Raw genomic sequence first — 55,515 nt, 5'->3', positions numbered from 1 at the left:
CCGCCACGTCGACTGCCGCGACCGGCTGGCGGGGCTCGCGGACGCGGATGACCTCACCGTGCGACTGCGCGCCCGGTTCCTCCTCGACCTCGCCGACCGGCCCGGCCTGAACATCACGCGCAAGACCTGGCCGGCCTGGCTCGACCGGGGGTGCCTACCCGCGCAGCAGTGACGCGACCTCGGCCAGCTCGCCGGACCGTTCGATCCGGGTGACCCAGTCCGACGGCCACGCCGCCAGACCGTGCGCGGCACCGACGAACGCTCCGGCCAAAGCGGCGATCGAGTCGGAGTCGCCGCTGGTCCGTGCGGCCCGCACCAGGACGCGCACCGGGTCGTCGGGGTGCCGCAACGCGCAGTACAGGCCGGTGGCCAGCGCCTCCTCGGCGATCCAGGCCTCCCCGGTGGCGAGGCAGGCGTCGGCGTTGTCGTCGGGGCGGGCGAGCGCCGCGACCAGTCGTTCGAGGACCTCGGCGCACTCGTCCCAGCCTCGGGCGATGAACTCGGCGGGCGTGGTGGCGCCGGGCGCCTGCCACAGGGTGCCGAGCCAGTCGTCCAGGTAGGTCGTGCGGCGGTCGGCGCAGCGGGCCAGCAGTGCGGCGGGGACGTCCGCCAGGTCGGCGCCGTCCACCAGCAGGCGGGTCGCGTAGGCGGTGAGCTCGGAGGCCGCCAGCGCGGTCGGGTGGCCGTGGGTCATCGCCGCCTGGAGCTGCGAGATGCCCGCGAGGAGCTCCAGGTCGAGGTCCGGCAGCAGGCCCACCGGGGTGACGCGCATGTTGGCGCCGCAGCCCTTGGAACCGGCGACGGTCGCCTCCACCCAGGGCTGGCCCTCGGCGAGGCCGCCGCACGCGCGCAGGCACGTCATGCCGGGCGCGCGGTCGTTGTCCGGGCTGTGCGCCCACTCCACGAACCGCTTGCGCAGCTGCGGTTCCAGCGCGTCCGGAGTGAGGGTGTGGGCGTCGTGCACGGCCCAGGCGACGGCCAGCGCCATCTGCGTGTCGTCGGTGAAGAGCGCCGGGTCGCCTTCGAGGTCGTCCGGACCGGTGGGACCGTACCGGTCGTCGACCTCGGCGACGGTCAGGAACTCCGTCGGCATGCCCAGCGCGTCCCCGAAGGCCAGCCCGTACAACGATCCCGCGATGCGATCCACGATCCGACCCTATGTCAGGCGCCGCGCCCGGCGGGCGGGATTCCCGACGCCGAGCGCGGCGCCGCGCCGCCGTGCATCGCGGTCGCCGCGGTGTGCGTGCGTCCCTTCTGGCGCTACGACGCCAAAGAGGGGCACGCACTGGCCGCGGTGAGCACGTCCTAGTTCACCGGCTTCTCACCGGCACGGTCCACGACGCCCACGTCGACCGCCGAGAACGACACCTGGGTGCCGGGGTTCAGGCCCTCCCAGAAGTCGGTGCCCGGCTGGAGCAGCACCGACCGCACGCCGAGGAACCGGCCCGACTCCGGGTCGACGATGATGTCGTCGCGCAGCGTGCCGCCCGGCAGGCCGAGCGCCGTGCCGACCTTGCCGTTCAGGTTCGCGGTCGTCTCGGTGACGCGCAGGTCCGGCAGGTTCCGCAGGGCCTCGTACAGCGCGGACCTCAGCTCCCGCGACGAGTCGGGCGACGCGAGCACGGCCGCGGCGTTGGACAGCGCCTGGCCCGCCTCCCCGCGCGAGTCGGCCCACAGGCGGTCGTACAGCGCCTGGGGTGCGGTGGGCAGCGAGGCGAGGAAGCGCGGGTTGGGCTTGCCCCAGCTGCCCTGGCGGTCCGCGCAGGGCTTGCCCCAGTCGGGGTCGCCGCCGAGCTCCTCGTTCACGTCGGGGTAGTCACCGCACGGGCCGCGCCGCTCCTTCAGCGGCTGGTCGCCCGCGAACAGGCCTCCGTCCCCGTCGGTCCGCACCAGCTCGTCGCTGCCGACCAGCCACTGCCGGTCGAGCGCAGCGCGGCGGTTCAGCCACTCGCCGGAGCGGTCGGCGGGGATCCACACCTCGTCCAGCGTGTGGAACAGCACCGACAGCGGCTTGTCCGTCCTGGTCTTCGCGCTGCCGAGGTCCCACGAGTGCGTCGCCACGTACTGGTACTGGCCGGCCGCCGGAGCGGTCTGGCCGGTCGTGGCGGCGGCCGCGCGGCGCAGCGTCTCCGCGGCACTGGCGGCGGGACCCGAGTCGGCCGACCACAGTGCCGGCACGGCGACCAGGGTCCCGGCCACGAGCGTGACCGCGGCGGCGGCCACCAGCCACCTCTTCCCGCCGGACGCGGGTGCGTCACCGGCGGCCAGCATGCGGGCGAGGGCTCGTTCGCGGGCCTCGGCGCTGAACGCCGGTCCCTCGGGCTGATCGGCGATCGCCCTGTCGAGCTCCTCGTCGGTCCACGTCTTCTCAGTCATCGTTGCTCTCCGGGACGATGGTGGGGCACGCGGTGCGCAACTGCTGCCGCACGCGGTGGAGGCGGGAGCGCACGGTGCCGACGGGGATGTCGAGCGCCTGCGCCACCTCCGCCGCGTCCAGACCGGCCCAGCCGGTCAGCAGCAGCACGTCGCGGTCGCGTTGCTTGAGCTGCCGGACCGCCACGGCGAACTGACGTGCCCTGACCTCGGCGTCCACCGTGTCCACGACCCGGCTCTCGTGGCTGTCGGCGTCGTGACCCGGCGCGAGGCGCGCGTAGGCCTCCCGTTCCCGCCTGCGGCCGCGCAGGTGGGTGTGCAGGAGGTTGGTCGCGATGCCGAACAACCACGCCCGCGCGGATCCGCGGGAGGAGTCGAAGCGGGCACGGCTGCGGATCGCCGAGACGAACACGTCGGCCACGAGGTCGTCCGCCGCCGCCGGCACCCATCTGGCCAGGTAGCGGTGCAACTCGTCGGCGTGGCGGGTGAACAGCGCTGTGAAGTCCTCCTCCGCCGGGGGCTGGGCGCCCGCGTCCGGGGGTGGGACTCCGTCCCGCGAACTACGGTTGATCACGGTCATCACGTCAGTACTTAGCCGATGTCCGGATCCGCGTTCACGGCGGCGCCGTCGAACCCGGGCCGCGCCGTTCGTGTAGGTCGTGACCTCGACCTTCAGGGAGTGCGGCGATGCGGACTATCTCGACGACGATGTTCATGACGCTCGACGGTGTGGTGCAGGGCCTGGGCCGGCCGGACGAGGACACCCGCGGCGGGTTCGAGCACGGTGGCTGGGGTGCGCGCTACCAGGACGACGTGCTGGCGGAGGAGATGGCCAAGGGCATGGCGGCGCCGGGGGCGATGCTGTTCGGGCGCCGCACCTGGCAGGACTTCCTCCACGCCTGGGCGTCGGCGGAGGACGGCAACCCGTTCACTGCGCACATGAACGCGGCGCGCAAGTACGTGGTGTCCTCGACCCTCCCCGACGCGGACGCGTGGGAGAACTCGGTGCTGCTGCGGTCGGTCGAGGACGTGGCGGCGCTGGACGGCGACCTCTCGATCATCGGCAGCGCGGCGCTGGTGCGGTCGTTGCACGCCGCCGGGCTGGTCGACCGGTACACGCTGGTGATCCACCCGGTGGCGCTGGGCAGCGGCACGCGGCTGTTCGAGGGGACGGCGCCGCTGACGGAGTTCGAGCTGACCGGGTGCGTGACGACGACGAAGGGCGTGATCGTCGCGCACTACTCGCGGACGCCGTGACGACCACCGGGACCGGGGCCGGCTCCCTCCGCCGCGAGAGCCGGCCCCGGTCGGTCAGGTGGTCAGCGTTGCAGCGTCAGCAGACCGGGGCGGTACGGCAGGCGGCCGTAGTCGCCACCCGAGTTCGGGTCGCGGCCCTGGTAGAGCAGCTGCAGGTTGCAGGGGTCGATGGTCTTGGTCTGGTCGGGGTTGCTGCGGATCAGGTCGCCGTGGCTGATGTCGTTGGTCCAGGTGGCACCGCTGTTGGCCTTGCCGGCGAACGGGTTGCTCTCGGTGGCGGCCTGCGGGGTCCACGAGCCGTTGAGGCTGCTGGAGGTGAACGACCGGAAGAAGCGGCCGTTGGCGCCCATCGCCTCGACGATCATGAGGTACTGGTTCTGGCCCTGGACCTTGTAGACCTCGACGGCCTCGAACAGGTTCGCGGTCGTGTCGCTCATGATCTGCGTCCACGACGAGCCGAAGCTGCCGGGGAAGTTCCCGATCGGCATGCTCGCGCGGTAGATCTTGCCGTTGTCGCCCGCGAAGAACAGGTACATGGTCGTGCTGTCGCCGATGAGGGTCTGGTCGATGGGACCGGTGCCGGAGTTGGGGATCGTGCCGGTGAACAGGGTCTGCGGCGACGACCAGCCGTTCGCGTTGGTCGGGTCGCTCGAGGTGCGGTAGCTGAACGTCGTCGGGCCCCACTGGTAGGTCAGCACCCAGATGTTCTTCGGTGCGAAGTAGAAGAGCGTGGGTGCGACGGCCCCGGTGTTCATGGCGTTCTGGCTCGCGGAACCCATGTCCGACCAGTTGGTGAAGGAGCCGAAGTTCATCGAGCCCCAGGTCGTCCCGGCGTCGTGCGTGGTGGCGTAGACGAGGTGCCTGCCGTTGTGCATGACGTGGGTGAAGTCCTTGAGCGACACCCAGCCCTGCCGTGGTTGCGCCAGCGGCCCGGTCGAGGACCAGCGGTAGGTCGACGGGAGCTGGCACGTGCCGCCACCGCCGCCGCTGCCGACGCGGACGAGCTGCCACTGCTGGTTGGCGCCGCCCCAGTCGCTGTACTGCACGACGTTGGCGCCGTCGGCGGTCGACGCGCCCTGGACCTCCACGGCCTTGCCGCTGTTGCGGTTGATCAGCCGCACGTGCCCGCCGTCGGAGTCGGCCAGGCGGAACTGCTGGTTCGTGCCGTTGAGGTCGCTCCACTGCACGATGGCGCCGCCGTCCGCGGTGGAGAAGTTGTGGACGTCGAGGACCTTGCTCGACAGCCGTGACTTCAGCCGGTAGTAGCCGCCGCCCGAGTCGACGAACTGCCACTGCTGCTGGTTGCCGTCGTTGCGGGCCCACTGGGTGATGCGCGCGCCGTCGTTGGTGGCGAGGTTGTAGACGTCGAGCGCCTTGCCGCTGGTCCGGTTGACCAACACGTACCAGGCGCTGGTGTCGACCGTCGCCGCGGCGGCGGGGGCCGGCGCGAGCGCCGCGACCGATCCGCCGAGCAGGACGGCCGCGGCCGCGATGAGGCCGACTGCGCGATGGCCTGTTCTGGCCATGGGTGTGCTCCTCTTCGTCGAGGTGGCGAAACCGCCGCGCGCACAGCGATCACGTCTCTGGGATGCCGGATATTCGCACTCTGGACGACGATCTCCACGCGGTCAAGGCGCGTCGAACGCATTCGATCCGCCGTCCCGGGTGGAAATGTTTCGAAAACTGTTTCGAAACCCGGCGGAACACGGCGGCGCGAAATGGCCGCCGACCTCCCCATTCGACAGCTGTTCGACATCTGCGGAGATCACGCAGCTCAGGACTGCGGAACGCGGACGTCTTGATCGGCCCACGCCCCTGTGCCAATACTGGTCTCGTTCGAGAGTCGAACGGCAGGTGGACACGGCGCAATCCATCCCGTTCGACCCGGGTCGACAGTCAGTTCTTTCGACCGAAACCATTCCACCCGCGCACTCGCGGGTGCTTCTCAGAAAGCGCCGAACAATGACGCTGACAGCGAAGTCAGTCGCACGGGTCTCACTCGTGTCCGCACTCGTCGCCGCCTCGGTGGGAGCCGCCGTGCTCGCGGCGGGACCGGCCAGCGGTGCCGCCTCCACCCTGGCCGCGGCAGCGCAGCAGAGCGGCCGGTACTTCGGCACCGCGGTCGCGGCGAACAAGCTCGGTGACTCGACCTACGTGGGGATCCTGAACCGCGAGTTCGACATGGTCACGGCCGAGAACGAGATGAAGATGGACGCGACCGAGCCGAACCAGGGTCAGTTCAGCTACGGCAACGCGGACCGGATCGTGAACCAGGCCCGCGGGCAGGGCAAGCGGATCCGCGGGCACGCGCTCGCCTGGCACTCGCAGCAACCGGGCTGGATGCAGAACATGTCCGGCACGGCGTTGCGCAACGCGATGCTCAACCACGTCACGCAGGTCGCGAGCTACTACCGCGGCAAGATCTACGCCTGGGACGTGGTGAACGAGGCGTTCGCCGACGGCAGCAGCGGTGGCCGCCGCGACTCCAACCTCCAGCGCACCGGCAACGACTGGATCGAGGCCGCGTTCCGCGCCGCCCGCTCCGCCGACCCGAACGCGAAGCTCTGCTACAACGACTACAACACCGACAACTGGTCGCACGCGAAGACCCAGGGCGTCTACCGGATGGTGCAGGACTTCAAGTCCCGCGGCGTCCCGATCGACTGCGTCGGCTTCCAGGCCCACTTCAACAGCGGCAACCCGGTGCCGTCCAACTACCACACCACTCTGCAGAACTTCGCCGCCCTGGGCGTGGACGTGCAGATCACCGAACTCGACATCGAGGGTTCCGGCAGCTCGCAGGCGCAGCAGTACCAGGGCGTCACGCAGGCCTGCCTGTCCGTCCCGCGCTGCACCGGCATCACGGTGTGGGGCATCCGCGACACGGACTCGTGGCGCGCGTCCGGAACGCCGTTGCTGTTCGACGGCAGTGGCAACAAGAAGGCCGCGTACAACTCCGTCCTCAACGTCCTGAACAGCGGCACGGGCACCACCACCCCGCCGACGAGCACGACGACGACGACGTCCGGCAACCCCGGCGGCGGGGGCTGCACCGCGACGTACTCCGAGGGTGAGAAGTGGAGTGACCGCTTCAACGGCAACGTGACCGTGAGCGGTACCGACAACTGGGTCGTGACGGTCACCGTCAGCTCTCCCCAGCGGGTCATCGCCACCTGGAACACCAGCGCGACCTGGCCCTCGGCCAACGTGATGGTGGCGCGGCCGAACGGCAACGGCAACACGTTCGGCTTCACGATCCAGCACGGCGGCAACTGGAACTGGCCCAGCATCTCCTGCAGCGTCGGCTGATCCTGGACGCCGCGGACCCGGTGCGGCCCGGGTCCGCGGCGTTCGACAACCCCGGCACCGCACCACCAGGATGTGCTCGTGGCACTCGACGCCGAAGCCCGGTCGATCGTCCTCCGCCGGTACTCCCAGCACGTGATCGAGTTCGCGCTGCTGGTCGTGGCGGCCGTGCTGGGCCTGGTCCCCGGTTTCCTGCTCTCGCTCGTCCTGGTCAAGCTCGGCATGCCACCGGAGCACTTCGCCGTCGTCGCGGTGAGCTCGATCGCGGTGGTGTCGGTGCTGGGCGTGCTGTGGCTCGAGATCTGGTACCCGTACCGGCACGGCGGGTCGACGCCCGCGATGCGCTGGCTCGGCATCCGGATCACGACGCTGCGCGGCGCCGAGCCGTCGTTGCGGGACTACTTCGTGCGGTGGCTGCTGATGGTGGTGGACGGGCTGTTCCTGGGACTGGTGGGCGCCGTGCTGATCGCGGTGACACCGCGCAACCAGCGGCTCGGGGACATCGTGGCGGGCACCGTGGTCGTGCGGCGGCCCGCCCTCACCTGAGCAGACCGGTGCGCCAGGCCCAGATCGCGATCTCGGTCCGGTTGCGGGCGCCGATCTTCTCCTGGACGTTCGCCAGGTGCGACTTCACCGTCGACAGCGAGACGCGCAGGCGCTCGGCCACCTCCGCGTTGGTCGCACCCCGCCCGACCGCGAGCACGACGTCGAGCTCCCGGCCCGTGAGCGGGGTGTGCGCCTGCCCGCGGCCGGCACCGCCGGTGAAGTGGGACAGCAGCCGCACGGTGACGGCGGGCGAGACCAGCGCCTCTCCCCGCACCGCCGCGTGCACGGCCTCCACCAGCAGCCGCGGCCGGGCGTCCTTGAGCAGGAACCCGCACGCCCCGGCGAGCAGTGCGGCGTAGACGTTCTCGTCGACGTCGTAGGTCGTGACCACCAGCACCCGCAACGGATCCGCGACGCCCGGTCCGGCCAGCAGCTCGGTCGCGCGCAGGCCGTCGAGCTTCGGCATGCGGATGTCCATCAGCACCACGTCCGGGCGCAGCTGCCGCGCCAGGCGCACGGCCGACTCGCCGTCGGCGGCCTCGCTGATCACCGTGATGCCCGGTTCGGCGTCGAGGACCAGCCGGAAGCCGGTGCGGACGAGGGTCTGGTCGTCCGCGATCAGCACTCGGATCGTCATCAGATCCCCTGCGGTGCTTCGGGTTCGCGGGGCAACCGCGCCGTGACCCGCCAGCGGCCGTCGCCGTGCGGGCCCGCGGTCAGTTCCCCGCCGAGCGCGGTCATCCGTTCCGCCATGCCGATGATGCCGTGCCCGCCTTCCGCCGGCTCTCCCGCCGGCACGCCGTCGTTGTCGATCTCCAGCACGAGCTCGTCCCCGTCCGCGGAGGCCGTCACGCGCACGTCCGCGGCCCGCGCGTGCCGACGGGCGTTGGTCAGCGCCTCCAGCAGAACCCGGTGCAGCGCAACGGAGACCGGTGCCGGCAGCGGCAGGCCGTCCACCTCGTCGGCCACCCGTGCGGAGGCCTGTTCCCCCACCGCCGCGCGCACCACGTCGCCCAGCGCGAGGCTCGGCGACGGCAGTGGTTCGTCGCTGCGCAGCACGCCGACGAGCCCGCGGGTCGCCGTCAGCGCCTCGGCCGCCGCCTGCTCGATCTGGTCGTAGAAGTCGAGCGGGTTCTGGGGCGGTGCCGCCGGGTTCTCCGCGAGCGCCTGGGCCGCCCGCGTCCGCACGACGATCCCGGTGACGTGGTGCGCCACCAGGTCGTGCAGGTCGCGGGCGAGTTGGAGGCGGTCCTCGGTGCGGATCCGCTCCATCTCGCGGCGGTGCCGGGCGTCCGCGTCGCGCAGGATCAGGCCGAGGGCGACCGCCGCGCCCCACGCCAGCGCGGCCGCCACGGTGAGCAGCGCGGCCGGGAAACCGAGGCCGTAGCGCGTCATTGGAGCCAGCACGACGGCGGCGCAGGCGGCGACGGCCAGTGCCGCCGCCCGCACCGCCGGGAGCCGGCGACACCCCGCACCCGCCACCAGCAGCACCGCCAGCACCTCCGTCACCGGCGGCCGCACGGGAACCTCGTCGACGAACGCGCCCGCGGCCGTGCCGAGCAGGGACAGGCCGATGGCGGCGCAGCCCAGCAGTTCGAGCCGGCGGGGGAACCTGCGCCGCAGCACCGCGAGGACCGCCACGGCCTCGCCGGAGTACGGCACCACCATCGAGAGCAGCGGGCCGAGCAGCCCGCGGGGTGTCTCCCCGCCGCTCGCCAGCACCGCGTCCACCACGACCGCCGCCACCAGCACGGTGACCTCGGCGACGAACACACCGCGCCGCGCCGGCGTTCCCCCTGCGGTCATGCGGACATTCTCCGCTACCGCGCCTGCCGGACGCGGAGGAAGTACTCGTTGGACGCGGGCAGGTAGCTCGCCACGACCGCGAGCGCCGCCACCAGCGCCCCGCCGTACGCGGGCAGCGTCGCCGTTCCCTCGCCGACGAACAGGCTGCCCACCTGGAACACCGTGAACACGGTCAGCACGATCCTCGCCCAGTTGCGACCCGCGCGGAGCTTGAACGCGAGCCACAGCTGCACGAGCGCGATCACCAGTGCGACGCCCGCGAACGTCACCTGGGTGATGGTCGCCGCGCTCTGCAACTGCTCCTCGGTCAGCTGCGTTCCGGACGCCCTCAGCGCGTCGACGAGGGCGTCGCGCGTGCCCACCAGGACACCGATGGACGTCACCGCGAAGACGCACGACACCAGGAAGCCGGCGAACGCGGCGTTGACGGTGCCCGGCGGCGTGGTCCTACCCGTTGCAGTAGTCATGATCACGACCGTAGGACCGGCTCGGAACGGGGTGCGAGACCTCGAGGGCCGTCTCGTACTTTCGGCCGGGAGTCCGGTTGCGGTGGTGCGGCGCGGTTGCGAGGATGCCGCCCGCCGTCACGCCGTCCTGGTGAAGATCACGCCGAGCGCGTCGACCTCGCTGCCCGCGCGCCCGTGGAAACCGGCGATCTGCCAGCCCTCCGGCGCCGTGAGCGTGACCGGGCCGGACGTGGTGGCGCCGCCGGACAGGGTGCGGCCGGTGCTCGTCGTGAAACCCGCGTGGAAGATCCTGGTGCGCCCGTCGTGCTTGCCCTGGTGCAGCGTGACCGACTTCAGGTGTTCTCCCTCGGCCAGCACCAGTTCCCGGGCCGTGCCGCCGGTGCCGCCGTGGCTGGAGGACGTCCCGTCGGCGAAGGTCAGGCCCACCTGGTCGAGCCGCGACCCGGCGCGGAGGCTCACCTTCGTGACGCGCTGGACCAGCGGAACCGTGGCGACGTCGGTGAACGGCGTGCCGTGCGGGCCACCGACCTGGTCGCTGAGCGAGAGCGCGGGGTTCAGCGTCCAGCGCAGTTCGGCCGTGATCGGGTAGTGGTCGGAGAGCATCTTGTCGTCGGCGGTGCGGAAGGCGGCGTTCTCGTTCGCGTACCGGACGAGGTCGAGCGTGATGTACCTGTTGCCGCGGAACAGGATCTTGTCGACGACCTCGCACGCGTCGGTGACGGCGCGGTCGTCGCACACCAGCGCGGGACTGTCCGGCGCGGGCGGCACACCGCCGCGTTCCTCCTGCACCCAGGCGTCGGTGAGGCCGTTGGCGGCGACGAGCTCGCGGATGTTGTCGCCGGCACGGGTGTAGCGGGTGTTGGTGTCGCCGGCGATGACGACGGCGTTGCCCGCGGAGTTCGCGGCGACGAACCGGGAGAGCTCGGTGGTGTTGGCGCGCCGGGCCGCGAGGTCGGCCTCGGTGCTGCCGGCGTTCGAGTGCACGTTGTAGAAGTCGATCAGCACGCCCTCCGCCACCCGGATCCGCGCCCACGTGAACCCCTTGGGCGTCAGGCAGTCCGTTCCGTTGCACCGGTCCCAGCGGTCGCGGGTGAAGTCCGAGTACGCGTGGTCGGACAGGGTGTTGAGCCCGTCGCCGAACGGGACGCCGCCGCTGGTGGGCGTGCGAAACGGGTGGTTGTCGTTGGCGTACAACGACGCGTGGTAGTTGAAGTCCTCCTGCACGTGCACGATGTCGTACGGCCCGATCCGCTGCCCGATCACCGGGGTGTTCACCCTCGGGTTGCCGCTGGACAGCCCCTCCGGCAGGCCCGCCACGTTGTAGCTCAGGACGGAGAACGTGCCGGTGGCCGCCGGCGCCGCGCTCGCAGGCGTGACGCTCGCGAACGCCAGGGCGGCGGCCGTGACGGCGGCCCAGCGCCTCACCACGCCAGCCCCAGACGAGCGATGTAGTCGGTGAGCAGACCGGAGATCAGCCGGTGGTCGCGCAGCGAGAAGTGCCAGTCACAGCCGAGCCGGTCGAGGGCGGGATCCGCGTAGTTCCAGTGGTGCACGCGGCTGTCCGCCCGCTCCTGCGCGACCTGCCGGACCGCGTCGGCGAACGCGCCGGTCGCCTCCGGCACGCTGACCACGATCGCCGCGCCCGACCCGTAGCGGGCGCGCAGCTTGTCGAGGAACCCGTGGTAGGCCGACTTGTACGCGGCCACCAGGCTCGCCTGGTCCGGCCACTGCTCGCCGGGCCGCAGCGGGGTCGAGAAGTCGTTGGTGCCGAGCCCGACCACGACCAGCTGGGGCCGCCACGTGCCGGGGTTCTGCCACACGTCGCCGTCGACGTTGAGCAGCGCCCGGTCGTAGTAGGTGCGGTAGCTGGTGCCGGGTTCGCCGCCGTTGTAGTTGCGCACCATGCCTCGGCCGGAGAACGCGTTGATCTGGTAGTCCGCGTTCAGCGCCCGAGCGGTGAGCGCGCCGAAGGTGAGGTCCGCGTGGGTGTTCTGGTCGACGCCGCCGTTCGCGGAGCAGTCCCGCGTCGTCGACAGGTTGCCGTAGCCCGCCGTCAGCGAGTCCCCGATGAACTCGATCTGGCGGCTGCGCGCGGCCGGCTTGGCCAGCACGGTGCCGCTGAAACCACCGAACTCCCCGGCCGCCCAGGGGCTTTCGGACCGCTTGACGACTCGGACGCGGTGCTCGCCGTGGCGCAGACCGCTCACCCGGTAGGTGATCCGGCCCGGCCTGGAGAGGGTGGCCACGGTGCGCCCGTCGACCTGCACGTCGTAGAAGCTCGCCGCGTCGTTGAGCGTGATGCCGACGCCGGTGCCGCGGAACCGGCCCTCGAAGTAGACGCCGGGCCAGGAATACTGGCCGGAGTGCGTGACCCGGCCCGCGGTGTGCGCCTGGTCGAGCACGCCGGGCGCGGCCTGTGCCGCCGGGACGCCGGCCAGCGCGGTGAGGAGCACGACCAGTGCGGAGCGGGCGAACCGCGGTGGCGACATGGTTCGGAAGTTGGCACGGCACTGCGCCGTCGTCAAGGTCGGGAGCCGAAAACCCTTCGCACATCGACGAATTCGACGCGCTCCGTGGTCGAACGCGGGCCGCGCGTTCGACTCGTGCCGCCGGTACTGTCGTCCCCGTGGACTTGCACGACACCGCCGAACGGCTCGGGGTTCCCGTCGAGGGGGTCGAGCGCGTGCACCGGCTCGCGGGCGACGGCCCGTCCGCTCCCCTGCCCGCCGAGACCGACGCGCGCGCCCTGCTCGACCGGCTGGCGGTGCCGCCGGACGACGCCGCCGAGATCATGGCGGGCTGGCCCCGGTCCGACTCTCCTCTGTGGACGCCGGAGCTGCGCTGGCTGCTCGACCGTTCGACGGCTCTGGTCCGCGCGGACCTCGGCGGTCACGACTGGCTGCCACCGGGTCCGGAGCTGCCCCGCGACCGTGGTCCCGCCTGGCGGCACCTGTACGTGTACGCGTACCTCGCGCTGACCGGGGTCGTGCGGGAGTACCACCGCGCGCACGACGTTCCCGACGCCGTGACGTGGGCGACCCTCGCGGACCTGGGCCGCAACCTCGCGGTCGACCGGCGGATGCGCGGCGAGGGCTGGCCGGTCATGCAGAGCTGGCTCACGTTGCACGTGCGCGGCGGCCTCTACGAACTGGGCCGCCTGCAGCACCACCGCGGTGGTAGCGCTCTCTCGTTGCACATCCCCGACTCCGGCCCGCTGACCCCGGACGCCGTGGCCTCGTCGCTCGACGTGGCGCGCGCGTTCTTCCCGCGCCACTTCCCCGAGGAGCACTACTCGGAGTTCTCCTGCGGCTCCTGGCTGCTCGACCCCCAGCTGCGCGAGTACCTGCCCGAGGACTCGAACATCGTGCGGTTCCAGCGACGTTTCGAACTGGAGCCGTACGAGGAGACGGAGGGGGTCAACGCCGACGTCGAGGTGTTGCGGTTCGTGTTCCGCACGCTGACCACGCCACTCGACCGGCTACCGCGCGACACGGTGCTGCAGCGCGCGATCGTCGACCACCTGCGCGCCGGCCGACACTGGCACTGGCGGCGCGGCCGGTTCCCGTTCTGACCTTTCCGGGACATGACGATGAGCGTGCACCGGGTGATGCACGCTCATCGGGCTGCGCAGGTCAGTCCTTCTTGAAGGCGTCCTTGACCTTCTCGGCCGCGTCCTTCAGGTGGCCCTTCGCCTGGTCACCCTTGCCCTCGGCCTCCAGGCCGGGGTCGTCGGTCGCAGACCCGACGCCTTCCTTGACCTTGCCCTTGAGCTGGTCGGCCTTGGCGTCGATCTTGTCGTCGGTACCCACGTCGGTCCTCCCTCAACAGCGGCTTGCGGTACTACGTCTGCCGGGTGCCCACAACCAGCGCGCGGAAACATCTCCCGTCCGGACGAACGCGATCCACAGGGGATTCGACCGCCCATTTCCGTTCTGCACCAGCGCTTTCTGCACTAGGCTCGGGTTCGCACCCAGGCAGTTGCGGGCACCGCGGACCGAGGGAGCCACGACGTGGTCGAGACGCACGACATCGTTCGCCCGCCGGCGGAGCTCAGCGCGGCCCTGGCGAGCATCGGCAGCGCCACGGCCAGCGCGGAGCTCAGCCGCATGGGCATCCGCAGCGCGTTCATCAGCGGCCCGGTCTCGGTCACACCGGGCGTGCGCGTGGCCGGCCCCGCCCTGACCCTGCAGTTCCTGCCCAAGCGGGAGGACCTCTACCCCGACGAGGAGTACGCCGAGCCGGAGAAGCAACTGCACCGGCACGTCATGTACCACGCGCAGGCCGGCGACATGATCGTCGTGGACGCGCGCGGCGACATGAACAGCGGCGTGTTCGGCGAGATGATGCTGACGTACTTCCAGGGCCGCGGCGGCCTCGGCGTGGTGATCGACGGCTGCCTGCGCGACATCGGCGAGGCCAGGAAACTGGGCCTGGGCCTGTGGATCCGCGGCGCCACGCCGAACTACCACGCCCAGACCGGCATCGTCCCGACGGCGGTGAACGTGCCGGTGGCGTGCGGAGGCACGCTCGTCGAGCCGGGCGACATCGTGGTGGCGGACGACGACGGCGCCGTCGTGGTGCCGGTGAAGCTCGCGCCGGCCCTGGTGGCCGTGGCGCGGGAACACGCGGAGTGGGAGGAGTTCTCGCGGATCCGGCTGGCCGAGGGGGGCGACCTGCGCCGGTACTACCCGCTGTCGGACGAGGCTCAGCCGGAGTACGAGCGGTGGCGGGCGGAGCAGGGCAAGGCCTAGCACCACGGGTGCGAACGAGCCGCGAACCCGCCGACCCGTTCCTAACTCCACAGCCGGTCGTGGCTCGACTCCCCGTCCCACCGCGTCGTCTCCGCGAAGAACACCGGGTCGCGCGGATCGAGGTGGTGCCGCACCAGGTCCTCGTCCACCTCCCCGAACCCCAGCCCCGGCGTGTCCGGCACCGCGATGTGCCCGCCCTGGATCAACGGCCGCGGCAGTCCCGTGACGAGGTCGCTCCAGAACTCCACCTCGGCCGCGTGGTGCTCGAGCGCGAGGAAGTTCTCCGTGGCGGCGGCCAGGTGGACGCTCGCCATCGTCGCGATCGGGGACGCCGCCAGGTGCAACGCCATCGGGATGCCGCGGTCCTGCGCGTAGTCGCCGATCCGCTGGGTCTCCGCCATCCCGCCCGCGGTGGCCGGGTCGGGGTGCACGACGCGGATGGCGTGGGCGTCGAGCAGCGGGCGGAAGCCGTCGAGCAGGTAGATGTCCTCGCCGGTGCACGTCGGCACGGTGACGGACGTGGTCAGCTGCCGCCACTGATCGGTGAGCTGCCACGGGATCAGGTCCTCGATCCACGCCAGTGCGAACGGTTCCAGCGCGCGGCCGATGCGGATGCACGAGTCCAGCGCGATGTGACCGAAGTGGTCGGCGGCGAGCGCGACGTCGTAGCCGACGACGGACCGCACGACGTCCACATAGGACGCCAGGTGCTCGACTCCCCTGGCGGTGACCTGGATGCCGGTGAACGGGTGCATCGTCGTCAGGTCCGCACGGGCTCCCGCTGGTGCGATCAGGGCGCCCGGCACGTCCCACAGCAGGTCGATGCCCACGTCCATCTTCAGCATCGTGAACCCGCGTTCCTTGCGCTCCAGCAGGCGCTCGCCCATCGCCACCGGGTCCGGCAGCGACGGGGTGTCGGCGTAGCAGCGCACCGAGTCGCGGAAACGGCCGCCGAGCAACGCGTGCGCGGGCACGCCGTACGCCTTGCCGGCGAGGTCCGTCAGCGCCATCTCGACGCCGGAGACCCCGCCGCCCTGGCGGCCGTGGTGCCCGAACTGCCTGATCTTGCGGAAGATCTTGGCCACGTTGCACGGGTTCTCGCCGACGAGCCTGCTCTTGAGCACGAGCGCGTAGGTGGCGCTCGCCTGGTCGCGCACCTCGCCGTAGCCGGACAGGCCCTGGTTCGTGTCGATCCGGATGATCGACGAGCGGAACGGCACACCGTCCACGTTGGCCACCCGCAGGTCGGTGATCCGCAGGGCACTCGGCCGCGACGCCGTGGCGACGTGCTCCTCCGTGATCATCCCTTCACGGCCCCCGCGGTGAGGCCCTCGGTGAGGAACCGCTGCCCGAAGCCGTACATGACCACGACCGGGATGCTGATCAGCAACGACGCCGCGGCCAGCTGACCCTGCGGCACGACGTCACCGAAGATCATCGACTGCATGCCGACGGGCAGCGTCTTGTAGTCGTCGTTCGTGATGAACACGAACGCGAAGAGGAACTCGTTCCACGCGTTCGTGAGCGTGAACAGCGCGACCGCGAGCAGGCCCGGTTTGGCCAGCGGCAACGTGATCCGCAGGAACGCGCCGAACCGCGTGCAGCCGTCGACCAGCGCGGCCTCCTCCAGGTCCGCCGGGATCGACTTGAAGTACCCGACCAGCAGCCACGTGGCGAACGGCAGGGTGAACGTCGGGTAGGCGAGCACGAGCGACCACAACGAGTCGTTGAGCCCGATGCCGCTCATCATCTGGTACAGCGGGATGAACAGCAGCGCGCCCGGCATGACGTAGGTGAGCAGGATCGTCACCGTGAAGCTCTGCGAGCCGCGGAACCTCAGGCGTGCCAACGCGTAGCCCGCCAGCGCGGCGCAGACCAGCGCGATCACCGTGGACGCGACCGACACCAGGATCGTGTTGAGGTACCAGGTGCCGAACGCCCTGTCCGCGAACAGGTTCGTGAACTGCTCGGTGGTCCACGGCGTCGGCCAGAGGTCGTCGGTGCGCGCGACGATCTGGTCGTCGGACTTGAAGGCCGTGACCGCCATCCAGTACAACGGCGCCAGCACGAACCCCAGCAGGCCCACGAGCGCGATGCCCGAACCGGTGCCGCCGACCAGCCGTGCGGCCAGCCGGTTGCCCCGCGTCGCAAGCACCGAGACGACCCGGCCGACCGCGGCGGCGAGCACCACGAAGACGCCCAGCACCAGCGCGGCCTTCCACACGATGTGCGGCGACGCCCAGACCAGCAGGAGCGTCGAGGCGAGCACGACCACCCACGGCAACGCCCGGCGCTGCGCGGGGGTCAGTCGCCGGCGTCCCAGGTCGCTCGGCACCGGGAGGTCGTTGCGGCGCATCATCCGCACGAGGATCACCACGAGCACGGCGATGATCGGCAGCATCACCAGCGTGACCGCGGCGCCCGCGCCCAGTTGCAACTGCTGGATCGCCTTCGAGTAGGCCACCATGACGTACGGGGCGGTGGCGTCTCCAGGCCCGCCCTGGGTCATCAGCCAGATCAGGTCGAAGTTGTTGAACGTCCAGATCGACGACAGCAGCACCGTCACGATCATGACGTTCCGCAGGCCCGGCAACGTGATGTGCAGGAACCGCTGCCACGGCGAGGCACCGTCCACGACCGCCGCCTCGTAGAGGTGCCCGTCGATCGCCTTGAGGCCCGCGAGGAACGTCACCGTGAAGAACGGGATGCCCTTCCAGACGTTGACCAGGATGACCGAGGGCATCGCCAGCGCGGGGTCGGACAGCCACTCCGCGGGCCACCGGTCGACGAGCCCGATCGCGGCGAGGGCGGGCCCGATCCCGGAGTCGGTCAGCAGCACGTTGACGCTGCCGAAGATCGGGTCGAACAACGACCGCCAGGTGAAGGCCGTGACGACGGTCGGCACCACCCACGGCAGCAGGATCAGCCCGGCGACGATCGCCCGGCCGCGGCGCATGTGGTGCAGCATCAGCGCGGCGATCAGGCCGAGCGTCACCTTGAAGATCTCGGCGTACGCCGTGAAGACGAACGAGTTGAGCACTCCTGTGTGGAACACGGAGTCGCCGAGGAGCGCGGTGTAGTTGTCGAACCCGACGAAGACCGTGTCCGCGCCGTGCCGTTCGGTGGTGCTCGTGACGATGGAGTCGAGGATCGGGAAGAGGATCAGGCCGGCGACCAGCACCAGCGTCGGCCCGATGAACACGGCGCCGAGGCGCCAGTCGCGTCCGAGCAGCCGTTGCGACGGTGTGAGCGAGGACGACCTGCCCTGCGCCGGACGAACCGGCGCCGGACGTTCCTTCAGGACGGTCACTGCTTGTAGCCCTGCTGCTCGAAGACCTGGACCATCCGGGCGTGGGTCGCGGCAACGGCGTCGGCCGGCTTCGTGCCCTGGATGACCGACTGCATCATGTCCGTCAGCAGGTAGGCCGCGGTGGCGGCCTGCTCCCCCGGACTCGGTGCCTGCGGGAACGCGAACCCGGTCTTCGTCTTCACCGGGAGCGGCGTGCGGGTCTGCTCCCGCAGAGCGGGGAAGGCCGGGTCACCGCTCGTGTAGTACGGGTCGGAGTCCCACACCTTGTCCCACGACGGGTTCACCAGGCACGGCGCTCCCTTCGCGACACCGAGCAGCGCGGTCCCGCTGACCATGTACTTCGCGACCAGCTTCGCGAGGTCCGCGTTCTTCGCGCCCTTGAACACGACGAACGAGTTGGACTCGCCGAACGCGAGCGGCTTGTCGATCGCGGGACCGGTGGCGCCGTTGAACGGGTGGGTGTTGCCGTAGACCGGGTTGTTCTTGGTCTTCGAGTCGGCGTAGACGCTGAACTGGTTGAGCGTGAGGCCCAGGATCTGCGCGAGCCAGTTCTCGTTGTTGCTCGAGTCGGTCCAGCTGCCGATGCCCGGCGGCAGCATCGGCGTGTACTTCGGGTTCGTGTAGATGTCGCCGATGAACGTGACGGCGGCGACGGTCTCCGGCGAGTTGAACACCACCTTCGTGCCGGTGTTGTCCGCGATCGCGCCGCCGTAGCAGTTGACGACGTTCGCGATGAACCCGTTGGCGTCGCCGGAGCGGTTCACCGTGAGGCCCCAGCCGAAGCGCTTCTTCGCCGGGTCCGAGACCTCCAGGGCGTTGTCGCGCAACTCTTCCCACGTGTAGTGCGGTTTGAGCGGCAGCCCCTTCTCCTGGTACCAGTCCTTGCGCAGGTACATGGCGGACGCGATGAAGTGGTACGGGATCGCGAACCAGCGGCCGCCGAACACGCAGTACGTGCTCGCCTCCGTCGCGGGTTCGCCGTAGAGCTTGCGCATCTCCTCGACCACGTCGGTGACGTCGGTCAGGGCGCCCAGGTTGTGCAACTGGCCGACGAACCGCCGGTCGCTCACGAACGCGAGGTCGCGGCTGGTGCCCGCCTTCACCTCGGCGTCCATCTTCGCGACCATGTCCCCGGCGTCCCCGGAGACCAGGTCGTTGCGGACGGTCGTGCCGGTCGCCTCCGCGAACACCTGCAACGACCTGTCGAGCGCCTTGTTGGCGGACTCCGAGTAGAGCTTCTGCGAGAGCATGCCCACCTGCCCGCCGCGCAGTGACGCGGCCTGGTCGAGCAGGGCCTGCGGCACCTGGACGTCCACCTGCGGCGCGGCGGGGGTGCCGCCACCGCAGCCGGCGAGACCGAGCACGCCCAGCGCGCTCACGCCGAGAAAGGTGCGCCTGGATAAGTCCGTTTTCGCTTCCATGACAACAACTCCTCCCGCGTCCGGCCGAGCGGACGCGTACCGACGGGGCGACGTTGCAACCGGCGGGACAGCGGGGCGAGGACCCTGCTGCCGGGTCGAGCACGCGGCGAAGGACGCCGAACTGCTGATGCGTTGTCTGGCGGGTGCGGCCGTGCGACGCCCTAGCGGCGCCGCTCGGCCTTCCTGGTCTGCTGCTCCTTCTCCGCGAGGAGGGTGGAGTTGTTGGCGAGGTGCTTGCGCATCGCCGCGCGGGCACGGTCCGGATCGCGCGCGACGAGCGCCTCGTAGATCTCGGTGTGGTCGGCGGTGGCCTTGCACAGCGCGGCCGGCGCCTCGTTGGTGATGCGCCTGCTGGCGGTGCCGAGCCAGCGGGCCGAGTACATGATCCGGTCGAGGATGCGGTTGTTCGCCGCCCGGCAGATCTCCATGTGGAACTCGTGGTCGACCTCGAGGTAGGCGTTGGGGTCCTCCTCGAGCGCCGCCATGCGGCCGATCCCGGTGCGGAGCCGGTCGAGCGTCTCGTCGGTGACGATGGCCGCGGCCATCGCGGCGAGCTCCGGCTCCAGCAGCACGCGCATCTGGTCGAGCTCCTGCAGCAGCTCGCCGACGATCTCGGCGGGCAGCCACTCGACCAGCAGGGGGCTCAGGTAGTCCCACTCCGCGGGCGGGCGCACGACGACGCGGCGGCCCTGCGCCACGTCGACGATGTCCAGCGAGGCGAGCACTTTGAGCGTCTCCCGCGCCACCACGCGGGACACCCCGAACTCCCGGACGATGTCGAGCTCCGACGGCCCCCGGCCGTCCTCGATCTCGCCGCTCACGATGCGCCGGGTCAGGAGTGCGGCCACCTGAACCGGAAGGGTGCGGACCTTGACAACGTCCGAAGACTCTTGTCCCCTGTCCATGTCATCAGCTTATCGGACAAGTTGGGGACCGCAAGAGTCCGTTCACCTGCACCACCCGGCGACGGGAGAGCAATGCGGATCGTGAACGTCACCACGGCAGTGGTCGCCTACCACGGCGAGGCCACGCTCATCCGGATCGACACCGACGAGGGCCTCAGCGGTTTCGGCGAGGCCAACCCCGACGCCGGCGCGGGAGCCGTCGTCGGGATGATCGAGTTCCTGACCCCCCTGCTGCTCGGCGAGGACCCCCGCAACGTCGAGCGGTGCTGGGAGAAGCTGCGCCGCAACAAGGTCTTCGCGGGTCCCCAGGGCGGCGTGTTCGTCATCGCCCTGTCCGGGATCGAGATCGCGCTGTGGGACCTCGCGGGCAAGGCCGCGGGCCAGCCGGTCCACCGGTTGCTCGGCGGGAAGTTCCGCGACCGGATCCGCCTCTACGCCGACTGCGGTGACGGCGACGACCCCGCCGGGTCGGTCTCCGGGTGCGTCGACCGGGCCCAGCGGATGGTCGCCGAGGGGTTCACCGCCCTCAAGTTCGACATCGACGACCTGCACCACCCCGCCAAGTTCGACGAGTTCAACCACACGGTGAACGCCGCCGAGCTGCGGTCGATGGTGGCGCGTGTGGCCGCCGTCCGGGAGGCGATCGGGCCGGACGTCGACCTCGCCATCGACCTGCACGCGCGCTACGACGTGCCGAGCGCGTGCCGGATCGCGTGGGAGCTGGAGCCGTTCCACCTGATGTGGCTGGAGGAACCGCTCCCGGCCGAGAACGTGGACGCGCTGGTGCGGGTGCGCGAGCAGACGCGGACGCCGATCTGCGCGGGCGAGAACCTCTACCTGCGCTGGGGTTTCCGCGACCTGCTCGAACGCGGCGCGGTGGACGTGATCGAGCCGGACGTGCCGAAGTGCGGCGGGCTGGCGGAGGCCAAGAAGATCGCCAACCTCGCCGAGATGCACTACATCCCGTTCGCACCGCACCTGGTGTCCACACCGCTCGGCACGATGGCGACCTCGCACCAGTGCGCGGCCATCCCGAACTTCCTCGTGCAGGAGTGGCACGCCCTGGAGGAACGGGCCGTGTGGGACAGCTACGTGCACGCACCCGACGGCAGCGGTTCGATCGTGAAGGACGGCTACATCACGATCCCCGACACCCCGGGCATCGGCGTGGAGCTCGACATGGACGGCGTCCGCGCCCACGCCGTCGCGGGTTACGGGGTGTTCGAGTAGGCGAGCCGGTCGAGGAGGGCGAAGTCGTCGTCGGGCAACTCGACGTCCGCGGCGGCGACGTTCTCCTCGAGGTGGCGCGGCGAGGACGTGCCGGGGATCGGCAGCACGACCTCCGACCGCCGCAGCAGCCACGCCAGCGCCACCTGCGCCGAGGTGACACCGAACCGGCGGGCCACCTCGGCCACCGGTGAGCCGGGCCGGACGCTGCGCGCGATCGGCAGCCAGGGCAGGAACGCGATGCCGTGCCGCGCGCAGTGCTCCAGCACGTCCTCCGAACGCCGGTCGTCGAGGTTGTAGCGGTTCTGCACGCTCACGACCGGCGTGATCCGCTCCGCCTCGACGATCTGCGCGACGGACACCTCGGACAGCCCGACGTGGCGCACCTTCCCCTCGTCCTGCAGGCGGCGCAACGCACCGATCTGGTCCGCCAGCGGCACGGCGGGGTCGACCCGGTGCAGCTGGAACAGGTCGATCCGCTCGACCCGCAACCGCCGCAGGCTAAGCTCCGCCTGCTGGCGCAGGTACTCCGGGCGGCCGAGCGGGATCCACTCGTCACCGGGGTGGCACTGCCCCGCCTTGGTGCCCACGACGAGCCCGTCCGGGTACGGGTGCAGCGCCTCGGCCAGCAACTCCTCGTTGCGCCCGAGGTCGTAGGAGTCCGCGGTGTCGAAGAAGGTGACGCCGAGGTCGGCCGCGCGGCGGGCCAGGGCGTGCGCCGCCGCCGGGTCGTGCGCGGGCAGCCGCATGGCGCCGAAGCCCAGGCGGTGCACCGGGAGGTCGCCGCCGAGGACGATCTGGTGGGAAGGCACGGAATCTCCTTGGAGGGATCGTGGTGGTCGACGTCGACCCTGCCGTTCCTCTTTCGCTAAGACAATCGAAACATTCTTCGGTCGATCGCGTAGCATCGCTAATGTGTTGAACCTGGAACGCCTGCGGACGCTGCACGCGGTGTCCACCACGGGGTCGGTCCGCGGCGCCGCCGACGCGCTGCACGTGACGACCTCGGCCGTGTCCCAGCAGCTGTCCAGGCTGGAACGCGAGGTGGGCCAGCGCCTGCTGGAACGGCAGGGCCGCGGCATCCGCCTCACGGACGTCGGCGCACTGCTCGCCGAGCACGCGGGCCGGTTGCTGCACCAGGTCGAGCTCGTCGAGACCGACCTGGCCGACCACCGCGGCGCCGTGGCCGGCACGCTCACGGTGGCCGCGTTCGCCACGGCAGCCCGCGGTCTGCTCCCCCGGATGCTGCAGGCCCTGCGGGAACGGCACCCGGCACTGTCCACACGCCTCGTGGAGCTGGAACCGGTCGAGTCGATCGCACGGCTGCGGCACGCCGACGTCGACCTGGCCGTGGTGCAGGACTGGCCGGAGCAACCACTGGCCGTGCCCGGCACCGTGCTGTCCGCCCCGTTGCTCGACGACGTCCTGGACGTGGCGCTGCCCGCCGCACACCCGTTGGCCGGCCGGGCCGAACTCGCCCTGGACGAGCTGCGCGACGAGAACTGGGTGGGCTGGCCGAGCGACGAGCTCTGCCACGGCTGGCTGGAGAACACGTTGCGCCGCAACGGGATCGAAGGCCAGGTGGCGTACACCGCGTCGGAGCACTCCACCCAGCTCGCACTGGTGGCGGCGGGTCTCGGCGCCGCGATCATCCCGCGCCTCGGCCGCGGCGCCACACCGGAGGGCGTCCGGTTCGTGGCGCTGCGGCCCGCTCCCCGGCGGAGGGTGTTCGCGTTGTGGCGGGACAGCAGCACGAACCGTCCGGCGGGCCGGGCTGCGTTGCGCGCATTGCAGGACGCCGCCCGGGAGTGCGACCTCGGCTAGCGGCGCAGTTCCTCGGCATCGATCGGCAGATAGGTCTGCTCGTGCAGGTACTGCTCCAGCCGGTCCCCGACCCGGCGCCGCCACGTCTCGACGGAGCCGTAGAGCGCGTCGAACGTGCCGGCGTCGAACGGGGTCTCGCTGCCGTGGTACCAGCTCGGGCGGCCGAGCGGGGTGGCGGCGGTCAGGGTGGAGGTCGGCACGTCCACGTGGGTGGTGCGCCAGCCGCCGAGCGCGTTGCCGTGGTCGTCGCGCAGGATCTCGTCGGTGTCGCCGGCCGTTTCCAGCACCTTTCCCGGTGCGGGCGGGCGGCCGGTGTCGGACCAGTCGAGCAGCGACTGCCACAGCGCGTGGTGGACGTGGCTGTTCGGGAACGTGCTCCAGCGCGCGCCGGGCGGGAGGGGGCAGCCGGCCAGGCGATCGCGGTCGGCGGCGGACATCTCCCGGGTCTCCCGGTGGGCCATGCCGGCGACCTCGTACAGCCGGAAGGTCGCGCTGTCGGGGCGGCGGTGGCTCAGGCCGCGCACCTGGCCGCCCACGCCGCACCGGCGGCGGACGCTCTGGAACTCGGCCTCGCCCAGCACCTCGATCACCGGCACGTCGACGTCGGGCAGCGCGGGACCTCCCGAGGCGCCGGGCAGGTAGCCGTCGAACGCGGGGCCGCCGCCGGGCAGGCGCAGGCGGTCGTGGTGGTGCCGGACGAACTCCCGCACCACGCCGCCGGTCTGCGAGATGCCTCCGAGGTAGACCTTCCTGGCCCGCAGGGTGGGCAGGCCCTTCCGCAGCGCGGCGGAGACCTGGGCGAGGATCTCCGGTGACTGCGGGGTCGCCTCCCACCAGAGCCGCATGAAGGCGTCGTACTCCGCCACGACGTGGGCGTAGTCGGCGTCCGGGGAGAACGGGATGGTGGCGGCGAACTGCTGGGACAGCGGGCTGTCGGCGAACGTGAACGAGCGGTACCGCTCGGGGTCGGCAGCCGCGACCAGGCCCATCGCGGACGGTGCCTGCGAGTCGATCTCGACCCAGACGTGGTTGTTGCGCATGACGAACCGGTTGATCGCCCGCCACACCGAGGTGCCGCCCCAGATGTGGCTGGGCTCGGCGATCACGGTGCCGCTGAAGCGGGCGGGGTCGGCCGGGCGGCGGATCAGGATCCTGGTGCCGTAAGGGGTTCCGGCCGCCGTGCCGGAGACCAGGTACTCCTCTTGGACGTAGTCGTAGCGCTCCATCCGGTCGGTGCCGTAGGGCTCCAGCACCACGGCGGTGGCACCGGGGAGCGGGCCGGTCGTGGTGGCCGCGTCGACGGTCATGCGGGTCCTCTCTTCGTCGCCGTCACAGGGAGGGTGCGGCGTCCAGCAGGGTGCGGGTGTACGGCTCGCGCGGGTGGTCGAAGACCTCGTCGCGGGTGCCGACCTCGACGAGCGCGCCGGCCCGCATCACCGCCACGTGGTCGCTGACGAACTCGACCACCGCCATGTCGTGGGAGACGAACAGCATCGCGAAGCCGCGCGCCTGCTGGATGTCCTTGAACAGGTTGAGGATCTGCGCCTGGACCGAGACGTCGAGGGCGGAGACGGGTTCGTCGGCGACCAGCAGGTCCGGTTCCAGCGCGAGGGCCCTGGCGATGGAGATGCGCTGCCGCTGGCCGCCGGAGAACTCGTGCGGCAGGCGGGAGAGACCCGTGCGGGCGAGGCCCACCTCGTCGGCCAGGGCGGCGGCACGGGCGCGGCGGTCGGACCTGGTGTGCAGGCCCTGCGCCCGGAACGGTTCGACGAGCAGGTCCTCCAGCGTCATCCGCGGGTTGAGCGAGTTCGACGAGTCCTGGAAGACCATCTGCATCCTCCGCCGAAACGGGCGCATCCTCTTCCGCGTCAACGAGGACAGCGGCTGCCCCTGCACGGTCACGCGACCGCGGTCCGGCGGCAGGAGGCCCACGGCCATGCGGCCGAGCGTCGACTTGCCGCTGCCCGACTCCCCCACCAGGCCCACGGTCTCGCCCGCGTGCACCCGCAGGCTCACCTCGGTGACGGCGGCCGTGCGGCGGCGGGCGAAGAACGGGCCGGAGGCGAAGTCCTTGCCCACCCCGTCGAGATCGAGCACCACGTCCATCAGGCACCTCCTGCCGTCGCACGGGTCTGCTCCAGCACCGCGCGGTCGATCGTGGGCAACCGGTCCACGCGGCGGCCGAGCCGCGGGGCGGCGTCGATCAACGCGCGGGTGTAGGGCTGTTCGGGCTGCTCGAGGATGCGGGCGGTGGGGCCCTGTTCGACGACCCGGCCGTCGTACATCACGAGCACCTCGTCGCTGTAGCGGGCGACCAGGCCGAGGTCGTGGCTGATCAGCACGAGGGCGAGGTCGAGCTCCTCGCGCAGCCGGGCGAGCAGGCGCAGGATCTGCTGCTGCACGGTCGGGTCGAGCGCCGTGGTCGGTTCGTCGGCCAGCAGCAGCCGAGGGCCGCACGAGATCGCCATGGCGATCATGACCCGTTGCCGCATGCCGCCGGAGAGCTCGTGCACGTGGGCGTCGAGCACCTTGCGCTCCCGGCCCAGCCCGACCTGCTCCAGCAGTTCGGCGGCGCGGTCGCGGGCCTGCGCGCGGCTCAGCCCCAGGTGGTGGCGCAACGGCCGGATCATCTGGGTTCCGATGCGCAGCAACGGGTGCAGGGCGCTCATCGGTTCCTGGAACACGTACCCGATCTCCGCTCCCCCGCGCGCCCGGCGGCGTTTCGCGGGTTCGGCGAGCAGTTCCGCGCCGTCGAAGCGCACCGCGCCCTCCGCCCTGATCTGCGGCGGCAGGATGCCCATGACGGCGGCCGCGGTGATGCTCTTGCCCGACCCGGACTCGCCGACGACGGCGAGCGTCCGGCCGCGGTGGACCTCGAAGCTCACGTCCCGCACGAGCGTGAGGTCGCCGATGCGCGCCGAAAGCCCGGACACGCGCAGTACTGGCTCCTGTGTGGTGTGCACGCCGTCTCCTCAGTAGCGGATGCGCGGGTCGAGCAGGGAGTAGAGAAGGTCGATCACGAGGTTGAGCAGGACGTAGACCACGGCGATGAAGAAGATGCAGCCCTCGATCACCGGGTAGTCGCGGCGCTGCACGGCGGTCAGCAGGAGCTGGCCCAGTCCCGGGATCGAGAAGATCGACTCGGTGACCACGGCCCCGCCCATCAACGACCCGGCGGTCAGGCCGACAACGGTCACCATCGGCACCACGGCCGCGCGGAAGACGTACTTGCGGATCACCGTGCGCTCGGGCAGACCCATCGACCGGGCAGTGGTCACGAACGGCTGGTGCAGCGAGTCGAGCACCCCCGCCCGGCTGTAGCGGAACAGCGTGGCCGCCTCCAGCAGCCCCAGCGAGATCGCCGGCAGCGCGAGGTGGTGCAGGAACAGCACGGGGTCCTCGGTGAACGGGACGTACCCCGCGACCGGGAAGACCCGCCACACCACGCCGAGCACGGCGATCAGCAGGACGGCGAGCCAGAAGCTCGGCAGCGCGATGCCGACCGACGACCCGAAGACCAGCACCCGGTCGAGCAGGCCGTGCCGCCGCGTGCCGGCCGCGATGCCGAGCGCCGGGCCGATCAGCACCGCCACGGCGAGCGCGAGAACGGTGAGCTGCACCGTCACCAGCGCGTGCTCGGCCACGAGACCGGACACCGCCCGGTCCGAGAACAGCGAGCTGCCGAAGTCGAGCCGGACGACCCGGCCGAGCCAGGTGAGGAACTGCTGCCACAGCGAGGCGTCGAGCCCGAGCCGGGACCGGACCTCGGCGATCTCCTCCGAGGTCGCCGAGTCGCCCGCGATGGCCGCCGCGGGGTCGCCTGGCGCCAGTCGCAGCATGACGAACAGCAGCACCATCGGGACGGCGACGGTGGGCAGCAGCGCGCCGAGCCGTTTGAACAGGTAGTTGGTCACGGGGTTCTCACTTCCTCGCCGACCGGGGGTCGAACACGTCGCGGAGGCCGTCGCCGAGCAGCACGAGCCCGAGCACGGTCAGGACGATCGCGAGGCCCGGGAACACCCCGATCCACCAGGCCGAGTAGAAGTACTGCTGCGCCGCCGACAGGCTGGTGCCCCAGCTCGGCACGTCGGGAGGCAGCCCGATGCCGAGGAAGCTCAGCGCCGCCACGGACAACACCGTCACCGAGAACGCCAGCGCCGCCTGCACGATCGTCACCGACAACGCCTCCGGCGCGACGTAGCGCAGCAGCACCCAGCTCGTCCGCGAGCCCAGCGAGGTCGTGGACTCCACCATCGGCATCGCCTTCACCGCGAGCGCGGCGCCGCGCACGACGCGGGTGACCATCGGGATCAGCACGACGGTGAGGCCGGTGACCATCGTCGCGACCCCGTCGCCGAGCACGCCGACGAGGCTGATCACCAGCACGATGGAGGGGAACGACATCAGCCCGTCCACCACGCGCATCACCACGGCGTCGACCCAGCGGAAGTAGCCGCAGAGCACTCCAAGGACGTACCCGGTGAGGACGGCGAGCGCCGTGGTGACGGCGCCGATGGCCAGGGACGTGCGGGCGCCGTGGACCACCATCGTCCACAGGTCGCGGCCCTTCTCGTCGGTGCCGAACCAGTGGCTCGCGCTGGGCGGGCGCAACGTGCTGGTGGGGTCGACCCGGTAGGGGTCGCCGCCGAGCACGGGGGCCAGCACGGCGAGCAGGACCATCAGTCCGAGCAGTGCCGCCCCCGCCATCGCGGTCCGGTCGCGCACCAGCTCCGAGAAACGTTGTCGCAGCATGGGATTCCTTCGTACGAGGAGGGGCTACCGGCCGAGCCAGATGTTGTAGAAGCCGCGGACCGTGCCGAGCGCCGGCGTGAACCCGCCGATGCGCGTGCTGGTGACGGCGAGGTTGCCCTCGAAGCCGAGCTTCACGAACGGGAGGTCGGTCCAGACGAGCTCCTGCAGCGCCGTCCACGCGGCCTGCCGGGCGGCGGCGTCCGCGCCGGAGAGGATCCGGTTCATCAGCTCGTTCTTCGCCGGGGTGTTCCACCAGCCGGGGAAGCCGGAGCCGAAGAACACCACCGTCAACGGGTCGGAGTAGCTGGTCCCGGTGGCGAGGAACAGGTCCCACTGCGCGGGGTCGGCGCGGCGGGAGGTGAAGCTGGTCTCGTCGGTGGCCTGGAGGTCGACGGCGATGCCGGCCGCCGCGAGCTGCTGGCGGACGAGCTCGGCGTGCGGGTCGCGGCTCGGCCGGTACAGCACCCGCAGCGGCGTGCCGTCGTAGCCCGCCTCGCCCAGCGCCTTCCGCGCACCCTCGACGTCCGGGGCGGCCTGGTACACCTGGCTCCCGGCGGCCGAGTGCCACGGCGAGGTCTGGGGGAACATCGCGGAGTCGTCGAGGAAGTTCTCCATCGAGCCGAGGCTCTGCAACGCGATCTGCTCCGGGTCCAGCGCGCGCTGAACCGCCTGGCGCAGCTTCGGGTTCGTCGCCGGCCCCTGCTTGAGGTTGAACTGCACGATCCGGAACTGGCCGCCCGGCACGACCACCGGGTTCAGCTTGTCGTCGCGCCGGTAGCTCGGCAGCTGGTCCATGAGAGGGCCGGACGGGGCGATGTCGACCGCGTCGGTCCGCAGCTGGTTCAGGACGTTGGACTCGTTGTAGGGCACGAACTTCACGCGGTCGGCGTACGCGGTCTTCCCGCCGCTGGCGCCGTCCGGTGGTTCGGCGCGGCCCCGGTAGCCGTCGAAGCGGTCGAGGACCACCTGCCGGTCGGGCACGAACTCGCGCAGCCGGTACGGGCCGGTGCACACGATGCGCGGCAACGGTTTGTTCGGCGGCACGCCGGCCACGAGCGAGGCGGGCATGACGTACGCGGCGGTGTCCGGAGTGGACAGCAGCGCGGGCACGGCGGAGCTGGGCTGCTTGAGCTCGATGACGACGGTCAGGTCGTCGGTGGCGGAGACGCCGGCGAGGATCTTGCCGAACGTCGCGCCGGGGCTGCTGCCGCCGTAGCGCTTCAGCGACGCGACGACGTCCCCGGCCTTCAGCGGCTGGCCGTCGTGGAAGGTGACGCCCTCGCGCAGCCGGACGGTGTAGGTGGTGGCGCCGTCGTACCGGAAGTCCTGCGCCAGGCCGTTGTGCACGCCCATGCGGGCGTCGTTCTCCCAGAGCCCCTCGCACATCGTCGCGGCGGCCAGCCAGTTGCTCCGCAGCGTCGAGTACACGGGGTCGAGCGCGGTGGGCATGCTCGCGACGACCAGCTCCCCGCCGCGGCGGGGGGTCGAGGTGTCCACAGTGGCCCCGGCGGCGCATCCGGCCACTGTGGACACGACGAGCGCTGCGGCGAGCAGGCGGCGAAGCGTCTTCATCGGCACTCCTGGGGACGTCGGGCGGCGAGGCGCCAAGTATGCGTCCGGGTCCGTGCCGGGGAGCCGTGGATTACCGCGGGTGCGGTAATGGTCAGCCGACGATGCCGGCGACCAGGTCGTAGCCGATGCCGTAGAGCCTGCTGGTCTGGATCCGGTGCTGGACGGTGCGCCCGTGCCGCGCGGAGACGACCAGTCCGGCCTCGCGCAGCTTGCGCAGGTGGCGGGAGACCTGCGGCTGGGTCATCCCCGTCCGCCAGGCCAGCTCGGTGGTGGTGCACTGCTCGTTGATCAGGTGGCGGCAGATCTCCAGCCGGCCCGCGTCGGTGAGCACGAGCATCCGCTCCCGGATCTTGTCGAGCGTGTCCGCGCCGCGCGGGCCGTGCTGCTCGGCGGGGTACTGCACGACGACCGGCGGCTGCGGCCCGCCCTTCACCCGCTCGTCCTTCACCAGCAGGTGCGGCGACCCGAAGTGGGTCGGCACGAGCACGAGCCCGCGGCCCCGGACCGTCACGGTCGCCTGCTGGAGCTTGCTGAACTCGACGGTGTGCTCGGCGACGTCGATGACGGAGTTCGGCGAGAGCGAGCCCACGACCAGCGGCAGCGGTTCGGTGCGCAGCGACGCCCCGACGCGGTCCGCCGACCGGTCGAGCGCGGGCCGCAGCCGCCGCCACAGCACGCCGAAGAACGTCTCCCCCGCGACCCGCAGCAGGCCGAGCAGCCGGACGCGGAACCGCTCGGGGTCCGCCACCAGCTCGGCCGCCAGCACGCCGCGCCTCGTGGACCGCTCCCCGCACGCCCGCACGAACTCCCGCGCACTCGCCCCGTCGTCGAGCGGCCAGCCGAAGTTCTGCCGGAGTCCGAAGATCGCCATCCCGGCCATCTGGATGAACACACCGAGGTCGAGGGCGGCGATGGCGTCGAGCTCGGTCTCCAGGTCACCCGCGCCCTCGGCGGTGAGCGGCAGCAGCAGCCGGGTGCGGAACCGCGCCCACAACGGGGCGAACGCGACGCAGTCCGCCGCCGCGGGCTCCGGCAGGTCGGCGAGGACCGTCCGCACCCACGTGCGCCGGTCCGGGTGGTGGCCCGGCTCCGCGAGCACGTGCAGGCACGCCATCAGCTCGGCGGTCGCCGAGCAGCGGGCCGACACCTCGGCCGGACGCACGCCGTGCAGTCGCAGCAGGACGGACATGCCCGGCGAGTGTAGGCGGAACCGGCCAGCCTGCTCGATCGAACGGGCCGGGGCCGCGGCCCGACGGCCGGGGTGGGGCCCGGCGACCCGGCGTGCCACCGGGCGGCCTGCTCGGTCGAGGACGGTGCCGGGGTCACGGCGGTCGCGTCCTCGCCGGCCCAGGCCCGTGACGTGAACGAAGGGTGGGCGCCGCCCGTCGCGGCGGCCCCCACCCCTCGACCGGAACCGTCAGACGATCGTGTTGTCCACGAAGCACCAGCGCCAGGTCTCCCCCGGCTCGAACGAGCGGATGATCGGGTGCCCCTCGTCGGCGAAGTGCTTCGAGGCGTGCTTGGCGGGCGAGGAGTCGCAGCACGCGACCTTGCCGCACCCCAGGCACAGCCGCAGGTGCACCCACCTGCCACCGGCGGCCAGGCAGTCCTCACATCCCTCCGGGGTGGACGGTGCGGGCTCGGCGCCCAGCTCGGCTACGTGTTCGCAAGTAGTTGCCACGGCACGAACATACCTCCGTTGCTGTCCCGCGCGAGTTCTGGTGTTTGACTGGACACATGACGACTGCCGACCGCGTGGCGCGACCCTCGATCCTCACGGTGGACGACGACCCGGCCGTGTCCCGGGCCGTCGCGCGCGACCTGCGCCGCAAGTACGGCGAGCACTACCGCGTGGTGCGGGCGGAGTCCGGGCCGCAGGCGCTCGAGGCGCTGCACGAGATCAAGCTGCGCGGCGAGGAGGTGGCGGCGCTGCTCGCCGACTACCGGATGCCGCAGATGAGCGGCATCGAGTTCCTCGAACAGGCCATGGACGTGTTCCCGCAGGCCCGCCGGGTGCTGCTCACCGCGTACGCCGACACCGACGCCGCGATCCAGGCGATCAACGTCGTGGACCTCGACCACTACCTGCTCAAGCCGTGGGACCCCCCGGAGCAGAACCTCTACCCGGTGCTCGACGAGCAGCTGCGCGCGTGGGCGGTGAGCGACCGGCAGCCTCCGCAACGGGTCCGGGTGGTCGGGCACCGGTGGTCGCCGCGGTCCTACGAGGTGCGGGACTTCCTGGCGCGCAACAACGTCCCGTTCCGCTGGCACGCGCTCGACGAGCCGGAGGCGCGGTGCCTGCTCACCGCGGCGCACCAGGACGGCACGACGCTGCCGGTCGTGGTCACCGCACAGGGCACGGCGCTGGTCGACCCGACCGACGCCGAACTCGCCGCCGAGGTGGGCCTGACCACGCAGCCGTCGGCCGACTTCTACGACCTGATCGTCGTCGGCGGCGGGCCGGCGGGGCTCGGCGCGGCGGTGTACGGCGGGTCCGAGGGACTGCGGACCGTCCTGGTGGAGCGGATCGCGACCGGCGGCCAGGCCGGCACGAGCAGCCGGATCGAGAACTACCTGGGCTTCCCCGACGGCGTGTCCGGCGGGCAGCTCACCGAACGGGCGCGCCGGCAGGCGGTCAAGTTCGGCGTCGAGCTGCTCACCACGCGCGACGTCGTCGCCCTCGAACGGCGGGGGTCCGCGCGGGTCGTGCGGTTCGGCGACGGCACCGAGCTCTCCGCCCACACCGTCATCCTCGCCACCGGCGTGTCCTACCGGCTGCTCGACGCGCCCGGCCTCGGCGAGCTGACCGGGCGGGGCGTGTACTACGGCGCCTCGACCACCGAGGGCCCGAACTGCGCGGGCCAGGACGTCTACCTGGTCGGCGGCGCGAACTCGGCGGGCCAGGCGGCGGTCTACTTCTCCGGGCACGCGCGCAAGGTCGTGGTCCTGGTGCGCGGCGACTCGCTGGAGCAGTCGATGTCGCGGTACCTGATCGACCAGCTCGCGGCGATCCCGAACGTCGAGGTGCGCACGCACACCGAGGTCTGCGGCGGCACCGGCGAGGGCCACCTGGAGACGCTGACGTTGGTGCACACCAAGACCGGCGAGAAGACGACGGTGGAGGCGAGCTGGTTGTTCGCCTTCATCGGCGCCGCCCCGCGCACGGACTGGCTGGACGGCACGCTGGAGCGCGACGACCGCGGGTTCCTGCTCGCCGGCCCGGACCTCGGCGGCTCCCCGCCCGGCTGGGACCTGGAACGCGCGCCGTACCACCTGGAGACGAACCTGCCCGGCGTGTTCGTGGCGGGCGACGTCCGCGCGGAGTCGGTGAAGCGGGTCGCGTCCGCGGTCGGCGAGGGCGCCATGGCCGTCACCCTGGTGCACCGCTACCTGGAGAGGTCCTGATGGAGAGGCTCACCCCGGCGGAGCTGCGCGAGCTGTTCCTGTTCGAGAAGCTCGACGACGCCCAGCTCGACTGGCTGGCCGCGCACGGCCACGTCGAGACCCGCGCGGCCGGCACGCCCGTGCTCACCGAGGGCGAGCCCGCGACGTGCTTCTTCGTGCTGCTCGGCGGCACGGTCGCGCTCTGCCGCACCATCGGCGGCCGGCGGATCGAGGTGAGTCGCAGCGAGCTGCGCGGCTCGTACTTCGGCGCCACCCAGGCGTACCTGGAGCTCGACCAGCCGACGTACCAGATGACCGTCGAGTCGATCACCGACACGTCGATGCTGCAGTTCGACGCCGACGAGATCGGGCCGATGATCCGCACGTGGTTCCCGATGGCGATGCACCTGCTGGAGGGCCTGTTCTGGGGCATGCGCAACACCCAGGCGACGGTCGGCCAGCACGAGCGGCTCACCGCGCTCGGCGCCCTGTCCGCGGGTCTCACGCACGAGCTGAACAACCCGGCCGCGGCCGCCGTGCGCGCCACGGCGGCGTTGCGCGAACGGGTCGCGGGCATGCGGCACAAGCTCGCGCTGCTCGCCCAGGGCGCGCTGGACCCGACCGAGCTGCCGGCGCTCGTGAAGCTGCAGGAGAAGGCGGTCGAACGGGTCGCCAAGGCGCCGAAGCTGAGCCCGCTGGAGACGAGCGACGCCGAGGACGAGGTCTCCGACTGGCTCGACGACCACGGCATCGCGGGCGGCTGGGACGTCGCCCCGGTCCTGGTCGCGGCCGGGCTGGACGTCGAGTGGCTGGAGAGCTCGCTGACGGCGTGCCCCGCCGCCATGACGGGCTCCGCCGTGCACTGGCTGCGGTACACGGTCGAGACCGAGATGCTGATGAACGAGATCGAGGACGCCACCACGCGGGTGTCCACCCTGGTCGGCGCCGCGAAGCAGTACTCGCAGATGGACCGGGCGCCGTTCCAGGTGGTCGACGTGCACGAGCTGCTCGACTCGACGCTCGTCATGTTCGGCGGCAAGCTCTCGGACGTGCGGGTGGTCAAGGACTACGACCGCGCACTGCCGCGCATCCCCGCGTTCGCCGGCGAGCTCAACCAGGTGTGGACGAACATGATCGACAACGCCCTGGGCGCGATGGGCGGCACCGGCACGCTGACCGTGCGGACGTTCGGCGAGGACCGGCACCTCGTCGTGGAGATCGGCGACACCGGCCCCGGCATCCCGGCCGAGGTGAAGGGCCGGATCTTCGAGCCCTTCTTCACCACCAAGCCGGTCGGCGAGGGCACCGGGCTCGGGCTGGAGATCTCGTGGCGGATCGTGGTCAACAAGCACCACGGGTCGATCCGCGTGGAGTCCGTGCCGGGCGACACGCGGTTCCAGGTCCTGCTGCCCCTGGAGGCGCCCGAACGGTGACGGGCCGTGCCACCCGTCACTCACAGGTGGTCCCGGACGGGTGGTCCCCGAGCGGGACATTGTTTGGATCTCAACGGTGCCGTACTCCTGGCTGGGCAGGTTCGAACGTCCAATCGGGAGGTCAGTCATGGCTCAGGGTGTGACCACGGTCGTCAAGATCCTCGCGCCGATCGCGTTGGAGGCACTGGCGAAAGCCGCCGAGGCGTTGCTCGCCGGTGCCGCCTACGCCGACAAGAGAACGAGAGAGGTGGGGTCGGGCGACGACGGCGCCATCATCTCCACCGACACGTGGCAGTACTGCGAGACCAACTTCGCGTCCCAGTACGGCTACTACTACCAGGGGCTGCGTTCCCAGCCGACGACGGGCGACCTGCCGATCGCCGCGGCCGAGGACATCATCATCTGGGACAAGGACAACGGCATCTCCGACATCACCGCCTACCTGCAGGTGGTCTTCAAGGACTCGATCGCGCCGGCGGACTCGATCGAGATCTCGCAGAACCTCGGCCAGCTGTTCGCCTCCCGGTTCAAGGAGGAGTCGCTCGACTGGACGCCGTTCTCCAAGCGCTTCAACTTCCCCGACGGCCTGATCGTCGACTGCTACATGGTCACCGCCTCGGCGCACGACGTGCACGACAACCCGGCGGGTGTGGCGAGCTACTGCTTCGTCGCCTACAACCACGCCAGGTAGGCGACGATGCCGCTCATCTACCGCGGGATCCTGCTCGCGCCGGGCGGGCTGCCGGTCGTCGGCGACGCCATCGGTGACGAGCTCGGCGTGCGCAACGCCGACGTCGTCACGACCCTCTACAACGGGGTTCCGTGGGTCGCGCCGACCAACGCGGGCGCCCCTCAGGGGACGTCCGTGGCGCCGGGAAGCGGGTGCAACCTGCCCCCGCACCGGCGACCTCAGGGTCCGCCCTGGAACGGCACGAACAACAAGGCCGCGCTGAGGGTGTGGCAGCTCGACACGAACCAGCTGGTGCCCAACGAGCTCCAGTACGTGCCGGACCCCGCCCTCCTGACGCACGGGTTCCTCTCGCCGGCCGGGCGCATGCCGTTGCAGGAGTACCGCGACTACGTGCACTCCACGGCACCTCTGTGGACAATCGCTCCCGCTCCCCCACAGCCGTGCGCGGGGGCAGGGGCGGAAGGAGTGCCGGTGGACGTGGAGGAACGGGCCGCGCTGGTGGACGCCACGGCGTCCGGTGGCGACGTCGAGGCGCTGGTGGCGGAGCTCCGTTCCGCCAACGCCGCCGGCACGGGGCGGGCGGCCCTGATCGCCGAGCTGACGGCCGGGGTCGAGCGCGCCGAGGACGACGACGCGGCCGAGGTGCTGCGCACGGTCCTCGACCGGGTGACAGGGTTCTGCTCTCCGCACGCCCGCGTCGAGCTGACGGACTGAGAGCGCCTGGTGCGCACCTCACGAGGGTGCGCACCAGTTCTCACCTGCGCAAACGGATACCCATTTGACGGAGTGAGCGCTCACTCCGCATCATCGGGGTATGACACCAGCACCCGAGACCCGGCGTCGAGCGCCGGGCATGAGCGCCGAGGACCGGCGCGCCATGATCGTGCACGCGGTGCTGCCGCTCCTGGTCGAGCACGGCACCACCGTGACCAGCAGCCAGATCGCGCGCGCCGCCGGCATCGGCGAGGGGACGATCTTCCGCGCGTTCAAGGACAAGGACGAGCTGTTCGACGCCTGCACGGCCGAGGCGCTCAAGCCCGACCAGGTGCTCGACGCGATCGCCGAGATCCCCCTCGACCAGCCCCTGGAGGACCGGCTCGTCGAGGCAGCCGAGGCACTGGGCGCGCACCTCGAACGGATGGGCGCGCTGATGGGCGCCCTGCGCGCGTCCGGCCGGCCCAGGCACCCCGAGCACCGCGGCACCTGGAAGGGCGGGCGCCGCGAGTCGATGGCCGCCATCCGCGAGGCCGTGGTCGAGCTGTTCACGCCGGACGCGGATCGGCTGCGGCTGCCGCCGGAGCAGCTCGCCGCCCTCTTCCTGACCCTGTTGTTCGGCGGCCGCCGGATGGCCTCGGACGACGCTCCCACCACGCGCCAGGTGGTCGACTTCTTCCTGCACGGCGCCGTGGAGGCCGGATGATGCCGGGCGGCGTGGAGTTCGTGCTGAGCCGGCGCGGACGCCGCCGGACCCCCACGACGGTGCCGGACAGCGGGCTCACCGGGCCGGTCGACATCCCCGAGGCCAAGCCGGACGACGGCCCGAAGGACCTGCGGTCGCGGCTGCGGCGCGTGCGGACGTCCGTGGTGGGCACCGTCCGCGGCCTGCCGAAGGTCGCGCGGCTGACCTGGCAGGCCAGCCCGGTGCTGACCGTCCTGCTGGCGCTGATCACGCTGCTGTCCGGGTTGCTGCCGACCGCGACCGCGTACATCGCCAAGCTGCTGCTGGACTCCGTCGTCGCGGCGATCCAGGGCACCGGCACCACGCGCGACATCGTGAACGTCGCGCTGCTGCAGTTCGGCGTGCTCGCCGCGACCGCGGTCAGCAGCGCGCTGACGTCGATCGCGCAGTCGCTGCTGCAGGAACGCATGACGCTGACCATCCGCCACCGGGTGATGGCGCACGCCAGCGACCTGCACCTCGCGTACTTCGAGGGCTCGGCGTCCTACGACATGCTGCGCCAGGCCGCGCAGGAGGCGCCGACGCGCCCGTTGTCGATGATGAACTCCGCGCTCGGGCTCCTGCGGACGCTGATCACGTTCGGCAGCATGATCGCGCTGCTCGTCTCGATCAGCCCGCTGCTCGCCCTGGTCGCGCTGCTGGCGCCGATCCCGGCGTTCATCTCGCAGTCGAAGTACGGCACGCGCGCCTTCTGGCTGACGTTCGTGATGTCGCCGATCAAGCGCCGCATGGACTACCTGTCGTCGCTCGTCACCACCGACACGTACGCGAAGGAGACGAAGCTCTTCGGGCTCGGCCCGTACTTCGTCGACCGGTTCCGCCGGCTCGGCACCGTCTCCTACGAACGGCAGCGCAAGCTGACCGTCAACCGCAACGTCAGCTCGACGTCCTGGGGGCTGCTGAGCACGTTCGCGGGGTCGGCGATCACGCTGTACATCGCGCTGGAGGCGGTCGGAGGCCGGCTCACGCTGGGGGACCTCGCGCTGTACACGGCGGCGGCCGCGTCCGTGCAGACGTCGGTGTCCGGGCTCTTCACCGCGTTCTCCGGGATGTACGAGAACAACCTCTACCTCGACACCCTGTACCGGTTCCTCGACACGTTGCCGGAGATCACTGCACCACTGGAGCCCCGGCCGATGCCGTCCACAGTGGAGGGACACATCGAGTTCGACGGGGTGACCTTCAGCTACCCCGGCGCGCAGGAACCCGCGCTCGACGACGTCAGCTTCGAGATCCGGCCCGGCGAGACCGTGGCGGTCGTGGGCCGCAACGGCGCGGGCAAGTCGACGTTGTTCAAGCTGCTGTGCCGCCTCTACGACCCGACCGGTGGCCGCATCCTGCTCGACGGCGTCGACATCCGCGAGTACGACCCGGTCGAGCTGCGCACGCGGATCAGCGCGATGTTCCAGGACTACGTGACCTACCAGGGCACGGCCGCGGAGAACATCGGCCTCGGCGACCTGACGCGCCTCGAAGACAGGGCGCACGTCGAGGACTCGGCCCGCCGCGCCGGCGCGGACGAGCGGATCGAACGGCTGCCGCAGGGCTACGACAGCCCGCTCGGCCGCTGGTTCGACCAGGGCGTGAGCCTGTCCGGCGGCGAGTGGCAGAAGATCGCGCTGGCCAGGGCGTTCCACCGGGAGGCACCGATCCTGGTGCTCGACGAACCGACGTCGGCGCTCGACGCGCAGGCCGAGCACGACCTGTTCGCGCGCCTGCGGGAACTGTCCGAGGGCCGCACGACGCTGTACATCTCGCACCGGTTCTCGACCGTGCGGCAGGCGGAGCGGATCCTGCTGCTGGAGCACGGGAAGGTCGCCGAGTACGGCACGCACGAGGAGCTGATGGCGGCCGAGGCCGGGTACGCCGAGCTGTTCACGTTGCAGGCGAAGGCGTACCTGGACACGCCGGGCTGAACGGCCGGCGTCACGCGGGCAGCAGCGCCACCCCGTCGCTGTCCGCGTGCAGCACGTCGCCGGGCCGGAACTCGACGCCACCGATCACCACCGGCACGTCCACCTCGCCCGCGCCGGTCTTGCCGCTCTTGCGCGGGATCGTCCCGAGGGCGAACACGCCCAGGTCCATCCCGGCGAGGGCGGCGCTGTCGCGGACGGCGCCGTTCAGCACCAGGCCCGCCCACCCGTTCTCGACGGCCGCGGTCGCGATCAGGTCGCCGGTGAGCGCCGTGCGCAGCGAGCCTCCCCCGTCGACGACGAGCACGGCGCCGTCGCCGGGTGTGCGCAGGAGGCCGCGCACGAGGTCGTTGTCCTCGAAGCAGCGCACGGTGCGGACGGGGCCGGCGAAGGACGTGCGGCCGCCGAAGGAGCGGAACTGGAGGTCGCATACGCGCAGCGCGTCGCCGTGCTCGTCGACCAGGTCGGCGGTCGCGATGGGGGTGGTCATCGGGTCTCCTCGGGGTGGGGCGCGGTCGTGGTGCGCAGGCCTTGCAGCAGCAGGTGGATGCGGGCGGTCTCCTCGAGTTCCTCCGCGGCGTCGGCGGCGGTGAGGAGGTCCGGTCCCGCGACGAGCGAGCCGTGGTTGGCCAGCAGCAGGGCGTGGTGGGTGCGGGCAGCCCGTTCGGCGAGCGGGCCGAGAGCAGGGTCGCCCGGGGCGTGGAACGGGAGCAGCGGCAGCGTGCCGACGCGCATCGCGTAGTACGCCGTGAGCGGTGGCAGTGCGTTCGCCGGATCGAGGTCGGCGAGGCACGAGACCGCGACGGCGTACGTGGAGTGCAGGTGCACGACCGCGTTCGCGTCGGGACGGGCGCGGTAGACGGCGGCGTGCAGGAACGCCTCCTTGGTCGGTGGCGGGCCGCTCAGGTGTCGTCCGTCTTCGTCCACAACGGACAGTGCGGCGGGGTCGAGGTCGCCCAGGCCCACGCCGGTCGGCGTCACCACGATCCGGTCGCCGTCGCGGAAGCTCAGGTTGCCCGTGCGGCCGTGGGTGAGCCGGCGCGCGAACAACGACGCGCCGAGGGCGACGAGCCGCGCGGCGGTCACGGTGACCCCGCCGCTCGGACCAGCAGGTCGGGGCGGCCGAAGTTGCCCGACTTCAACAGCAGCGCGATCGGCTCGTCGTCCGTGGTCAGGCACCACGGCACACCGGTGTCCGCCTCCTCGCCCACGACCACCTGGTCGACGCCGAGCGCCGCGGTGACCGCACCGGACGTCTCGCCGCCCGCGACGACGACGCGCCGGGCACCGAGCTCGACCGCGCGTTCGGCCAGCAGGCCCAGCGTCCGTTCCAGCACCTCCGGGGTGTGGTCGCCCATCGCGGCACGGCCGGCGGCACGCCGATCCGGGGCGGCCGACGAGTAGAGCACCACGGGCTCGTCGCCGAAGTGCTCGTCCAGCCAGGCCAGCGCCGCACCGGCCAGGTCCGCCGGGTCGGGGGTGGCGACCGGGTCCAGGCGGTGGCCGGGAAAGCGGGCCAGGGCGTGGTCCAGCTGGCCGAGTGTGGCGGTCGAACAGCTGCCCGCCAGGATCACGGACGGCCCGCTCGGCAGTGCCGCCGGTGCGGCCGCGCCGGGTGTCGTCGCGGCGCGGGCGATCGCCCCGGCCAGTCCGGCACCCCCGCTCACCACCGGCAGGTCGGCGGTCGCTCTAGCCACGGCCAGCAGGTCGGCGTCCTCGGCGGCGTCGACCACGACGTGCCGGATCCCTTGTGCCGCCAACGTGTCCAGGTGCTCGCGGATCGCACCGGCACGCACGACGCCGAGCGGCAGCAGGCCGACCGGGTGCGGTGTCTGGCGGCCGAGCACGCGCACGAGGTTCGAGTCGGTCATCGGGGTGAGCGGGTGGTGGCGCATCGGGGACTCCGCCAGCAGCACGCCGTCCACGAACAGGTGGCCGAGGTACGTCGTGCGCCCGTGTTCCGGTGACGCCGGGCAGACCAGTGTCGGGCCGTCCCCGGCGAGCGCGTCGACGACCGGGCCGATGTTGCCCTCGTCCGTCGAGTCGAACGTCGAGCAGTACTTCACGTACAGGCGCTCCACCCCCCGTGCGGCCAGCCAGTCCCTGGCCCGCACGCTCTGCGCCACCGCCTCGCCGACGGGCAACGCGCGGGTCTTGAGCGCGACGACCACGGCGTCGCAGTCCGGGATCTCGACGTCGGTGTCCGGGACCCCGAACCGCAGCACGGTCCGCATCCCGGCCCGCCGCAGCGCGGCCGCGACGTCGCTGCCCCCGGTGTGGTCGTCGGCGACGCACCCGAGCAGCGGGCTCACGTCGTCACCCCGGCGAGCGCGGCGCGGACCGCCCGTGCGGCGAGCCGCGGCGGGCTGAGCACCGGGACCGCGAGCTCCGCCGCGACCGCGTCCGCCACCGGGTCGAGCGAGAACTGGCCCAGCACCACCACGTCGGCGTCGTGCTCGCGGGCGGCCGCGACCACGAGCCGGGCCGCCAGGGGAACGTCGTTGTGCGCCAACGCGTCCCGCACGCCGGCGACCGCAGTCCCGTGCACGACCGGGCCCGGCCCGAGGTGCGCCCGCAGCCGGTCGGCCGTGTCGCGCGTCCCGGCCTCGGCCGGCCCGAGCACCAGCACCCGCCCGGCGGCGGACCGCGCGACCTCGTCGAACAGCGCGCGGTCCGAGGGCAGCACCGGAACGGCGCTCGCCACCTCGTCGGCGACGGGGCCGTACATCGAGCACGTCAGCAGCACGGCGTCCGCGCCGTGGCCGGTGGCGTACCCGATCAGCGTGCGCATCCGGGCGCGGAGGACGGGCGTGAGCCCACCGGCCTGCTCGGCGTCGCCGATCAAGGTGTCGTCCAGCAGGTTCCACAGGCGCGCGCCCGGCATCTCGGTGGCGATCGCGCGGGCGGCGGGCGCCATCGGGGTCGGGGTGGCGTGCACGAGCGCGACCAATGCCATGTCAGGCGTTCTCGATCGCGGCCACGACGGCCTTCGTGAAACCGGACGTCGAGGCGGTGCCTCCGAGGTCGCGGGTGCTCGTCCCGGCGGCGACGGTCGCGGCCACGCCCTGCTCGACGCGCGCGGCGGCGTCGTTCAGGCGCGGGTCGTCGCGCCTGCCCGCGAGCCACGTCAGCAGCATCGCGCCGGACCCGATCATGGCGATCGGGTTGGCGACGTCCTGCCCGGCGATGTCGGGCGCGGAGCCGTGCGCGGCCTGCGCCATCGCGTGGGTGTCGGAGGAGTTGACCGACGGCGCGATGCCGAGCGAGCCGGCGATCTCCCCGGCGAGGTCGGACAGGATGTCGCCGAACATGTTCTCGGTGACGATCACGTCGAACGTGTCGGCGCGGCGCACGAGGTGCACGGTCATGGCGTCGATGTGGAAGTCGTTCACCGTGACGTCGGGGTACTCGGCGGCGACCTCGCGGCAGACGTCGCGGAACAGGCCGGTGGTCAGCCGGAGCACGTTGGCCTTGTGCACGATGGTGACGCGCTTGTCGCGCTGCAGGGCGAGCTCGAACGCGGTGCGCGCGATCCGTTCCGTGGCGGCGCGGGTGATGATGCCCATCGCGACCGCGACGTCCGGGGTGGGCATGTACTCGCCGGTGCCCGCGAAGGTGTTGCGGTCGGCGTAGAAGCCCTCGGTGTTCTCGCGCACGATCACCAGGTCCGTGCCGGGCACGACGGCGTTGCCGCCGGGGAAGGCCTTGGCGGGGCGGACGTTCGCGTACAGGCCGAAGTGCTTGCGGATCGTGCCGCTGGGGTTGAGCTGCGAGCGGAACGGCTGCGGGTAGGCGGCGCTGTCGTGCGGGCCGAGCAGCCAGCCGTCCAAAGTGGACAGGGCGTCGAGCGTCTCCTGCGGCGTGTGGGCACCGTGGGTCTCGATCGCCGTGGCGCCCAACGGGAGCTCGGTCCACTTCACCGGTGCGACGCCCGCCTTGTGCAGGGCGGCGTCGAGGACCGCGACCGTCGCGGGCACGATCTCCGGGCCGATGCCGTCACCGTGCAGGACGCCGAGGCGGTAGGGCTGGGTCATGGCGGGGGTGCCTTTCTTCTCAGCGGGAGTGCTCGGCGTCGACGCGGGTGGTCAGGCCGGTGGCGAGGATCGTGCGGGTGGCCTCGACGGACGCGTAGGTCCACAGGATGCGCATGGGCGCGGTGGCGGAGGCGTTGCGGAAGCGGTGCGGCACACCGGCGGCGACGTAGGTCGTGTCGAACCGGGTGAGCAGGTGCTCCTCGCCGTCGATCTCGACGACCGCGTCGCCCTCGAGGATCACGACGCTCTCCGGGCAGTTGTGGGTGTGCAGCGGGATGCCCGCGCCGACCTCGAACAACGTCTGCCCGTTCAGGAACACCTCGGCGCCGCGCGCCCTGGTCACGAGCGGGACCGTGCTCGCGCCGCCACCGCGGGAGAACGCGGTCAGGCCGGCCGGGCGCAGCACCGAGGCGGGGAAGGGAACGTTCATCGGCGGAATCCGATCCGGGTCGTGGTGAGGACGCCACCGTAACCCGAGCTTGGTATTTTGCCAATGAGTAATACCAAGATTGTGGCATGCCCCTCCCCTGACGCTCCCGGCGCGGAACCAGATCACGCGAGGCGACGACGGCCGCGGAGCGCCCCGGAACCCTGCCGGACGACGTCGTGATCAGCCGGTGCATCGTGGCTCGCCGGGTGCACGAGGGCGCCCCGCCGAGCGTGAACGACCCGGTGAACGTTCCGAGTCACGCCACTAGACTGCCCCGGACGACCGCACCACGAGGATGGACGCATGCCGCCGACTCCGCTCACCCGTCAGGTCGCCGCGCGCATCCTCGACTACATCCGGGCCGAACAGGTCGCCACCGGTACGCGCCTGGTCGAGCGCACGCTGGCCGACCACCTGCGGGTGTCCCGCTCGCCCGTGCGCAACGCGCTGCGCCTGCTCGCCGACTCCGGCGCCGTGACCGAGGCCGAGCGCGGCGGCTACACCGTCCTCACCACCGACCACGAGCTCGACCTCGGCGAGGAACCGGCCGACGACGCGGACGAGGCGATCTACCTGGCGATCGCCGCCGACCGGCTCGACGGCGTGCTGCCCGACCGCATCACCGAGAGCGCGCTGACCCGGCAGTACGGGCTCACCCCCGCGCAGCTCAACCGGATCCTGCGCCGCGCCTCCTCCGAGGGCTGGATCGAGCGGCTGCCCGGCTACGGCTGGGAGTTCCGGCCGACGCTGACGTCCGCGCGCTCCTACGCGGACAGCTACCGCTTCCGGCTGACCATCGAGCCGGCGGCGATCCTGGAACCGACGTTCGTGCTGGACCGGCCGGCGCTCGAGCACGTCCGCGCGCAGCAGCAGGAACTCGCCGACGGCGCGATCCACGAGCTCAACAACATCGAGCTGTTCAACATCAACCACGTCTTCCACGAGACGATCGCGGAGTGCAGCCGCAACGAGTTCTTCATCGAGGCACTGCGCCGCGTCGACCACCTGCGCCGCCTCGTGGAGTACCGCCGCTCCCTGCCCCGCGAGAGCGGCGTCGTGCGGTGCCGCGAACACGTCGAGATCGCCGACCTGCTGCTGGCCGACCGGCGCGCCGAGGCCGCCGAACGGATGCGCGAGCACCTCAGCACGGTCACCGCCGAGAAAACCGGCTCCTGACAGGCACGACACGCCGGTAGGTGATCGACGACCACCTACCGCGGCCGTGTTGCGACCAAGATTCTTGGTACTTCCCACTTGTAAAATACCGAGCAGCGCCCTACCGTCGCCTTCACCGTTTCCCGGACCCCGACGGCCGGTCGGCGCGGCACGAACCGCGTTCCGACCTCTCCGGCCGCCGCACTCAATCCGCGCGAGTGGAGAAGCAAAGATGCTTGCCGTTCTCGGTTTTCTCACGCTGGGCACGTTCATGGTGCTCGTGCTGCGCAAGTACGCCACGGCGTTCGTCGCCATCATCGCGGCGCCGGTCTTCTTCGCGATCCTCGCCGGCCGGGGCGGCGATCTCGGGGACATGGCCGTCAGCGGCATCAAGACCGTGGCGCCGACCGCGATCCTGCTGCTGTTCGCGATCCTGTACTTCGGCGTCATGATGGACGCCCGGTTGTTCGACCCGGTGTCCCGCGCGATCATCCGACTGTCCAAAGGGGACCCGGTCCGGATCTGCGTGGGCACCGCGGTGCTCGCCCTGCTGGTCGCGCTGGACGGCGACGGCACCACCAGCTACATGATCATCTGCTCGGCGTTCCTGCCGATCTACCGCAGGCTCGGCATCAACCCCCTGGTGATCGCGACGATCGCGACCATGGCGCTGGGCGCGGTGTCCGGCTCCACGCCGTGGGGCGGGGCCGCGACGCGCGCCATCAGCGTGCTGCACCTCGACGCGACCGCCTACTTCGTGCCGTTCCTGCCCTCGCTCGCCCTGACCGGTGGCGTCATCGTCCTGATCGCCTACCTGCTGGGGCTGCGCCAGCGCCGACGCGTCGACCCGCTGGTGATCGCCGAGGTCGCCCGGGAGCTCGCCGCGAGCCGCACCCGCGGCGGCGGTGGCACGACGACGACCATCACCGGCGGCTCCGCCGGCGCGGGCGACCAGGACGACACCGAGCAGGCCACGCCCCGGTGGCGGATGTGGTTCAACGCGGGCCTCACCACGCTGCTGCTGGTCCTGCTCGTGCTGGGCGTCGCGCCGCTCGTCACGCTGTTCATCGCCGGTTTCGTGATCGCCCTGCTCGTCAACCACCCGAAGCTCACCGACCAGGGCGAGGTAATCAAGAGGCACGCGGCCAGCGCGGTCCCGGTCGTGGTGCTGGCGCTCGCGGCCGGCATCTTCACCGGCATCCTCAGCGACACCGGCATGGTCGAGGCGATGGCGAAGTCGATGCTCTCGATCGTGCCGAGCGGGATGGGCAACCTGATCCCGTTGTTCACCGCCGTGATCGGCCTGCCGCTGAGCTTCTTCATGTCCAACGACGCGTACTTCTTCGGCGTGCTGCCCGTGCTCGCCGAGTCCGCCGCCCAGTTCGGCATCCCCGCCGACGAGATCGCCCGCGCCGGCGTCATCGGCCAGATGCTGCACTCGGTGGGTCCCGCGTCCGCACCGCTGTGGGTGCTGCTCGGGCTCGTCAAGCGCGACCTCGGCGACTTCCAGCGGTTCAGCCTGCTGCCGGTCACCCTCGCGTCGCTCGCCTGGATCGTCTTCGCCGTGCTCACCGGCGCCATCGGCATCGCCTGAGGAGAACCATGATCGCGCTCACCGTCTCGCTGCGGGTCCGGCCCGGCCACCGCGAACCGTTCCTCGCCGCCATCGCCCGCCAGGCCGAGCGGACCTTCACCGACGAGCCCGGCTGCGTCCAGTTCGACGTCGCCGTCGACGGTTCCGACGACCACCACTTCGTGTTCTACGAGCTGTACACCGACCAGGCCGCGCTCGACGCGCACCGCACCACCCCGCACTTCACCGCCTGGCGGGAGGCCGCGGGCGAGCACGTCGTGCCGGGCAGCCAGACCAACACCACCGCCGAACGCCTGCTGCACCACGCCTGAGCCGGGAGCCCCGCCATGACCACGATCACCACCGTCGATCCGGCCACCGGCACCCCGCTGGCCGAGTACCGCGCCTGCACACCGTCCGAAGTGGACGCCGCGATCGCCGGGACCCGCGCGGCCGCGGACACGTGGGCCGCCACGCCGTTGCCGCGCCGTCTCGCGCACCTGCGGGTCCTCGCGGGAGAACTGCGCGCCTCCCGCGACGCGCTGGCCGCGCTGATCACCGCCGAGATGGGCAAGCCGACCGCCGAGGCCCTGGGCGAGGTGGAGAAGTCCGCGCTCACCGCCGAGTACTACGCGGCCAACGCGGAACGGATCCTCGCCGACGAGCCCGTCGACGTCGGTCCCGGCGCCCAGGCCCGGATCCGCTACGAACCGCTCGGCGTGGTCTTCGCCGTGATGCCGTGGAACTTCCCGCTGTGGCAGGTGATGCGCTTCGCCGTTCCCACTCTCGCCGCCGGGAACACCGTGCTGCTCAAGCACTCCCCCAACGTCACCGGCAGCGCGCTCGCGATCCGCGACCTCGTGGCCCGCGCGGGTTTCCCGCCCGGCGCGCTGACCGCGCTCGTCGTGGCCGAGGACGACGTGCCGGCCGTCAGCGCCCGCGTCATCGCCGACGACCGGATCGCCGCCGTCACGCTCACCGGCAGCAACCGCGCGGGTGCGGCCGTCGGCGCCGCGGCGGGGCGCGCGGTCAAGAAGGCCGTGCTCGAGCTCGGCGGCTCCGACCCGTTCATCGTGCTCGACGACGCCGACCTCGACGCCGCCGCGTCCGCCGCCGTGCGCGCCCGCTTCACCAACGCCGGGCAGAGCTGCGTGTGCGCCAAGCGGTTCCTGCTGCACGACGCCATCGCCGAGGAGTTCACCGCCCGGTTCGTCGAGGGCGTCCGCGCGCTGACCGTCGGCGACCCGGCCCGCAGCGACCTAGGACCGCTCGCCCGCGCCGACCTGCGCGACCAGCTGCACGCGCAGGTCGAGAAGTCGGTCGGCCAGGGCGCGGTGCTGCTGGCGGGCGGCGCGCCCGTCGACGGCCCCGGCTACTTCTACGAGCCCACGGTCCTCGCCGGCACCGGTCCGGGCGTCGTCGCGTTCGACGAGGAGACCTTCGGCCCGGTCGCCGCGCTGGCCACCGCCCCGGACGACGACGCGCTCGCGGGCCTCGCGAACGCGAGCGACTACGGTCTGGCCGTGAGCATCTGGACCGCCGACACCGCCCGCGCGGAGCGGCTGGCCGGGAAGATCACCACGGGCGCCGTGTTCGTCAACGCCGTCGTCGCCTCGGACCCGCGGCTTCCGTTCGGCGGCACCAAACGCAGCGGCCACGGGCGGGAGCTGGCCGCCGCGGGCATCCGCGAGTTCACGACCGTGCGCACCTACTGGACCGCGGTGTGACCGGAGGGCGCCGGCTGATCGGCCTGCTGCTGGTCCACTCGGTGCTGGCGCAGGTGATCACATTCGTGGTGCGGCCCGCCGTCACCTACCGGGCCATCGAGCTGGACGTGCCCGGCGGCTGGCTCGGCGCGCTGGCCGCGTCGTTCGCCGTCGTCCCACTGCTGCTCGCCGTCCCGTCCGGCCAGGCGACCGACCGGTTCGGCGAGCGGCGGGTGATGGTCGCGGGCGGCCTGCTGATGACCGCGTCCGCGGTGGTGCTGCTGCTCGCCGGCTCAGCACCCGCCGGACTCGTCGCCGGGACCGTCGTCCTCGGCACCGGGCACCTGCTCTGCGTCGTCGGCCAGCAGGCCGCCGTCGCGAACGCCGCGCCCGCCGACCGGTTCGACACGGCGTTCGGTCACTACACCTTCGCCGCCTCGCTCGGGCAGGCCGCCGGCCCGGGGCTGATCATCCTGGCGGGTGGCGGGCAGGCGGTGCCCATGACCGGTGCCCTGTTCGCCGGCTCGATCGTCCTGGGTCTGCTGCTCACGCTCAGCGCCGTGCTGCTGCGCACCCCGGCCAAGCAGTCCGGCGTGGCCGAGCAGGAGACCGGCGGTCTGCGCACGCTGGTGCGGCTGCCCGGTCTGCCCCAGGCGCTGCTGGTCAGCTGCGTCGTGCTGGCCGCGGTCGACATCACCCTGGTGTACCTGCCCGCGCTCGGTGCCGACCGGGGCCTCACCGCGGGTTTCGTCGGTCTCCTGCTGACGCTGCGCGCGGTCGCGTCCATGACGTCGCGGTTCTTCCTGGGCAGACTGGTCGCGTGGCTGGGCCGGCACCGCCTGATGCTCGGCACGACACTGCTGTCCGCGGTGTCGATGGCGGCGCTCGCGCTCCCGCTGCCGCCCGCGGCGATGATCTGCCTGGTCCTCGCGCTCGGTCTCGGTCTCGGTGTGGGTCAGCCGATCACCATGGCGTGGCTCGCGCACTCGACCCCGCCGGGTCTGCGGGGCCGCGCGATGTCGTTGCGCCTCACCGGCAACCGGCTGGGTCAGGTCGTGCTGCCGAGCGCGGTCGGCGCCATCGCCGTGAGCACCGGAGCGGCCGGGGTCCTCTGCGCCACAGCGGCCGCGCTCGCCGCCGTGGCGCCGCTCGCGCGCCGCCGGAGGGTCAGGACAGCTCCGCGATGATCTTCTCGATCCGCCGGGCGCGGGTCTCGGGCTGCTTCGCCGCCGCCACCGCCTCGGCGCGCTGCCGCTGGTTGCTGTACGACAGCGCCCGGAACGCGGCGAGCACACCCGGATGCCGGTCGAACGCCGCCGCGAGGTCGTCGGGCAGCTCGACGGTGCGTTCGGCCAGATCCGGCTCCAGGGTGACCTCGACCGTGTCGTTCGCGCTCACGCCCGCCGCCTCCCGGTTCGCCGCGCTCAACGGCAGCATGAAGTCGCCGTCGTACACCGCCACCGTGCTGCGGTAGGTGTGGCCGCCGATCGTCACCGACACCCTGGGCTTCTTCCCCTGCCCGAGCGCCTCGACGACGTCCGCCGGCACGCGGATCCCGGTCGCCGTCTTGCCGTTGAGCTCGATGCGCGTGGTGAACGTGTGGCGCGCCAAGGTCCCACCTCCGGGAGGTCGACTGTCCACCTCGGATGGTAGGACCGTTGACCCTCACACGGTGAGAGGGTCGATGCTGGCGTCCGTCCACGACGGCCCGCACCCCTGGAAGTCACGTGATCCTCGAGAACGTCTCGTACCCCGGCGGCGTCCACTGCGAGACCACGGCGCTCGGCGCCCTGCTGCGCCACGACGGCGTCGAGCTGTCCGAGCCGGTGCTGTTCGGTCTCGGCGAGGGACTGGGGTTCGTCTACTGGGACGCGAAGTACCTGGACGTCCCGTTCCTCGGCGGACGGGTCAAGCCGGCGCAGCTCACCAGGACCGCCGCGGCCCGGCTCGGCGTGGACCTGCGGGTCCAGGAGACCACGTCACCGCGCAAGGCCTGGCGGAACGTCGCCGACGCTCTCGACGCGGGCCGCCCGGTCGGCCTGCAGCTGGACTGCTACCACCTCGACCACTTCACGACGAAGGTCCACTTCGGCGGCCACTTCGTCGCGGTGCGCGGCTACGACCACGACCACGCGCACCTGGTCGACACCGCCCAGCAGGGCGGTCACGTGCGGACCACCCTCGCGAGTCTCGCCCGCGCCCGCGGTGAGCGCGGGCCGATGACCGCCCGCAACCTCTCCTTCACGATCGCGGTGCCGCCCGCGCTGCCCGACCTCGGCGACGCCGTCCGGCAGGCGGTCGCGCGCACCGCGCACGCGTTCCTCACCCCGCCCATCGCGAACCTCGGCCACCGCGGCATCGACAAGGCCGCCCGGCAGGTGCCGCGGTGGCTCGACCGCGCCGCCGACCCGGCCCGCGACCTGCCGCAGGCCGCCGCGCTGATGGAACGCGGCGGCACCGGCGGCGCGCTGTTCCGCGTCCTCTTCCGCGACTTCCTCGGCGAGGCCGCGGCGATCACGGACGACGACCACCTCCACGAGGGGCACCTCCTCTACGCGGAGATCGCCCCGCTGTGGACCGAGGTCGCCGACCTGATCACGGCCGCGGGCCGCACCGGCGACCGGGCACACCTGGCACGGGCGTCCGCGGTCCTGTCCGACCTCGCGGACCGCGAACGCCGTGCCATGCGGGTCCTGGCGTCAGCCGGGTGAGCCCGCCCGGCCGCTCAGCCGGTCGCGGTGCAGCAGGAGCGCCGCCCGTTCCCGGACGGCGACCCGCAGCCGCCACACGGCGACGCCTCCGAGCAGCAGCACCACCATCACGAGCCCGAGATCGACGCGGTGCCGCACGGCGGAGATCACCACCGCGCCCAGGGTGAACACCGCCCAGGCCGCGACCCCGAGCCACCCGGCGACCACCCGGTCGCGGGCGAAGAGCGGGGCCCGGCGCGTCACCGCCCACGTCCCGAACGCCGCCCACCCCAGGCCGATCGCCACGAGCACGCCGAACGCGACGTGGGTGCGCGCCGGCAGCGCGGGTTCGGTCGCCCACAGCAGTGCGATGACGCCGCTGCCGACCAGCCCCGCCAGCGCCACGGACACGTATCCGACCCGCCGCCGCAGCGACAACGGCCGCTCGAGCCTCTTCACGACCTCTTCCGGCGTCATGCCTCGTACTCCTTCCGCGCCAGTTCGTCCCGCAGCAGCCGGCGGGCCCGGTTGAGCCGCGACTTCACCGTGCCCACCGGCACCTCGCAGATCTGCGCGCACGCCTCCAGCGAGAGGTCCTCCAGGTAGAACAGCAGCAGCACCTCGCGTTCCCGGACCGGCAACGCGCCCAGGGCACCGGCGAGCACCTCCCGGTCGGCGACCGCGTCGGTGTCGTCCGGGCCGCTCTGCTCCTCCGGCGGAACCGGCTCGGGCTGGGCGTAGGCGTCGCGCAGGCGGTTCGCCACGGCGCGGCGGGCGATCGCGAACAACCACGGCGCGAACCGGTCGGGCTGCCGCAGCGCCGGCAACCCCTTGAACACCGCCAGCCACACCTCCTGGACCACGTCGTCGTCCGGACCGGCGAGCATCCGCCGCACGTAGCGGTCGACCGCCCCGTGCCAGCGGTGCACCAGCTCGGGGAACGCGTCGCGCTCGCCCAGCCGGCACCGCACGATCAGCAGCTCGTCACTCATCTGCCCTCCTTCGCCTGTTCAGTCGGCGAAGGCCCGCGAAAGGTTCACGCCCCGACGGTGTCAGACCCGCTGCTGCCCGGCCCACTCGGCGAAGGAGGTGAGCCGCAGCCCCAGGGCCTCGGCGAACTCGGGACGGCCGACCATGCCGGTCTCGTTCATCCGGTCGTGTCCCGCGCCCATCTCGGGCATTCCGGCGGCACGGGCCTGCTCCAGCGTGAGGTCCGGCGCGGTCAGGTCGACGCCCCAGGCGCGGGAGAGCACGTCCGCGATCTCCGCCATGGAGAGGTGCTCGCTCGTGAGCTCCAGCTCCACGCGGTCGAACCGCTCCGGCTCCGCGACGGCGGCGGCGACCGCGGCACCGATGTCCCGCACCGCCACCAGGGACAGCCGGGTGTCCGGCTTCAGCATGCTCACCAGTCCGCCGTCGAGGCCGCGCGGGAAGAGGAACGCCGACGACGGCAGGAAGTTGTCCATGAAGAAGCCCGGCTTGAGCAACGTCCACCGCGCGAAACCGGTCTGCCGCAGGCGGTCCTGGATCGCGGCCTTGGTGTTCAAAGAGTCGGCCCTCATCGGGTAGACGTCGTCCTCCACCCGTTCCCCCGCACCGTCCACTGTGGTCTGGACGAACTGCGGCACCTCCTGCTCCGCTGCGACCTCCATCAGGGTGGTGGCCTGGGCGAGCTCGCCGGCGAAGTCGAAGCCGGCCCCGGTGAACTCGGCCATCTGCACCGAGAACACCGCACGGACCCCCTTCGCGGCCCGGAGCAGCGACTCGCGGTCGCGCAGGTCGCCGACGGCGAGCTCGACCCCGAGCTCCCGGGCCCGGTGGGACTGCGGGTCGCGCACGAGCGCGCGCACCGGCACCCCCGCCGCGACCAGGGCGCGGACCGCCGCGCCGCCCTGCTTGCCGGTGGCTCCTGTCACCAGCACTGGTGCGGACATGGTTCTCCTCAACTGCGGAAACGTAAACGGCGGGGTCCGCCGTTTATCGTGGCGCTACGATATGGCGGACCCCGCCACTTAGCAAGCACGAGGTGTCATGACCGAGCAGAAGCGCGCCGACGCGCGGCGCAACCGCGAGCTGATCCTCGCCGTGGCCGAGCAGGAGGTCGCGGCGCACGGCGCCGGTGCGTCGCTCGAGCAGATCGCGCGCGTCGCCGGGGTGGGCTCGGCGACCGTGCGCCGGCACTTCCCCACCCGGCACGCGCTGCTCGCCGCCGTGTCCGCGCACCGGGTGGAGGCCCTGTGCGCACGGGCCCGCGAACTGACGGACGTCGGCGACAGCAGGGAGTCGCTGCTCGCGTGGCTCGACGACGTCGTGGCGTACTGCGTCGTCGCGAAGGGGCTGGGCACCGCGCTCGCGTACGAGGGCGACCCTGTGCACGGGAACTCGTGCGCGACGGTGATCTCCGACGCGGCACGGCCGTTGCTGCGCCGCGCGATCGACGACGGGGTGGTGGCACCGGACGTCACGGTCGTCGAACTGGTGACGTTGATCGTCGGGATCGTGATGGTGACCGAGGGCCACCAGGACCCGGCCGCTGCGGCGGAACGGCTGTTCGCGCTGGCGGTGGCCGGGATCAGCCCGCGAGGCGAGAGCTGACCAGAGGCGGGGCACCGCGGCACCCCGCCTCCCCGCAGATCAGGTGCCGTTGATCAACCGGACGGCCAGGTCGGGGTTGAACGTGCCGGCGGGCGTGCCCGGCGCGATGCCGCACGGACCGTCCGAGACGCCGGGGGTCTTCACCCACAGCAGCATCTCCGCGCCGCCGCCCGTGCGGGCGGTGACGCCGAGCTTCGCCCCGGCCGGGTTGCACCAGCCGTTCGGATCGGAGTTGCGCCCGTTGGCGTTGCGGCTGGTGTCGACCACGAACGGCCGCGCGGTGCCGAGGAAGCCGTTGACCGCGTTGGCGTAGGTGATCGACTGACTGGTCGTGTAGTAGTTCGACACGTTGACGGAGAACCCGCGGATGTTCGCGACGCCGGCCTCGTTCAGCCGGTAGGCCATCGTGGACGGCGTGCCCCAGCCGGCGTTGCCCGCGTCGAGGTAGGCGTAGGTGTTGGGGGCCTTGGCTTTCAGCTGCTCGGTGGCGTACCTGAGCAACCCGGCCATCTCGTCGCGCTGCACCTGGGTCAGGCAGCCGTACGCGGCGAGCGCGTCGGGTTCGACGATCACGACGGCCGGTTTGGTGCCGATCCCGGCCGCGAAGCTCGCGATCCAGGTCCGGTAGGCACCGGCGCTGCCGGCACCGCCGCCGGAATGGCCGCCGCACGCGTCCCTGTTGGGGATGTTGTAGGCGACGAGGACGGGGAGTTTGTCCTGGCCGTCGGCGGCACCGGTGTGGCTGGCCACGGTCGAGGCGATGTTCGCGTCGTTGCCGAACCAGCGCGCGATCGGCTGGGAGCTGATCGAACCCTGGATCTGCGCGCGCCGGGAGTCGTTCGGGTTGTTCTGCACCCAGACCGCGGGCGCCGAACTCGGGTTGACGTAGAAGCCGCTGGTCAGACTGATCGGACTGGCTGCTGTGGCAGGGGGCGACAGCAGCACGACCGCGCAGACCGCGACCGTCGGGCAGGCAATCCACCGCACTGTGGATCTCCTCTCGGAAGGGGACCGTTCTCGTTCCTCTCACCCGCCACCCCCGCCCTGCGCGGGCGGGGGTGGCGGGAGTTCTCCGGGGAGGGCGCTCAGCGGGTGTCGGCGAAGGCCGCGACCCAGGCGAGCGCGGAGTTCCAGTTGATCGCGACCTCGTTGGTGGACCAGGACCCGATCTCGTCGATGTAGCACTTCGCGGGCGCGCAGCCGGGCAGGTTCTGCTGCGCCACCGGGTCCTGCAGACCCGAGTTGGGACCGCCGGCGAGGGACCCCGCGGGCGGGTTCGGCAGCGCGGGATTGAGCGAGTGCGCCCAGTGCCGGTGGTGCTGGTTGCGGCTGGCGCGCTCGCCGTAGCCGCTGACGAACGACTGGTTGAGGCCGTTGCGGCCGAGCAGGTAGTCCATCGACTCCAGCACCCCGTCGCTGTACTTGGGGTTCAGCGTGGTGTCGTAGGCCATCGCCATGATCATCGACGCGGTGAGCGTGGCGCTGGTCGACCCCCACGCGTACAGGCCGTCGGCGGGCTTGGACGGGTTCGGGTAGCCCTGCGACCTCAGGTCGCGCAGGTGGGTGTCGGCGACGTCGATCAGCCGCGCGCGGGCGGTGATCACGCGGTCGAGCGGGAACCTCAACGGCAGCCGCATGATCGTGAGGTCCGCGAGCCCGCCGGTGTCCTTCCAGGAGAACCCGGCGGCGGTGAGCTTCGTGGTGATCTTGCCCAGGTACTCGCGCTTGCCGGTCGTCGCGTACAGCTCGGCGGCGGCCCAGGAGAACTCGTCGGTGACGTTGGTGTCGTCGTAGGCGCCACCGCCGACGCTGTCCTCGTCCGGGGCGTACTTCGCCGGGGTGGCGAGGGCGGCCCGCCACGCCGTCTCGGCGGCGGCCAGACAGCGGTCGGCGAACGCGCGGTCCCAGATGCGGAAGACGCGGGCGCACCGGGCACCGGCGGCGGCGAGGTTCAGCGTCGCGGCCGTGGACGGGGCGTGCAGGTACCGGGGCTGCGGGTCGTCGTGCGGCAGCATCGGGTGGCCGGTCCAAGCCAGGTCGTGGATCTTGTGGTGCGCCATGCCCGCGAACGGCTTGCCGGCCGGGACCTGCATCTTCAGCAGGAACTCGACCTCCCAGCGCGCCTCGTCCAGCACGTCCGGGCGCTGGTTGGCCTGCTCCGGGATGGACAGCAGGCCGTCCCGGAAGCCCTCGACGTCGAACGTGTGCAGCGACCGCTCGTAGGTGTCCATCAGCTGCCACGCGGCCAAAGCGCCGTTCACGACGTACTTGCCGTGGTCACCGGCGTCGTACCAGCCGCCGGTCACGTCGAGCGAGTAGTCGCACTCGCCGGGCAGGCACGACACCGAGACGTCGCCCTGGTTCGGCGCGACACCCACGTGGCCCGCCGGTCGCGCGTACGCCTCCCCCACGTACCTCGCCTCGACCGGGATGCCGCTGCGGTTGTGGTAGAAGTACGCCAGCGAGTCCCGTCGCAGCTGGTCGTAGGGGTTGTCGGTGATGTCGAACGGGTAGCTGCTGTCGGCTCCGACGGTCAGGCTGTAACCGCTTCCAGCCTTCCGGTACGCCGAGAAGTCGGCGATGTGCACGTCGTCGCGCGTCATCGCATCGCGGCCCTTGACCTGCGTCTTCCCGACCTGCACGACGGTGCCGGCGGCGTCGCGCAGCTGCCAGTCGAGCGGCGTGGTGGAACTGCTGACGATCGAAGCGCGCTTGGCACCCTTGGTCGGGTACGCGTACTGGTTGGTGCGCACCGGTGAGCCGTGGTCCCAGCCGCCGCCGGGCGGGACGACGCCTCCCTTCAGCGACACGTCGTCGAGGCACAGCGTGTACGGCTCGGCCGAGACCGCGCCGGCCTGGACCGCGACCTGGCCGCCGGTGCGGGTGGCCACAGTGGACGTTCCGGTGAACTCGAACGTCCTGGGAGTGCTCGTGA

Annotated in this window: 56 protein-coding genes (2 of these 56 cut by a window edge); 21 read left to right on the top strand and 35 right to left on the bottom strand. The window is 71.8% G+C overall.

Features of this window, described 5'->3' with window-relative positions:
• Nucleotides 1-172: the final stretch of a hypothetical protein gene (locus ABZX02_RS01440; protein ID WP_355294120.1), read on the top strand. The gene continues 419 nt to the left of window position 1, outside the view; 172 of the gene's 591 nt are visible here — the last part of the coding sequence; its start codon lies off the left edge, out of view; its stop codon occupies nt 170-172.
• Here the strand turns inward: ABZX02_RS01440 and ABZX02_RS01435 are convergent.
• The 3 genes from ABZX02_RS01435 to ABZX02_RS01425 form a co-directional block, all read right to left on the bottom strand.
• Nucleotides 155-1,147: an ADP-ribosylglycohydrolase family protein gene (locus tag ABZX02_RS01435; protein WP_355294119.1), complete on the bottom strand. Its 993-nt coding sequence runs from the start codon at nt 1,145-1,147 to the stop codon at nt 155-157. The two genes, ABZX02_RS01440 and ABZX02_RS01435, sit on opposite strands and share 18 nt — an antisense overlap.
• Before the next feature lie 158 nt (nt 1,148-1,305).
• Entirely contained in the window at nt 1,306-2,376 is a 1,071-nt protein-coding gene (locus ABZX02_RS01430) for a CU044_5270 family protein (RefSeq protein WP_355294118.1), read from the bottom strand.
• Nucleotides 2,369-2,947, bottom strand: a complete 579-nt coding sequence (locus ABZX02_RS01425; protein WP_355294117.1) for an RNA polymerase sigma factor — start codon at nt 2,945-2,947, stop codon at nt 2,369-2,371. The genes ABZX02_RS01430 and ABZX02_RS01425 overlap by 8 nt, the downstream gene beginning before the upstream one ends.
• Nucleotides 2,948-3,060: 113 nt before the next feature.
• Between ABZX02_RS01425 and ABZX02_RS01420 the strand changes: the two genes are divergently transcribed.
• Nucleotides 3,061-3,630: a dihydrofolate reductase family protein gene (locus tag ABZX02_RS01420; protein WP_355294116.1), complete on the top strand. Its 570-nt coding sequence runs from the start codon at nt 3,061-3,063 to the stop codon at nt 3,628-3,630.
• A 62-nt stretch (nt 3,631-3,692) separates the two neighbouring features.
• On the opposite strand, the gene ABZX02_RS01415 is transcribed toward ABZX02_RS01420, so the two are convergent.
• On the bottom strand, nt 3,693-5,156 hold the full coding sequence (locus tag ABZX02_RS01415; RefSeq protein WP_355294115.1) for a non-reducing end alpha-L-arabinofuranosidase family hydrolase: 1,464 nt from the start codon (nt 5,154-5,156) through the stop codon (nt 3,693-3,695).
• Between the two features lie 436 nt (nt 5,157-5,592).
• Here ABZX02_RS01415 and ABZX02_RS01410 point away from each other — a divergent pair, with 436 nt between their 5' ends.
• Together ABZX02_RS01410 and ABZX02_RS01405 are read left to right on the top strand one after the other, a co-directional pair.
• The gene (locus tag ABZX02_RS01410) at nt 5,593-6,939 is read left to right on the top strand and encodes an endo-1,4-beta-xylanase (RefSeq protein ID WP_355294114.1); all 1,347 of its coding nucleotides are present in this window, start codon (nt 5,593-5,595) and stop codon (nt 6,937-6,939) included.
• 78 nt (nt 6,940-7,017) lie between these two features.
• Nucleotides 7,018-7,482 (top strand): RDD family protein, encoded by a 465-nt coding sequence (locus ABZX02_RS01405; protein WP_355294113.1) that lies wholly within the window; start codon nt 7,018-7,020, stop codon nt 7,480-7,482.
• Here ABZX02_RS01405 and ABZX02_RS01400 read toward each other — a convergent pair.
• The 5 genes from ABZX02_RS01400 to ABZX02_RS01380 form a co-directional block, all read right to left on the bottom strand.
• Nucleotides 7,475-8,119: a response regulator transcription factor gene (locus tag ABZX02_RS01400; RefSeq protein ID WP_355294112.1), complete on the bottom strand. Its 645-nt coding sequence runs from the start codon at nt 8,117-8,119 to the stop codon at nt 7,475-7,477. The genes ABZX02_RS01405 and ABZX02_RS01400 overlap by 8 nt on opposite strands.
• A complete protein-coding gene (locus tag ABZX02_RS01395) occupies nt 8,119-9,288 on the bottom strand; it encodes a histidine kinase (protein ID WP_355294111.1) in 1,170 nt (389 codons plus the stop codon). The genes ABZX02_RS01400 and ABZX02_RS01395 overlap by 1 nt, the downstream gene beginning before the upstream one ends.
• Nucleotides 9,289-9,302: 14 nt before the next feature.
• Nucleotides 9,303-9,755 (bottom strand): hypothetical protein, encoded by a 453-nt coding sequence (locus ABZX02_RS01390; RefSeq protein WP_355294110.1) that lies wholly within the window; start codon nt 9,753-9,755, stop codon nt 9,303-9,305.
• Between the two features lie 117 nt (nt 9,756-9,872).
• Nucleotides 9,873-11,180, bottom strand: a complete 1,308-nt coding sequence (locus ABZX02_RS01385) for a jacalin-like lectin (protein ID WP_355294109.1) — start codon at nt 11,178-11,180, stop codon at nt 9,873-9,875.
• Entirely contained in the window at nt 11,177-12,244 is a 1,068-nt protein-coding gene (locus ABZX02_RS01380) for an SGNH/GDSL hydrolase family protein (protein WP_355294108.1), read from the bottom strand. The genes ABZX02_RS01385 and ABZX02_RS01380 overlap by 4 nt, the downstream gene beginning before the upstream one ends.
• Nucleotides 12,245-12,381: 137 nt before the next feature.
• Between ABZX02_RS01380 and ABZX02_RS01375 the strand changes: the two genes are divergently transcribed.
• Nucleotides 12,382-13,326: an acyltransferase domain-containing protein gene (locus ABZX02_RS01375; protein WP_355294107.1), complete on the top strand. Its 945-nt coding sequence runs from the start codon at nt 12,382-12,384 to the stop codon at nt 13,324-13,326.
• Nucleotides 13,327-13,387: 61 nt separating this feature from the next.
• On the opposite strand, the gene ABZX02_RS01370 is transcribed toward ABZX02_RS01375, so the two are convergent.
• The gene (locus tag ABZX02_RS01370; protein ID WP_355294106.1) at nt 13,388-13,564 is read right to left on the bottom strand and encodes a CsbD family protein; all 177 of its coding nucleotides are present in this window, start codon (nt 13,562-13,564) and stop codon (nt 13,388-13,390) included.
• 201 nt (nt 13,565-13,765) lie between these two features.
• On the opposite strand from ABZX02_RS01370, the gene ABZX02_RS01365 reads away from it, so the two are divergent.
• Nucleotides 13,766-14,506 (top strand): ribonuclease activity regulator RraA, encoded by a 741-nt coding sequence (locus ABZX02_RS01365; RefSeq protein WP_355294105.1) that lies wholly within the window; start codon nt 13,766-13,768, stop codon nt 14,504-14,506.
• 41 nt (nt 14,507-14,547) lie between these two features.
• Here the strand turns inward: ABZX02_RS01365 and ABZX02_RS01360 are convergent, their stop codons facing one another.
• The 4 genes from ABZX02_RS01360 to ABZX02_RS01345 form a co-directional block, all read right to left on the bottom strand.
• A complete protein-coding gene (locus tag ABZX02_RS01360) occupies nt 14,548-15,810 on the bottom strand; it encodes a mandelate racemase/muconate lactonizing enzyme family protein (protein ID WP_355294104.1) in 1,263 nt (420 codons plus the stop codon).
• On the bottom strand, nt 15,807-17,816 hold the full coding sequence (locus ABZX02_RS01355) for an ABC transporter permease subunit (RefSeq protein ID WP_355294103.1): 2,010 nt from the start codon (nt 17,814-17,816) through the stop codon (nt 15,807-15,809). The genes ABZX02_RS01360 and ABZX02_RS01355 overlap by 4 nt, the downstream gene beginning before the upstream one ends.
• Nucleotides 17,813-19,195 carry an extracellular solute-binding protein gene (locus tag ABZX02_RS01350; RefSeq protein WP_355294102.1) on the bottom strand — a complete coding sequence of 461 codons (1,383 nt, stop codon included), beginning with the start codon at nt 19,193-19,195 and terminating at the stop codon, nt 17,813-17,815. The genes ABZX02_RS01355 and ABZX02_RS01350 overlap by 4 nt, the downstream gene beginning before the upstream one ends.
• Nucleotides 19,196-19,398: 203 nt before the next feature.
• On the bottom strand, nt 19,399-20,142 hold the full coding sequence (locus tag ABZX02_RS01345) for an FCD domain-containing protein (protein ID WP_355294101.1): 744 nt from the start codon (nt 20,140-20,142) through the stop codon (nt 19,399-19,401).
• 72 nt (nt 20,143-20,214) lie between these two features.
• Here ABZX02_RS01345 and ABZX02_RS01340 point away from each other — a divergent pair, with 72 nt between their 5' ends.
• Entirely contained in the window at nt 20,215-21,372 is a 1,158-nt protein-coding gene (locus tag ABZX02_RS01340; RefSeq protein WP_355294100.1) for a mandelate racemase/muconate lactonizing enzyme family protein, read from the top strand.
• Here ABZX02_RS01340 and ABZX02_RS01335 read toward each other — a convergent pair.
• Nucleotides 21,354-22,181: an aldo/keto reductase gene (locus ABZX02_RS01335; protein ID WP_355294099.1), complete on the bottom strand. Its 828-nt coding sequence runs from the start codon at nt 22,179-22,181 to the stop codon at nt 21,354-21,356. The two genes, ABZX02_RS01340 and ABZX02_RS01335, sit on opposite strands and share 19 nt — an antisense overlap.
• 103 nt (nt 22,182-22,284) lie before the next feature.
• On the opposite strand from ABZX02_RS01335, the gene ABZX02_RS01330 reads away from it, so the two are divergent.
• Nucleotides 22,285-23,193: a LysR substrate-binding domain-containing protein gene (locus tag ABZX02_RS01330; RefSeq protein ID WP_355294098.1), complete on the top strand. Its 909-nt coding sequence runs from the start codon at nt 22,285-22,287 to the stop codon at nt 23,191-23,193.
• Here ABZX02_RS01330 and ABZX02_RS01325 read toward each other — a convergent pair.
• The 8 genes from ABZX02_RS01325 to ABZX02_RS01290 all read right to left on the bottom strand — a co-directional run bounded on the left by ABZX02_RS01325 (nt 23,190) and on the right by ABZX02_RS01290 (nt 31,198).
• Nucleotides 23,190-24,500: an alpha/beta hydrolase domain-containing protein gene (locus ABZX02_RS01325; protein WP_355294097.1), complete on the bottom strand. Its 1,311-nt coding sequence runs from the start codon at nt 24,498-24,500 to the stop codon at nt 23,190-23,192. The two genes, ABZX02_RS01330 and ABZX02_RS01325, sit on opposite strands and share 4 nt — an antisense overlap.
• A gap of 22 nt (nt 24,501-24,522) precedes the next feature.
• Entirely contained in the window at nt 24,523-25,299 is a 777-nt protein-coding gene (locus tag ABZX02_RS01320; protein WP_355294096.1) for an ATP-binding cassette domain-containing protein, read from the bottom strand.
• Nucleotides 25,299-26,156 carry an ABC transporter ATP-binding protein gene (locus ABZX02_RS01315; RefSeq protein WP_355294095.1) on the bottom strand — a complete coding sequence of 286 codons (858 nt, stop codon included), beginning with the start codon at nt 26,154-26,156 and terminating at the stop codon, nt 25,299-25,301. The genes ABZX02_RS01320 and ABZX02_RS01315 overlap by 1 nt, the downstream gene beginning before the upstream one ends.
• A gap of 9 nt (nt 26,157-26,165) precedes the next feature.
• Complete coding sequence (locus ABZX02_RS01310; RefSeq protein ID WP_355294094.1) at nt 26,166-27,107, bottom strand: ABC transporter permease; 942 nt, start codon at nt 27,105-27,107, stop codon at nt 26,166-26,168.
• A gap of 7 nt (nt 27,108-27,114) precedes the next feature.
• Complete coding sequence (locus ABZX02_RS01305) at nt 27,115-27,945, bottom strand: ABC transporter permease (RefSeq protein ID WP_355294093.1); 831 nt, start codon at nt 27,943-27,945, stop codon at nt 27,115-27,117.
• 24 nt (nt 27,946-27,969) lie between these two features.
• Complete coding sequence (locus ABZX02_RS01300) at nt 27,970-29,517, bottom strand: ABC transporter substrate-binding protein (RefSeq protein WP_355294092.1); 1,548 nt, start codon at nt 29,515-29,517, stop codon at nt 27,970-27,972.
• A 91-nt stretch (nt 29,518-29,608) separates the two neighbouring features.
• Complete coding sequence (locus ABZX02_RS01295) at nt 29,609-30,706, bottom strand: DUF5937 family protein (protein ID WP_355294091.1); 1,098 nt, start codon at nt 30,704-30,706, stop codon at nt 29,609-29,611.
• Nucleotides 30,707-30,934: 228 nt separating this feature from the next.
• Nucleotides 30,935-31,198, bottom strand: a complete 264-nt coding sequence (locus ABZX02_RS01290; protein ID WP_355294090.1) for a UBP-type zinc finger domain-containing protein — start codon at nt 31,196-31,198, stop codon at nt 30,935-30,937.
• A 74-nt stretch (nt 31,199-31,272) separates the two neighbouring features.
• Between ABZX02_RS01290 and ABZX02_RS01285 the strand changes: the two genes are divergently transcribed.
• The 6 genes from ABZX02_RS01285 to ABZX02_RS01260 all read left to right on the top strand — a co-directional run bounded on the left by ABZX02_RS01285 (nt 31,273) and on the right by ABZX02_RS01260 (nt 38,400).
• Nucleotides 31,273-32,922, top strand: a complete 1,650-nt coding sequence (locus tag ABZX02_RS01285; RefSeq protein WP_355294355.1) for an FAD-dependent oxidoreductase — start codon at nt 31,273-31,275, stop codon at nt 32,920-32,922.
• The gene (locus tag ABZX02_RS01280) at nt 32,922-34,334 is read left to right on the top strand and encodes an ATP-binding protein (RefSeq protein ID WP_355294089.1); all 1,413 of its coding nucleotides are present in this window, start codon (nt 32,922-32,924) and stop codon (nt 34,332-34,334) included. Before ABZX02_RS01285 ends, ABZX02_RS01280 begins: the two co-directional genes overlap by 1 nt.
• 127 nt (nt 34,335-34,461) lie before the next feature.
• Nucleotides 34,462-35,025: a hypothetical protein gene (locus ABZX02_RS01275; protein WP_355294088.1), complete on the top strand. Its 564-nt coding sequence runs from the start codon at nt 34,462-34,464 to the stop codon at nt 35,023-35,025.
• 6 nt (nt 35,026-35,031) lie between these two features.
• Complete coding sequence (locus ABZX02_RS01270; protein WP_355294087.1) at nt 35,032-35,739, top strand: hypothetical protein; 708 nt, start codon at nt 35,032-35,034, stop codon at nt 35,737-35,739.
• Nucleotides 35,740-35,878: 139 nt separating this feature from the next.
• On the top strand, nt 35,879-36,445 hold the full coding sequence (locus tag ABZX02_RS01265) for a helix-turn-helix domain-containing protein (protein ID WP_355294354.1): 567 nt from the start codon (nt 35,879-35,881) through the stop codon (nt 36,443-36,445).
• Nucleotides 36,445-38,400 (top strand): ABC transporter ATP-binding protein, encoded by a 1,956-nt coding sequence (locus ABZX02_RS01260; RefSeq protein WP_355294353.1) that lies wholly within the window; start codon nt 36,445-36,447, stop codon nt 38,398-38,400. The genes ABZX02_RS01265 and ABZX02_RS01260 overlap by 1 nt, the downstream gene beginning before the upstream one ends.
• A gap of 10 nt (nt 38,401-38,410) precedes the next feature.
• On the opposite strand, the gene rraA is transcribed toward ABZX02_RS01260, so the two are convergent.
• From rraA to ABZX02_RS01230, 6 genes are read right to left on the bottom strand one after another with little or no spacing between them, the layout of a single operon-like run.
• Complete coding sequence (gene rraA, locus ABZX02_RS01255) at nt 38,411-38,887, bottom strand: ribonuclease E activity regulator RraA (RefSeq protein WP_355294086.1); 477 nt, start codon at nt 38,885-38,887, stop codon at nt 38,411-38,413.
• Nucleotides 38,884-39,483 carry a class II aldolase/adducin family protein gene (locus ABZX02_RS01250; RefSeq protein ID WP_355294085.1) on the bottom strand — a complete coding sequence of 200 codons (600 nt, stop codon included), beginning with the start codon at nt 39,481-39,483 and terminating at the stop codon, nt 38,884-38,886. Before ABZX02_RS01250 ends, rraA begins: the two co-directional genes overlap by 4 nt.
• A complete protein-coding gene (otnK, locus tag ABZX02_RS01245) occupies nt 39,480-40,709 on the bottom strand; it encodes a 3-oxo-tetronate kinase (protein WP_355294084.1) in 1,230 nt (409 codons plus the stop codon). The genes ABZX02_RS01250 and otnK overlap by 4 nt, the downstream gene beginning before the upstream one ends.
• Nucleotides 40,706-41,353 (bottom strand): aspartate/glutamate racemase family protein, encoded by a 648-nt coding sequence (locus ABZX02_RS01240; protein ID WP_355294083.1) that lies wholly within the window; start codon nt 41,351-41,353, stop codon nt 40,706-40,708. Before ABZX02_RS01240 ends, otnK begins: the two co-directional genes overlap by 4 nt.
• A gap of 1 nt (nt 41,354) precedes the next feature.
• A complete protein-coding gene (locus tag ABZX02_RS01235) occupies nt 41,355-42,431 on the bottom strand; it encodes an isocitrate/isopropylmalate dehydrogenase family protein (RefSeq protein ID WP_355294082.1) in 1,077 nt (358 codons plus the stop codon).
• A 19-nt stretch (nt 42,432-42,450) separates the two neighbouring features.
• Nucleotides 42,451-42,861 (bottom strand): cupin domain-containing protein, encoded by a 411-nt coding sequence (locus ABZX02_RS01230; RefSeq protein ID WP_355294081.1) that lies wholly within the window; start codon nt 42,859-42,861, stop codon nt 42,451-42,453.
• Nucleotides 42,862-43,164: 303 nt separating this feature from the next.
• On the opposite strand from ABZX02_RS01230, the gene ABZX02_RS01225 reads away from it, so the two are divergent.
• The 5 genes from ABZX02_RS01225 to ABZX02_RS01205 all read left to right on the top strand — a co-directional run bounded on the left by ABZX02_RS01225 (nt 43,165) and on the right by ABZX02_RS01205 (nt 48,482).
• Nucleotides 43,165-44,037: a GntR family transcriptional regulator gene (locus ABZX02_RS01225; protein WP_355294080.1), complete on the top strand. Its 873-nt coding sequence runs from the start codon at nt 43,165-43,167 to the stop codon at nt 44,035-44,037.
• A 211-nt stretch (nt 44,038-44,248) separates the two neighbouring features.
• Nucleotides 44,249-45,610: a citrate:proton symporter gene (locus tag ABZX02_RS01220; RefSeq protein WP_355294079.1), complete on the top strand. Its 1,362-nt coding sequence runs from the start codon at nt 44,249-44,251 to the stop codon at nt 45,608-45,610.
• 8 nt (nt 45,611-45,618) lie between these two features.
• On the top strand, nt 45,619-45,921 hold the full coding sequence (locus tag ABZX02_RS01215) for a putative quinol monooxygenase (protein WP_355294078.1): 303 nt from the start codon (nt 45,619-45,621) through the stop codon (nt 45,919-45,921).
• A 15-nt stretch (nt 45,922-45,936) separates the two neighbouring features.
• Complete coding sequence (locus tag ABZX02_RS01210) at nt 45,937-47,316, top strand: aldehyde dehydrogenase family protein (protein ID WP_355294077.1); 1,380 nt, start codon at nt 45,937-45,939, stop codon at nt 47,314-47,316.
• Nucleotides 47,313-48,482: an MFS transporter gene (locus ABZX02_RS01205; protein WP_355294076.1), complete on the top strand. Its 1,170-nt coding sequence runs from the start codon at nt 47,313-47,315 to the stop codon at nt 48,480-48,482. Before ABZX02_RS01210 ends, ABZX02_RS01205 begins: the two co-directional genes overlap by 4 nt.
• Here the strand turns inward: ABZX02_RS01205 and ABZX02_RS01200 are convergent.
• Nucleotides 48,463-48,906, bottom strand: a complete 444-nt coding sequence (locus ABZX02_RS01200; RefSeq protein ID WP_355294075.1) for a YdeI/OmpD-associated family protein — start codon at nt 48,904-48,906, stop codon at nt 48,463-48,465. The two genes, ABZX02_RS01205 and ABZX02_RS01200, sit on opposite strands and share 20 nt — an antisense overlap.
• Nucleotides 48,907-49,022: 116 nt before the next feature.
• Here ABZX02_RS01200 and ABZX02_RS01195 point away from each other — a divergent pair, with 116 nt between their 5' ends.
• The gene (locus ABZX02_RS01195) at nt 49,023-50,006 is read left to right on the top strand and encodes a BtrH N-terminal domain-containing protein (RefSeq protein WP_355294074.1); all 984 of its coding nucleotides are present in this window, start codon (nt 49,023-49,025) and stop codon (nt 50,004-50,006) included.
• On the opposite strand, the gene ABZX02_RS01190 is transcribed toward ABZX02_RS01195, so the two are convergent.
• Genes ABZX02_RS01190 through ABZX02_RS01180 form a run of 3 tightly spaced genes read right to left on the bottom strand, consistent with a single transcriptional unit; the run spans nt 49,995 to nt 51,919 of the window.
• Entirely contained in the window at nt 49,995-50,462 is a 468-nt protein-coding gene (locus ABZX02_RS01190) for a hypothetical protein (protein WP_355294073.1), read from the bottom strand. The genes ABZX02_RS01195 and ABZX02_RS01190 overlap by 12 nt on opposite strands.
• A complete protein-coding gene (locus ABZX02_RS01185; RefSeq protein ID WP_355294072.1) occupies nt 50,459-50,977 on the bottom strand; it encodes an RNA polymerase sigma factor in 519 nt (172 codons plus the stop codon). Before ABZX02_RS01185 ends, ABZX02_RS01190 begins: the two co-directional genes overlap by 4 nt.
• A gap of 60 nt (nt 50,978-51,037) precedes the next feature.
• On the bottom strand, nt 51,038-51,919 hold the full coding sequence (locus ABZX02_RS01180; protein ID WP_355294071.1) for an NmrA family NAD(P)-binding protein: 882 nt from the start codon (nt 51,917-51,919) through the stop codon (nt 51,038-51,040).
• A gap of 97 nt (nt 51,920-52,016) precedes the next feature.
• On the opposite strand from ABZX02_RS01180, the gene ABZX02_RS01175 reads away from it, so the two are divergent.
• Nucleotides 52,017-52,580 carry a TetR/AcrR family transcriptional regulator gene (locus ABZX02_RS01175; protein ID WP_355294070.1) on the top strand — a complete coding sequence of 188 codons (564 nt, stop codon included), beginning with the start codon at nt 52,017-52,019 and terminating at the stop codon, nt 52,578-52,580.
• Between the two features lie 39 nt (nt 52,581-52,619).
• On the opposite strand, the gene ABZX02_RS01170 is transcribed toward ABZX02_RS01175, so the two are convergent.
• Nucleotides 52,620-53,567: a glycoside hydrolase family 6 protein gene (locus tag ABZX02_RS01170; RefSeq protein WP_355294069.1), complete on the bottom strand. Its 948-nt coding sequence runs from the start codon at nt 53,565-53,567 to the stop codon at nt 52,620-52,622.
• 98 nt (nt 53,568-53,665) lie between these two features.
• On the bottom strand, nt 53,666-55,515 hold the 3' portion of the coding sequence (locus ABZX02_RS01165; RefSeq protein ID WP_355294068.1) for a glycoside hydrolase family 9 protein. 370 nt of this gene lie beyond the right edge of the window; the window shows 1,850 of its 2,220 coding nt (coding positions 371-2,220); its start codon lies off the right edge, out of view — the gene reads right to left on this strand; it ends in the stop codon at nt 53,666-53,668.

It is taken from the genome of Lentzea sp. NPDC003310 (assembly GCF_040610935.1).
GTDB lineage: Bacteria > Actinomycetota > Actinomycetes > Mycobacteriales > Pseudonocardiaceae > Lentzea.
This window is presented reverse-complemented; position numbering and strand designations above follow the sequence as displayed.

Coding starts and splice junctions, on each gene's coding strand:
- ABZX02_RS01430 (WP_355294118.1), bottom strand. CDS start 2,376: ATGACTGAGAAGACGTGGACCGACGAGGAGCTCGACAGGGCGATCGCC.
- ABZX02_RS01420 (WP_355294116.1), top strand. CDS start 3,061: ATGCGGACTATCTCGACGACGATGTTCATGACGCTCGACGGTGTGGTG.
- ABZX02_RS01415 (WP_355294115.1), bottom strand. CDS start 5,156: ATGGCCAGAACAGGCCATCGCGCAGTCGGCCTCATCGCGGCCGCGGCC.
- ABZX02_RS01410 (WP_355294114.1), top strand. CDS start 5,593: ATGACGCTGACAGCGAAGTCAGTCGCACGGGTCTCACTCGTGTCCGCA.
- ABZX02_RS01400 (WP_355294112.1), bottom strand. CDS start 8,119: ATGACGATCCGAGTGCTGATCGCGGACGACCAGACCCTCGTCCGCACC.
- ABZX02_RS01395 (WP_355294111.1), bottom strand. CDS start 9,288: ATGACCGCAGGGGGAACGCCGGCGCGGCGCGGTGTGTTCGTCGCCGAG.
- ABZX02_RS01390 (WP_355294110.1), bottom strand. CDS start 9,755: ATGACTACTGCAACGGGTAGGACCACGCCGCCGGGCACCGTCAACGCC.
- ABZX02_RS01380 (WP_355294108.1), bottom strand. CDS start 12,244: ATGTCGCCACCGCGGTTCGCCCGCTCCGCACTGGTCGTGCTCCTCACC.
- ABZX02_RS01360 (WP_355294104.1), bottom strand. CDS start 15,810: ATGATCACGGAGGAGCACGTCGCCACGGCGTCGCGGCCGAGTGCCCTG.
- ABZX02_RS01345 (WP_355294101.1), bottom strand. CDS start 20,142: ATGGACAGGGGACAAGAGTCTTCGGACGTTGTCAAGGTCCGCACCCTT.
- ABZX02_RS01340 (WP_355294100.1), top strand. CDS start 20,215: ATGCGGATCGTGAACGTCACCACGGCAGTGGTCGCCTACCACGGCGAG.
- ABZX02_RS01325 (WP_355294097.1), bottom strand. CDS start 24,500: ATGACCGTCGACGCGGCCACCACGACCGGCCCGCTCCCCGGTGCCACC.
- ABZX02_RS01320 (WP_355294096.1), bottom strand. CDS start 25,299: ATGGACGTGGTGCTCGATCTCGACGGGGTGGGCAAGGACTTCGCCTCC.
- ABZX02_RS01305 (WP_355294093.1), bottom strand. CDS start 27,945: ATGCTGCGACAACGTTTCTCGGAGCTGGTGCGCGACCGGACCGCGATG.
- ABZX02_RS01300 (WP_355294092.1), bottom strand. CDS start 29,517: ATGAAGACGCTTCGCCGCCTGCTCGCCGCAGCGCTCGTCGTGTCCACA.
- ABZX02_RS01295 (WP_355294091.1), bottom strand. CDS start 30,706: ATGTCCGTCCTGCTGCGACTGCACGGCGTGCGTCCGGCCGAGGTGTCG.
- ABZX02_RS01280 (WP_355294089.1), top strand. CDS start 32,922: ATGGAGAGGCTCACCCCGGCGGAGCTGCGCGAGCTGTTCCTGTTCGAG.
- ABZX02_RS01275 (WP_355294088.1), top strand. CDS start 34,462: ATGGCTCAGGGTGTGACCACGGTCGTCAAGATCCTCGCGCCGATCGCG.
- ABZX02_RS01270 (WP_355294087.1), top strand. CDS start 35,032: ATGCCGCTCATCTACCGCGGGATCCTGCTCGCGCCGGGCGGGCTGCCG.
- ABZX02_RS01265 (WP_355294354.1), top strand. CDS start 35,879: ATGAGCGCCGAGGACCGGCGCGCCATGATCGTGCACGCGGTGCTGCCG.
- ABZX02_RS01260 (WP_355294353.1), top strand. CDS start 36,445: ATGCCGGGCGGCGTGGAGTTCGTGCTGAGCCGGCGCGGACGCCGCCGG.
- rraA (WP_355294086.1), bottom strand. CDS start 38,887: ATGACCACCCCCATCGCGACCGCCGACCTGGTCGACGAGCACGGCGAC.
- ABZX02_RS01240 (WP_355294083.1), bottom strand. CDS start 41,353: ATGGCATTGGTCGCGCTCGTGCACGCCACCCCGACCCCGATGGCGCCC.
- ABZX02_RS01235 (WP_355294082.1), bottom strand. CDS start 42,431: ATGACCCAGCCCTACCGCCTCGGCGTCCTGCACGGTGACGGCATCGGC.
- ABZX02_RS01230 (WP_355294081.1), bottom strand. CDS start 42,861: ATGAACGTTCCCTTCCCCGCCTCGGTGCTGCGCCCGGCCGGCCTGACC.
- ABZX02_RS01225 (WP_355294080.1), top strand. CDS start 43,165: ATGCCGCCGACTCCGCTCACCCGTCAGGTCGCCGCGCGCATCCTCGAC.
- ABZX02_RS01220 (WP_355294079.1), top strand. CDS start 44,249: ATGCTTGCCGTTCTCGGTTTTCTCACGCTGGGCACGTTCATGGTGCTC.
- ABZX02_RS01215 (WP_355294078.1), top strand. CDS start 45,619: ATGATCGCGCTCACCGTCTCGCTGCGGGTCCGGCCCGGCCACCGCGAA.
- ABZX02_RS01210 (WP_355294077.1), top strand. CDS start 45,937: ATGACCACGATCACCACCGTCGATCCGGCCACCGGCACCCCGCTGGCC.
- ABZX02_RS01190 (WP_355294073.1), bottom strand. CDS start 50,462: ATGACGCCGGAAGAGGTCGTGAAGAGGCTCGAGCGGCCGTTGTCGCTG.
- ABZX02_RS01185 (WP_355294072.1), bottom strand. CDS start 50,977: ATGAGTGACGAGCTGCTGATCGTGCGGTGCCGGCTGGGCGAGCGCGAC.
- ABZX02_RS01180 (WP_355294071.1), bottom strand. CDS start 51,919: ATGTCCGCACCAGTGCTGGTGACAGGAGCCACCGGCAAGCAGGGCGGC.
- ABZX02_RS01175 (WP_355294070.1), top strand. CDS start 52,017: ATGACCGAGCAGAAGCGCGCCGACGCGCGGCGCAACCGCGAGCTGATC.